The sequence below is a fragment of the Streptomyces composti genome (genome assembly GCF_012034205.1).
Classification (GTDB): Bacteria; Actinomycetota; Actinomycetes; order Streptomycetales; family Streptomycetaceae; genus Streptomyces; species Streptomyces composti.
Window position 1 is genome coordinate 1 of the sequence record NZ_JAATEM010000035.1, and the last position, 55,538, is coordinate 55,538.

54 protein-coding genes and 3 pseudogenes (1 of these 57 running past the window's edge) are annotated in these 55,538 nt (G+C 73.9%); 38 read left to right on the forward strand and 19 right to left on the reverse strand.

Going from position 1 to position 55,538, the window contains the following annotated elements:
• The 4 genes from HCJ93_RS24845 to HCJ93_RS24860 all read left to right on the forward strand — a co-directional run.
• Nucleotides 1–460, forward strand: a 460-nt coding sequence (locus HCJ93_RS24845; protein ID WP_206317916.1) for an alpha-glucosidase C-terminal domain-containing protein, incomplete at its 5' end; no start/stop codon positions are given.
• Between the two features lie 28 nt (nt 461–488).
• A complete protein-coding gene (locus HCJ93_RS24850; protein ID WP_167998046.1) occupies nt 489–1,847 on the forward strand; it encodes a maltokinase N-terminal cap-like domain-containing protein in 1,359 nt (452 codons plus the stop codon).
• Nucleotides 1,848–1,851: 4 nt separating this feature from the next.
• Nucleotides 1,852–4,080, forward strand: a complete 2,229-nt coding sequence (gene glgB / locus HCJ93_RS24855) for a 1,4-alpha-glucan branching enzyme (protein ID WP_167998047.1) — start codon at nt 1,852–1,854, stop codon at nt 4,078–4,080.
• A 104-nt stretch (nt 4,081–4,184) separates the two neighbouring features.
• Nucleotides 4,185–5,273, forward strand: coding sequence for a glutamate--cysteine ligase 2 (locus HCJ93_RS24860; protein WP_167998048.1), 1,089 nt, complete (start codon nt 4,185–4,187; stop codon nt 5,271–5,273).
• Nucleotides 5,274–5,322: 49 nt separating this feature from the next.
• On the opposite strand, the gene HCJ93_RS24865 is transcribed toward HCJ93_RS24860, so the two are convergent.
• Nucleotides 5,323–5,556 (reverse strand): DUF6480 family protein, encoded by a 234-nt coding sequence (locus tag HCJ93_RS24865; protein ID WP_167998049.1) that lies wholly within the window; start codon nt 5,554–5,556, stop codon nt 5,323–5,325.
• Nucleotides 5,557–5,708: 152 nt separating this feature from the next.
• Here HCJ93_RS24865 and HCJ93_RS24870 point away from each other — a divergent pair, with 152 nt between their 5' ends.
• The gene (locus HCJ93_RS24870; RefSeq protein WP_167998050.1) at nt 5,709–7,610 is read left to right on the forward strand and encodes an AMP-dependent synthetase/ligase; all 1,902 of its coding nucleotides are present in this window, start codon (nt 5,709–5,711) and stop codon (nt 7,608–7,610) included.
• Between the two features lie 164 nt (nt 7,611–7,774).
• On the opposite strand, the gene HCJ93_RS24875 is transcribed toward HCJ93_RS24870, so the two are convergent.
• The gene (locus HCJ93_RS24875) at nt 7,775–8,053 is read right to left on the reverse strand and encodes a DUF4190 domain-containing protein (RefSeq protein ID WP_167998051.1); all 279 of its coding nucleotides are present in this window, start codon (nt 8,051–8,053) and stop codon (nt 7,775–7,777) included.
• A gap of 282 nt (nt 8,054–8,335) precedes the next feature.
• Here HCJ93_RS24875 and HCJ93_RS24880 point away from each other — a divergent pair, with 282 nt between their 5' ends.
• Nucleotides 8,336–8,770, forward strand: a complete 435-nt coding sequence (locus tag HCJ93_RS24880) for an ATP-binding protein (protein WP_167998052.1) — start codon at nt 8,336–8,338, stop codon at nt 8,768–8,770.
• Nucleotides 8,771–8,803: 33 nt separating this feature from the next.
• Here HCJ93_RS24880 and HCJ93_RS24885 read toward each other — a convergent pair whose 3' ends face one another.
• Nucleotides 8,804–9,274: an ATP-binding protein gene (locus tag HCJ93_RS24885; RefSeq protein WP_240967839.1), complete on the reverse strand. Its 471-nt coding sequence runs from the start codon at nt 9,272–9,274 to the stop codon at nt 8,804–8,806.
• Between the two features lie 52 nt (nt 9,275–9,326).
• On the reverse strand, nt 9,327–9,698 hold the full coding sequence (locus HCJ93_RS24890) for a PRC-barrel domain containing protein (RefSeq protein ID WP_167998053.1): 372 nt from the start codon (nt 9,696–9,698) through the stop codon (nt 9,327–9,329).
• Nucleotides 9,699–9,985: 287 nt separating this feature from the next.
• Between HCJ93_RS24890 and HCJ93_RS24895 the strand changes: the two genes are divergently transcribed.
• The 8 genes from HCJ93_RS24895 to HCJ93_RS24930 all read left to right on the forward strand — a co-directional run bounded on the left by HCJ93_RS24895 (nt 9,986) and on the right by HCJ93_RS24930 (nt 18,933).
• Nucleotides 9,986–10,378: an STAS domain-containing protein gene (locus HCJ93_RS24895; protein ID WP_167998054.1), complete on the forward strand. Its 393-nt coding sequence runs from the start codon at nt 9,986–9,988 to the stop codon at nt 10,376–10,378.
• A gap of 242 nt (nt 10,379–10,620) precedes the next feature.
• Nucleotides 10,621–11,520 carry an STAS domain-containing protein gene (locus tag HCJ93_RS24900; RefSeq protein WP_167998055.1) on the forward strand — a complete coding sequence of 300 codons (900 nt, stop codon included), beginning with the start codon at nt 10,621–10,623 and terminating at the stop codon, nt 11,518–11,520.
• Nucleotides 11,517–11,936 (forward strand): STAS domain-containing protein, encoded by a 420-nt coding sequence (locus HCJ93_RS24905; RefSeq protein ID WP_167998056.1) that lies wholly within the window; start codon nt 11,517–11,519, stop codon nt 11,934–11,936. The genes HCJ93_RS24900 and HCJ93_RS24905 overlap by 4 nt, the downstream gene beginning before the upstream one ends.
• Entirely contained in the window at nt 11,936–12,376 is a 441-nt protein-coding gene (locus HCJ93_RS24910; RefSeq protein WP_167998057.1) for an anti-sigma regulatory factor, read from the forward strand. Before HCJ93_RS24905 ends, HCJ93_RS24910 begins: the two co-directional genes overlap by 1 nt.
• Entirely contained in the window at nt 12,376–13,431 is a 1,056-nt protein-coding gene (locus tag HCJ93_RS24915; protein WP_167998058.1) for an ATP-binding SpoIIE family protein phosphatase, read from the forward strand. Before HCJ93_RS24910 ends, HCJ93_RS24915 begins: the two co-directional genes overlap by 1 nt.
• A complete protein-coding gene (locus tag HCJ93_RS24920; RefSeq protein ID WP_167998059.1) occupies nt 13,428–15,206 on the forward strand; it encodes a PP2C family protein-serine/threonine phosphatase in 1,779 nt (592 codons plus the stop codon). Before HCJ93_RS24915 ends, HCJ93_RS24920 begins: the two co-directional genes overlap by 4 nt.
• Before the next feature lie 66 nt (nt 15,207–15,272).
• Nucleotides 15,273–16,634 (forward strand): NAD(P)/FAD-dependent oxidoreductase, encoded by a 1,362-nt coding sequence (locus HCJ93_RS24925; protein WP_309141500.1) that lies wholly within the window; start codon nt 15,273–15,275, stop codon nt 16,632–16,634.
• Nucleotides 16,635–16,668: 34 nt separating this feature from the next.
• Complete coding sequence (locus HCJ93_RS24930) at nt 16,669–18,933, forward strand: FUSC family protein (protein WP_167998061.1); 2,265 nt, start codon at nt 16,669–16,671, stop codon at nt 18,931–18,933.
• 83 nt (nt 18,934–19,016) lie between these two features.
• On the opposite strand, the gene HCJ93_RS24935 is transcribed toward HCJ93_RS24930, so the two are convergent.
• The 5 genes and pseudogenes from HCJ93_RS24935 to HCJ93_RS24955 all read right to left on the reverse strand — a co-directional run bounded on the left by HCJ93_RS24935 (nt 19,017) and on the right by HCJ93_RS24955 (nt 22,266).
• Nucleotides 19,017–19,445 carry a hypothetical protein gene (locus HCJ93_RS24935; RefSeq protein WP_167998062.1) on the reverse strand — a complete coding sequence of 143 codons (429 nt, stop codon included), beginning with the start codon at nt 19,443–19,445 and terminating at the stop codon, nt 19,017–19,019.
• Between the two features lie 47 nt (nt 19,446–19,492).
• Nucleotides 19,493–20,328: pseudogene (locus HCJ93_RS24940) on the reverse strand (DUF1206 domain-containing protein).
• A 76-nt stretch (nt 20,329–20,404) separates the two neighbouring features.
• Nucleotides 20,405–20,689, reverse strand: a complete 285-nt coding sequence (locus HCJ93_RS24945) for a DUF5133 domain-containing protein (protein WP_167998063.1) — start codon at nt 20,687–20,689, stop codon at nt 20,405–20,407.
• Nucleotides 20,690–20,758: 69 nt separating this feature from the next.
• Complete coding sequence (locus HCJ93_RS24950) at nt 20,759–21,640, reverse strand: SigB/SigF/SigG family RNA polymerase sigma factor (protein ID WP_167998064.1); 882 nt, start codon at nt 21,638–21,640, stop codon at nt 20,759–20,761.
• 182 nt (nt 21,641–21,822) lie between these two features.
• Entirely contained in the window at nt 21,823–22,266 is a 444-nt protein-coding gene (locus HCJ93_RS24955) for an ATP-binding protein (RefSeq protein ID WP_167998065.1), read from the reverse strand.
• 157 nt (nt 22,267–22,423) lie between these two features.
• Here HCJ93_RS24955 and HCJ93_RS24960 point away from each other — a divergent pair, with 157 nt between their 5' ends.
• From HCJ93_RS24960 to HCJ93_RS24970, 3 genes are all read left to right on the forward strand, one after another.
• Complete coding sequence (locus HCJ93_RS24960; RefSeq protein ID WP_167998066.1) at nt 22,424–22,645, forward strand: hypothetical protein; 222 nt, start codon at nt 22,424–22,426, stop codon at nt 22,643–22,645.
• A 69-nt stretch (nt 22,646–22,714) separates the two neighbouring features.
• The gene (locus HCJ93_RS24965; protein ID WP_167998067.1) at nt 22,715–24,187 is read left to right on the forward strand and encodes an aminotransferase class I/II-fold pyridoxal phosphate-dependent enzyme; all 1,473 of its coding nucleotides are present in this window, start codon (nt 22,715–22,717) and stop codon (nt 24,185–24,187) included.
• Between the two features lie 269 nt (nt 24,188–24,456).
• A complete protein-coding gene (locus tag HCJ93_RS24970; RefSeq protein WP_167998068.1) occupies nt 24,457–24,912 on the forward strand; it encodes a cyclic nucleotide-binding domain-containing protein in 456 nt (151 codons plus the stop codon).
• A 64-nt stretch (nt 24,913–24,976) separates the two neighbouring features.
• Here HCJ93_RS24970 and HCJ93_RS24975 read toward each other — a convergent pair whose 3' ends face one another.
• Both HCJ93_RS24975 and HCJ93_RS24980 read right to left on the reverse strand, forming a co-directional pair.
• On the reverse strand, nt 24,977–26,269 hold the full coding sequence (locus HCJ93_RS24975; RefSeq protein WP_167998069.1) for an MFS transporter: 1,293 nt from the start codon (nt 26,267–26,269) through the stop codon (nt 24,977–24,979).
• Between the two features lie 100 nt (nt 26,270–26,369).
• A complete protein-coding gene (locus tag HCJ93_RS24980) occupies nt 26,370–26,987 on the reverse strand; it encodes a LysE/ArgO family amino acid transporter (protein WP_167998070.1) in 618 nt (205 codons plus the stop codon).
• Between the two features lie 69 nt (nt 26,988–27,056).
• Here HCJ93_RS24980 and HCJ93_RS24985 point away from each other — a divergent pair, with 69 nt between their 5' ends.
• Nucleotides 27,057–27,953 carry a LysR family transcriptional regulator ArgP gene (locus HCJ93_RS24985; protein WP_167998071.1) on the forward strand — a complete coding sequence of 299 codons (897 nt, stop codon included), beginning with the start codon at nt 27,057–27,059 and terminating at the stop codon, nt 27,951–27,953.
• On the opposite strand, the gene HCJ93_RS24990 is transcribed toward HCJ93_RS24985, so the two are convergent.
• On the reverse strand, nt 27,950–28,678 hold the full coding sequence (locus HCJ93_RS24990) for a TetR/AcrR family transcriptional regulator (protein ID WP_167998072.1): 729 nt from the start codon (nt 28,676–28,678) through the stop codon (nt 27,950–27,952). The two genes, HCJ93_RS24985 and HCJ93_RS24990, sit on opposite strands and share 4 nt — an antisense overlap.
• A gap of 180 nt (nt 28,679–28,858) precedes the next feature.
• Between HCJ93_RS24990 and HCJ93_RS24995 the strand changes: the two genes are divergently transcribed.
• The 3 genes from HCJ93_RS24995 to HCJ93_RS25005 all read left to right on the forward strand — a co-directional run bounded on the left by HCJ93_RS24995 (nt 28,859) and on the right by HCJ93_RS25005 (nt 30,849).
• Nucleotides 28,859–30,079 carry a saccharopine dehydrogenase family protein gene (locus tag HCJ93_RS24995; protein WP_167998073.1) on the forward strand — a complete coding sequence of 407 codons (1,221 nt, stop codon included), beginning with the start codon at nt 28,859–28,861 and terminating at the stop codon, nt 30,077–30,079.
• Nucleotides 30,080–30,186: 107 nt separating this feature from the next.
• On the forward strand, nt 30,187–30,438 hold the full coding sequence (locus HCJ93_RS25000; protein WP_167998074.1) for a WhiB family transcriptional regulator: 252 nt from the start codon (nt 30,187–30,189) through the stop codon (nt 30,436–30,438).
• A gap of 57 nt (nt 30,439–30,495) precedes the next feature.
• A complete protein-coding gene (locus tag HCJ93_RS25005) occupies nt 30,496–30,849 on the forward strand; it encodes a DUF488 domain-containing protein (RefSeq protein WP_167998075.1) in 354 nt (117 codons plus the stop codon).
• A 27-nt stretch (nt 30,850–30,876) separates the two neighbouring features.
• Here HCJ93_RS25005 and HCJ93_RS25010 read toward each other — a convergent pair whose 3' ends face one another.
• Both HCJ93_RS25010 and HCJ93_RS25015 read right to left on the reverse strand, forming a co-directional pair.
• Nucleotides 30,877–32,550 carry an FAD-binding dehydrogenase gene (locus HCJ93_RS25010; RefSeq protein ID WP_167998076.1) on the reverse strand — a complete coding sequence of 558 codons (1,674 nt, stop codon included), beginning with the start codon at nt 32,548–32,550 and terminating at the stop codon, nt 30,877–30,879.
• Nucleotides 32,551–32,567: 17 nt separating this feature from the next.
• Entirely contained in the window at nt 32,568–33,212 is a 645-nt protein-coding gene (locus tag HCJ93_RS25015) for a TetR/AcrR family transcriptional regulator (protein WP_167998077.1), read from the reverse strand.
• A gap of 182 nt (nt 33,213–33,394) precedes the next feature.
• Here HCJ93_RS25015 and HCJ93_RS25020 point away from each other — a divergent pair, with 182 nt between their 5' ends.
• From HCJ93_RS25020 to HCJ93_RS25035, 5 genes are all read left to right on the forward strand, one after another.
• A complete protein-coding gene (locus tag HCJ93_RS25020) occupies nt 33,395–34,033 on the forward strand; it encodes an alpha-ketoglutarate-dependent dioxygenase AlkB (protein WP_167998078.1) in 639 nt (212 codons plus the stop codon).
• 130 nt (nt 34,034–34,163) lie between these two features.
• Entirely contained in the window at nt 34,164–34,736 is a 573-nt protein-coding gene (locus HCJ93_RS29925; protein ID WP_277350771.1) for an acyltransferase family protein, read from the forward strand.
• 23 nt (nt 34,737–34,759) lie between these two features.
• Nucleotides 34,760–35,440 carry an acyltransferase family protein gene (locus HCJ93_RS29930; RefSeq protein WP_309141501.1) on the forward strand — a complete coding sequence of 227 codons (681 nt, stop codon included), beginning with the start codon at nt 34,760–34,762 and terminating at the stop codon, nt 35,438–35,440.
• Nucleotides 35,437–36,195: an MBL fold metallo-hydrolase gene (locus HCJ93_RS25030; RefSeq protein ID WP_167998079.1), complete on the forward strand. Its 759-nt coding sequence runs from the start codon at nt 35,437–35,439 to the stop codon at nt 36,193–36,195. The genes HCJ93_RS29930 and HCJ93_RS25030 overlap by 4 nt, the downstream gene beginning before the upstream one ends.
• A gap of 42 nt (nt 36,196–36,237) precedes the next feature.
• Nucleotides 36,238–37,470 (forward strand): DUF4032 domain-containing protein, encoded by a 1,233-nt coding sequence (locus HCJ93_RS25035; RefSeq protein ID WP_167998080.1) that lies wholly within the window; start codon nt 36,238–36,240, stop codon nt 37,468–37,470.
• Nucleotides 37,471–37,588: 118 nt separating this feature from the next.
• Here HCJ93_RS25035 and HCJ93_RS25040 read toward each other — a convergent pair whose 3' ends face one another.
• Nucleotides 37,589–38,461, reverse strand: coding sequence for a universal stress protein (locus tag HCJ93_RS25040; protein ID WP_167998081.1), 873 nt, complete (start codon nt 38,459–38,461; stop codon nt 37,589–37,591).
• A gap of 80 nt (nt 38,462–38,541) precedes the next feature.
• On the opposite strand from HCJ93_RS25040, the gene HCJ93_RS25045 reads away from it, so the two are divergent.
• The 8 genes and pseudogenes from HCJ93_RS25045 to HCJ93_RS25080 all read left to right on the forward strand — a co-directional run bounded on the left by HCJ93_RS25045 (nt 38,542) and on the right by HCJ93_RS25080 (nt 48,295).
• Nucleotides 38,542–38,898, forward strand: coding sequence for a VOC family protein (locus tag HCJ93_RS25045; protein ID WP_167998082.1), 357 nt, complete (start codon nt 38,542–38,544; stop codon nt 38,896–38,898).
• Nucleotides 38,899–39,020: 122 nt separating this feature from the next.
• Nucleotides 39,021–41,960, forward strand: coding sequence for a helix-turn-helix transcriptional regulator (locus HCJ93_RS29935; RefSeq protein WP_167998083.1), 2,940 nt, complete (start codon nt 39,021–39,023; stop codon nt 41,958–41,960).
• 186 nt (nt 41,961–42,146) lie between these two features.
• On the forward strand, nt 42,147–43,403 hold the full coding sequence (locus HCJ93_RS25055; RefSeq protein WP_167998084.1) for a serine hydrolase domain-containing protein: 1,257 nt from the start codon (nt 42,147–42,149) through the stop codon (nt 43,401–43,403).
• A gap of 90 nt (nt 43,404–43,493) precedes the next feature.
• Entirely contained in the window at nt 43,494–44,834 is a 1,341-nt protein-coding gene (locus HCJ93_RS25060) for a CAP domain-containing protein (protein ID WP_167998085.1), read from the forward strand.
• 91 nt (nt 44,835–44,925) lie between these two features.
• Nucleotides 44,926–45,066, forward strand: a complete 141-nt coding sequence (locus tag HCJ93_RS25065) for a hypothetical protein (RefSeq protein WP_167998045.1) — start codon at nt 44,926–44,928, stop codon at nt 45,064–45,066.
• Nucleotides 45,027–45,288 (forward strand): annotated as a pseudogene (locus HCJ93_RS29685) (AIM24 family protein); the annotation flags it as partial. The gene HCJ93_RS25065 and the pseudogene HCJ93_RS29685, both read left to right, overlap by 40 nt.
• A gap of 82 nt (nt 45,289–45,370) precedes the next feature.
• Nucleotides 45,371–46,330, forward strand: coding sequence for a threonine/serine dehydratase family protein (locus HCJ93_RS25075; protein ID WP_167998086.1), 960 nt, complete (start codon nt 45,371–45,373; stop codon nt 46,328–46,330).
• A gap of 357 nt (nt 46,331–46,687) precedes the next feature.
• Complete coding sequence (locus tag HCJ93_RS25080) at nt 46,688–48,295, forward strand: serine/threonine protein kinase (RefSeq protein ID WP_167998087.1); 1,608 nt, start codon at nt 46,688–46,690, stop codon at nt 48,293–48,295.
• Between the two features lie 90 nt (nt 48,296–48,385).
• On the opposite strand, the gene HCJ93_RS25085 is transcribed toward HCJ93_RS25080, so the two are convergent.
• A complete protein-coding gene (locus HCJ93_RS25085) occupies nt 48,386–49,819 on the reverse strand; it encodes a serine hydrolase domain-containing protein (RefSeq protein WP_167998088.1) in 1,434 nt (477 codons plus the stop codon).
• 138 nt (nt 49,820–49,957) lie between these two features.
• Between HCJ93_RS25085 and HCJ93_RS25090 the strand changes: the two genes are divergently transcribed.
• Nucleotides 49,958–50,929, forward strand: coding sequence for an LLM class F420-dependent oxidoreductase (locus HCJ93_RS25090; protein ID WP_167998089.1), 972 nt, complete (start codon nt 49,958–49,960; stop codon nt 50,927–50,929).
• 95 nt (nt 50,930–51,024) lie between these two features.
• Nucleotides 51,025–51,450: an SsgA family sporulation/cell division regulator gene (locus HCJ93_RS25095; RefSeq protein WP_167998090.1), complete on the forward strand. Its 426-nt coding sequence runs from the start codon at nt 51,025–51,027 to the stop codon at nt 51,448–51,450.
• Nucleotides 51,451–51,476: 26 nt separating this feature from the next.
• Here the strand turns inward: HCJ93_RS25095 and HCJ93_RS25100 are convergent, their stop codons facing one another.
• Nucleotides 51,477–51,992, reverse strand: coding sequence for a DUF6328 family protein (locus tag HCJ93_RS25100; RefSeq protein WP_167998091.1), 516 nt, complete (start codon nt 51,990–51,992; stop codon nt 51,477–51,479).
• 162 nt (nt 51,993–52,154) lie between these two features.
• Between HCJ93_RS25100 and HCJ93_RS25105 the strand changes: the two genes are divergently transcribed.
• Nucleotides 52,155–52,487, forward strand: a complete 333-nt coding sequence (locus HCJ93_RS25105; RefSeq protein WP_167998092.1) for a hypothetical protein — start codon at nt 52,155–52,157, stop codon at nt 52,485–52,487.
• A 46-nt stretch (nt 52,488–52,533) separates the two neighbouring features.
• Here the strand turns inward: HCJ93_RS25105 and HCJ93_RS25110 are convergent.
• A pseudogene (locus HCJ93_RS25110) lies at nt 52,534–53,411 on the reverse strand (universal stress protein).
• Between the two features lie 274 nt (nt 53,412–53,685).
• Here HCJ93_RS25110 and HCJ93_RS25115 point away from each other — a divergent pair.
• On the forward strand, nt 53,686–54,372 hold the full coding sequence (locus HCJ93_RS25115; protein ID WP_167998093.1) for a CBS domain-containing protein: 687 nt from the start codon (nt 53,686–53,688) through the stop codon (nt 54,370–54,372).
• A 33-nt stretch (nt 54,373–54,405) separates the two neighbouring features.
• Here the strand turns inward: HCJ93_RS25115 and HCJ93_RS25120 are convergent, their stop codons facing one another.
• On the reverse strand, nt 54,406–55,538 hold the 3' portion of the coding sequence (locus tag HCJ93_RS25120; protein WP_167998114.1) for a nicotinate phosphoribosyltransferase. Its footprint extends 208 nt past the window's final position; the window shows 1,133 of its 1,341 coding nt (coding positions 209–1,341); its start codon lies beyond the right edge, outside the window; it ends in the stop codon at nt 54,406–54,408.

Consider the following 55,538-nt stretch of genomic DNA (forward strand, 5'->3'; position numbering starts at 1 on the left):
CGACCGCAACGCCGGCTTCTCCACCTGCGACCCCGGACGGCTCTTCCTCCCCGCGATCATGGACCCGGTCTACGGCTACCAGGTCACCAATGTCGAGGCGTCCATGGCCTCGCCGTCCTCGCTGCTGCACTGGACCCGCCGGATGATCGAGATCCGCAAGCAGAACGCGGCGTTCGGGCTCGGCACCTACACCGAACTGCCCTCGTCCAACCCGGCGGTCCTCGCCTTCCTGCGCGAGTACGAGGACGACCTGGTGCTCTGCGTGAACAACTTCTCCCGCTTCTCCCAGCCGACCGAACTCGATCTGCGCGAGTTCAACGGACGCCACCCGGTCGAGCTGTTCGGCGGTGTCCGCTTCCCGGCGATCGGGGAACTGCCGTATCTGCTGACCCTCGGGGGCCACGGCTTCTACTGGTTCCGGCTCACCCGAGTCGCATCCCGCATCGGCCGACGACTGTGAGCGTGTGCCGGCGAGAGGAGGCGTCACCATGACCAAGACCGCGTTCCTGCGCCCGAGGAGCGCGCCAGCCGAACCGCTGGAGTCGCTCGCCGGGCTGCTGCGCGAGTGGCTGCCGCGGCAGCGCTGGTTCGCCGGCAAGGACCGGCCCGTCACCGACTTGAGTCTGCTGTCGATGACGGAGCTGTTCCCGGGCTGTCTGCATGTGCTGGTCCACGCCGGTCATGGAGGCGTCCCCGCTCCCGGGGGCAACCCCCCGGCCGGTGACTGCTACCAGTTGCTGCTCGGGGTGCGCGAGCATCCCTCGCCGCGCCTCGGCCGGGCCCTGATCGGCCGGGTGCAGGACGGCCCGCTGGCCGGACGCACGGTCTACGACGCCCTCTACGACCCCCGCTCGGCCCGGCTGCTGCTGGAGCGGCTGCGCCGGCCCGGCACCGCGGGCCCGCTGCGCTTCGAGTGCGACGCCGGGCAGCCGCTGGCCACCGGTCTGGTGCCCCGTCTGCTGGACGCCGAGCAGTCCAACTCCTCGCTGGTGTACGGCGACGAGTACATCCTGAAGGTGTTCCGGCGCATCCAGCCCGGCGTCAACCCGGACCTGGAGGTGCCGGGGGCGCTGGCCCGCCAGGGCTGCCACCGGGTGCCCGCGCCGGTGGCCTGGTTCCGCACCACCGCCCCGTTCAAGGCGACGCTCGGCGTGCTCCAGCCGTATCTGCGCGACGCCTCCGACGGCTGGACCCTCGCCCTCGGCGCCCTGGCCGCCGGTGACGACTTCACCGCCCAGGCGCACGCTCTGGGGCGGGCCACGGCCGATGTGCATCTGGCCCTTGCCTCCGCGTTCCCCGTCGGCGAGCCCGGCGAGATGCGCCGCACCGCCACCGCCATGACCGAGCGGCTGACGGCCGCCGCGCACGCGGTGCCGGCGCTCCAGCCGTTCGTGCCGGGCCTGCGGGCCGCGTTCGCCGCGCTCACCGCCTGCGACGCCGGACCGCCCGCCCAGCGCATCCACGGCGATCTTCATCTCGGGCAGGTGCTGCGGGCGGGGCGCGAGTGGTTCGTCATCGACTTCGAGGGCGAGCCGTCCCGGCCGCTGTCCGAACGGCGCAGCGCCCACTCCCCCGTGCGGGACATCGCCGGGATGCTGCGCTCCTTCGACTACGCCGCCCGCCAGCGCCGCCCCTGGCGCCCCGAGTGGGCGTGCCGCGCGCGGGAGGCGTACTGCGCCGGCTACGCCTCCCGCGCCGGGTGGGACCCCCGCACGAAGCACGGTCTGCTGCGCGCGTACGAGACCGACCGTGCCGTGTACGAGGTGCTGTACGAGGCCCGGCACCGACCCGACTGGCTGCCCGTACCCATGGCGGCGATCGAGCGCCTCGCCGTGAGAGGAGACTGAAGCCGTGGCCCTGCGTGACACGCCCCTGCCCGGTTCCGCCGGGCCCGTCCCGTCCGCGACCGCCGCCGGGATCACCCCCGCCCCCGCCCTGGACGACACCGACCGGGGGCGCCTGCTGGCGGGCGCCCACCACGACCCGCACGCGCTGCTCGGTGCGCATCCCGTCCCCGGCGGGATCGCCTTCCGGGCGCTGCGTCCCTGCGCGCGGGAGGTGAGCGTCGTCACCGGCGGCGAGCGCTTCCCGCTCGTGCCGGAGGGCGACGGGCTGTTCTCCCGCGTGCTGCCGCTGGAGTCGATCCCCGAGTACACCCTGACGGTGGCCTACGGGGACGACGAGCCGGTGGAGGTGCACGACCCGTACCGGTTCCTGCCCGCGCTCGGCGAGTTCGACCTGCATCTGATCAGCGAGGGCCGGCACGAGGAGCTGTGGACGGCGCTCGGCGCCCGGATCATGACCCATCAGGGGGTGACCGGCACCCGCTTCACGGTGTGGGCGCCCAACGCGCAGGGGGTGCGGCTCGCCGCGGACTTCACCTACTGGGACGGCACCGCCTTCCCGATGCGCTCCCTGGGCTCCTCCGGCGTGTGGGAGCTGTTCCTGCCCGGTGTCGGCGAGGGCACCCGCTACAAGTTCGAGATCCACTCGCGGTACGGGCACCGCTTCCTCAAGGCCGACCCGATGGCCCGCCGCGCCGAGGAGCCGCCGAACACCGCCTCCATCGTGACGGCCTCGCACCACGAGTGGCGCGACCAGGAGTGGATGGAGCGCCGCGGGGCGACACCGGCGCACCAGGCACCGATGTCGGTGTACGAGGTCCATCTGCCGTCCTGGCGGCCGGGCCTGACCTACCGTGAGCTCGCCGAGGTGCTGCCCGCCTACGTCAAGGACCTCGGTTTCACCCATGTCGAGCTGATGCCGCTCGCCGAGCACCCCTTCACGCCCTCCTGGGGCTACCAGGTCACCGGCTTCTACGCGCCCACCGCGCGGCTCGGCACCCCCGACGACTTCAAGTACCTCATCGACGCGCTCCACCGGGCCGGCATCGGCGTGATCATGGACTGGGTGCCGGCGCACTTCCCGAAGGACGACTGGGCGCTGGCCCGCTTCGACGGGGAGCCGCTGTACGAGCCCGGGGACTCGCGGCGGGCGGAGCACCCGGACTGGGGCACGTACACCTTCGACTTCGGCCGCACCGAGGTGCGCAACTTCCTGGTGGCCAACGCCGTGTACTGGTGTCAGGAGTTCCACATCGACGGTCTGCGGGTCGACGCGGTGGCCTCGATGCTGTACCTCGACTACTCCCGCGAGGACGGCCAGTGGGAGCCCAATGTGTACGGCGGCCGGGAGGACCTGGCGGCGATGGCGTTCCTGCAGGAGATGAACGCCACCGTCTACCGGCGCTGTCCCGGCGTGATGACGATCGCCGAGGAGTCCACCGCGTGGGGCGGGGTCACCCGGCCCACCGACACCGGAGGTCTGGGCTTCGGCTTCAAGTGGAACATGGGCTGGATGCACGACTCGCTGCAGTACGTCTCTCACGAGCCGGTGCACCGCAAGTACCACCACCACGAGATGACCTTCTCGATGGTGTACGCCTACAGCGAGAACTACGTGCTGCCGATCTCGCACGACGAGGTGGTGCACGGCAAGAGGTCCCTGGTGTCGAAGATGCCCGGCGACTGGTGGCAGCAGCGCGCCAACCTCCGCGCCTACCTCGGCTTCATGTGGGCCCACCCCGGCAAGCAGCTGCTGTTCATGGGGCAGGAGTTCGCCCAGGGCGCCGAGTGGTCCGTGGAGCACGGGCCCGAGTGGTGGCTGCTGGACGACGGCTACCACTCGGCGGGCGACCACCGCGGGGTGCGGGACCTGGTGCGCGACCTGAACACGCACTACCGCCAGACGCCCGCGCTGTGGCAGTGCGACACCGACCCGTCGGGCTTCCGCTGGGTGGCGGTGGACGCCGCCGACGACAACGTCTTCGCCTTCCTGCGGTTCGACGCGGAGGGCCGGCCGCTGCTCGCCGTGTCGAACTTCTCCCCCGTCGTCCGGCACGACTACCTGCTGGCCGCCGGGGACGAGGTGATCGCCTGGCAGGAGGTGCTCAACACCGACGCGGCGCGCTACGGCGGCAGCGACGTGATCAACCCCGATCCGGTCAAACCGGAGGACGGCCGTGTGCGGATCACGCTGCCGCCGCTGGCGACGGTGTGGCTGACACCGGTCGCTCTGTGACACTCCGCTCCCGGCGCCGGGTGTTCCGCGCCGGGAGCGGGGCATCCGGGCCGTAGGCCGAGGGACCCTCGGCGTCGCGGCAGGTCGCAGAAGGGCGGCATCAGGTGCGCACCGTGGGAGTGGAGGAGGAGCTCCTCCTCGTCGATCCGGAGACGGGTGAACCGCGGGCGCTGTCCGCTCCGGTGCTGGCCCGCGCCACCCGGGAGGACGCCGAGCAGCAGGTGTTCGAGAAGGAACTCCACGAGCAGATGCTGGAGTTCAACACGCATCCGCAGGCGTCGATGGAGAGCCTGCACGCGGAGATCGTGCACTGCCGCGAGGAGGCCGCCGGGCACGCCGAGGGCATCGGATGCACGGTCGCCGCGCTCGCCACCTCCCCGCTGCCGGTCAGCCCGGCCGTCGGCGTCAACCGGCGCTACCAGTGGATGGAGGAGCAGTACGGCATCGCCACCCGCGAGCAACTGGTCCTCGGCTGTCACGTGCATGTCTCGGTCGGCTCCGACGAGGAGGGCGTCGCCGTGGTGGACCGGCTGCGCCCGTGGCTGGCCCCGCTGACGGCGCTCAGCGCCAACTCGCCGTTCTGGCAGGGCACGGACTCCGGTTACAGCAGCTACCGCAGCCGGGTGTGGCAGCGCTGGCCCTCGGCGGGCCCCACGGAGGTCTTCGGTTCGGCCGAGCGGTACCACCGCCGGGTCGCGGACATGGTGGCGACCGGCGCCGTGCTGGACAAGGCGATGATCTACTTCGACGTGCGGCTGTCCGACCGGTACCCGACCGTGGAGCTGCGGGTGGCGGACGTGTGTCTGCACGCGGAGACGGCGGTGCTGATCGCCGCGCTCGCCCGCGGCCTGGTGGAGACGGCGGCCCGCGAGTGGCGGGCGGGGCGGGAGCCCGCCGGTCACAGTGTGAGCCTGCTGAGGCTGGCCGCCTGGCAGGCGGCACGGGCGGGTCTGACGGGTGATCTGCTGCACCCGGAGACCATGCGGCCCCTGCCCGCAGAGGCGGTCCTCGGGGATCTGGTCGGGCATGTCGCCGAGGCGCTTCAGGCCCACGGCGATCTGGAGCTGGTGCGGGAGGGCTGCGCCCGGCTGCTGCGCGAGGGCAACGGGGCCCGGGTGCAGCGCGAGCTGCTGGAGCGCACGGGCAGCCTGCGGGACGTCGTCACCGAGTGTGTGCGGCACACCCAGCGCTGAGCCGCCCGGGGCGGGAGCGCCGCGCCGGGAAGCGGCGGTCCCGAAGGGGTCAGAGGATCAGGACGAGGGCGTAGGCCAGGAAGAAGGCGGCGACCAGGACGGCGACGAGCAGGATCACGAGCAGGGGTCCCCTGGACCAGCCCTTGGCCGGATTGTGGGTCTCCTGGGGGCCCGCCTCGGGCATGCTGCTCTCCGCGGGCGGGGTCTCGCCCGGGGGTACGCCGCCGCCCGGTTCCAGGCCGGTGCTGCGTTCCGGTTCGGGGTCGGGATTGATGTGACTCATGCTCTCCGGGTCCCCCGAACCACGGAGATCAACAGTGCGGGCACACTTCCGGTGATACCGGCGCCGTATCGCTCCGGCTCGGCTACATTCAGGCACCGCCGATGACTCTGCTCGTCGGCCGAGTCACCCCCCGTACACGTCAGGAGCAGTGCATGCGTGACCTCGCTCTGGCTCCCCCGTCCGCTCCGCCCCTGACCGGCGGCCTCGCCGACAGCCTCTTCGACATGGCCGAGGCGAACCCCACCCTGCCCATGCTGGCCCGCCGGCCGGACCCCTCCTCCCAGACCTGGGAGGAGGTGACCGCGGTGGAGTTCCGCGACGAGGTCGTCGACCTGGCGAAGGGGCTGATCGCGTCGGGGATATCGCCGGGCGCGCGGGTCGCCGTCATGGCCCGCACCCGGTACGAGTGGACCGTCCTGTGCTACGCGCTGTGGACGGTCGGTGCCGAGGTCGTCCCGATCTACCCGACCTCCTCGCGGGAGCAGGTGGAGTGGATCCTGAAGGACGCCGGCTGCGTGGCGGTCCTGGTGGAGGACGAGCAGGGCGTGATGACGGTCGGCTCGGTGTGCGCCCAGCTGCCCGCGCTGCAGCACGTCTGGCAGCTCGACGCCGGGGCGCTGGGGCAGCTGGTGGCGGAGGGCGAGCAGATCCCCCTGGCCACGGTGGACTCGATGCGCCGGATCGTGCTGCCGGACTCCACCGCGGTGGTCGCCTACACCTCGGGCACCTCCGGGCAGGCGCTGGGCTGCGCCCTGAGCCACCGGGGTCTGGCCATGGTCTGCGACACGCTGCTGGCGGGCTGGAAGCACACGGTGGCGGCGCCGGGTGAGCAGGGTGCGGTGCTGGCGTTCCTGCCGCTGTCGCACGTGTACGGGCTGATGATCCAGTGCCTGTGCGTGCGCGGCGGGCTGCTGATGGGGCACGAGCCCGACATGAGCGCCGAGGCGCTGGCGTCGGCGCTGCGCTCGTTCCGGCCCACCTATCTGTACGCCGTGCCGTCGCTGCTGGAGAAGATCTACAAGAACTTTCTGCGGGCCTCTCAACAGGCGGGCAGGGGCGCGTTGTTCGAGCGGGCGGCGGAGACCGCCCGTGACTTCGCCGAGGCGGTGGAACGGCAGCGTCTGGGCCGCGGCCCGGGGCCGGGCTTCGACCTGCGGCTGCAGCACGCCCTGTACGAGCGGACCGTCTACCGCCGGCTGCGGGCCACGCTGGGCGGCCGGGTGCGCCGGGCCACCTCCGGCGGCTCGCCGCTCAACCGTGACCTGTCCCTCTTCTACGAGGGCATCGGCATCTATGTGCACGACGGCTACGGGCTGACCGAGACCAGCGGCGGGCTGACCATGCAGCCCTACGGCCGGGAGAAGTCGGGCACCGTGGGTCGGGCGCTGCCGGGCATGGAGATCAGGCTGGCCGAGGACGGCGAGATCCTGGTGCGCGGTCCGGCGGTGTTCCAGGGCTATGTGGGCGACGAGGCGGCGACCCGGGCGGCGCTGCGCGACGGCTGGCTGGCCACGGGCGACCTGGGTCGGCTGGACGAGGAGGGCTATCTCACCATCACCGGCCGCAAGAAGGACATCATCATCACCAGCAGCGGCAAGAGCGTGGCCCCGGCGGCGCTCGAGCAGCGGCTGCGGATGCATCCGCTGGTGCACCAGGCGGTGGTGGTGGGCGACAACCGGCCGTGCGTGGGCGCCCTGATCACCCTGGACCCGGAGTTCGTGGCGCACTGGCGGGCGGCACTGTCCCTGCCCGGGGACGCGCCGACCCGTGAGGCGCGGGAGGAGAACGCGCTGCGGGAGGAGATCGGCCGGGCCGTCGCCGCGGCGAACAGCAGCGTGTCGCGCTCGGAGTCGATCCGGGTGTTCCGGGTGCTGCCCGAGCCGTTCGACGTGAGCAACGGCCTGCTGACGCCGTCGATGAAGCTGCGCCGGGACGAGATCGTGCGGCGCTACGCGCTGGAGATCGACGCGATGTACCAGTCGCGCTCCCGGCGCCGAGCGGGCACGGAGGAGCCGTCGTCGATCTGGGACGACCCGGACAACGTCTTCCGCTGACGTACCGGGATCCTCCTTCTGGCCCCCCTGCGCTCTCGCCGGCCTCCCGGCCGCGCGGCGGTCCGCATGCAAAGGGGCGCCCACCGGTTCGACCGGCGGGCGCCCCTCGGGCTTGCCGGCCGGCCGCCGGAGCCCCGGTACGCGAGACCTCGGCCGGGGGACGGTCAGCCGCCCACGTACCGGGTGAAGCCGCCGCTCGCGGCCGACACGATGATCATCACCACCGCGAGGACCAGGGCGATGACGCCGGGCACGAGTCCGGCCCTCGCCATTCCCGCCCCGCCCCTGGCCGGTGCCTGCCGCTTCCCCACGACGCCGGACACGATCGCCGGCGGGCCCGGGACCACGCCGGCGACCAGCAGGCCGGCGATGCCGCAGCACAGGCTCGCCATGGCCATCGGGTCGGTGCGCGATGCGGGCGTGGTTCTGCCACGACTCGTCATCGACGTCTCCCCGCATCGGGTGGCCGGATCGCCGGGTGCCGCTCCGTGCGGCTCGCCCGGTGGTGTGCGGATCACCGGGTTCCCGTCAACTTCCCTCCCACGCCCGGCATTTCACGGACGCCGCCGAAGGGGCGTCGGGCAGTGTGACGGGTCTGTCACCGTTCTCCCGGGGGGTACCGGCGCGTAGGCTGCGCCAGCACGGGAACTCACGGAGCTAGGAGACGGACGGAGAAGGGACGGAAGGACGATCGCCCCGCCGAGCCGCGGGGCCGGGAAGGCGAGATGGCACCCGAGCCGCATGAGGACAGGACACTGGCTGCCGAAGAGATCACGAGCCGAGTCGCCAGCTTCCCCGGGGAGCTGCACGACGTGACCGACGCACGGCTGGTCGCGGAGGAGTTTCTCTTCGATCTGGCCCGTGTGTCGGCGCCGGCCGCACCGGAGCACTGGGACGACATACTGCTGGTGGTGACCGAGCTGGCCGCGAACGCGGTGCAGTACGCTCCGGGTCCGTTCGAGCTGCGGCTGCGCCGGACGTTCGACGGGGTGCATGTGGTGATGCACGACACCAGCACGGTGGAGCCCGCTCCCCGGCCCTTCCATCCCAGCCGCGGCGGAGGCGGTATCGGCTGGCATCTGATCCACACCCTCGGCGACCAGGTCAGTGTCGTCTGCAACGACGCCGGCAAGGACATCCATGTCTTCCTGCCCTGGTGAGGGTGGCTCCCGCCCCGGTGAGGGCAGCCGCCGTCAGCCGCCGTCCGGCGCGGCGGCGTCGCGCACCGGGACGAGTACCGCGATGGTCTTGCCGCCGGGACGCCTGCGGGCGTCGATCTCACGGGCGAGTCTGCTCACCAGGGGCCAGCCGTAGCCGTTGCCCCGGTGCACAGGCGGCAGGTCCGCGCCGCCGAGGGCGGCTTCGGGGATGACGTCACTGTGGTCGTGCACGGCGATCCGCACCCCGTCGGCGGTGGTCGTCACGTCGAACCCGGCCAGCCCGTCACCGTGCCGGATGGCGTCGGTGACCAGCTCGGAGACGACGAGCGAGAGGTCGATCAGGTCCCCGGGGTGCGGAGTGCGCCCCACGGTGCGGTGCGCGCGCACGATCGTCTCGGCGTGCGCCCGGGCGGCCGCCGCGGTGGTCACCCCGGTGCCCGGGACCCACGCCTCGCGCGGCCCGCGGCCGGCCCCCGGCACAGCCGTTTTGTCGGTCGGACGCATCTCATCGGTGTCCCTGGTTCTCCCGGGGCGCGGCACGGGTGCGGCCCGCCCTTCACCCGGTCCCGGTCCCACGCGCCGGCAGCGCCCGGTAGTAGGCGCCGACCTGGTTCAGATACGCGGCGTCCCGGGTCTGGCTGTCGGTCTGGAAGCGCGGTGCCGCCTTCACCTCCGCTCTGGTGCAGGCCAGCGCCACCTTCCGCTCCCCGGTGTCGATACCGGTGACGGCGCCCACCGGTACCAGCAGGCTCCGGCCGAACACCCAGACGCCGGTGTCGACGACGAGGTGGCACAGGCCGTGCGGGTCCGCCTGCCGGTCCACATGGCCGATGGTGCCGTCGTCGGCGACGACGGTGTATCCCGTCAGGTCCTGCCGCAGTGCGGGACCCAGTTCCGGCGCGTACGACCAGATGCTGTCGATGGGCACGCTGCTCCTTGCCTCCCCGGTGAGTGAGCCGGACGACGGAGCAGGCGGGTACCGTGGGCGGCCCGTCCGGCTCCACCTCAGCGGTTACCCGCGCTCGGCGGGCGCATTCGGCCGGCTTCGGCGGGCCGGCACGGACCGCCGCGGTCCCGCCACCCGGCACCGGTCCCGGACGGTCCGGCGGATGCGAAGGCATGACAGGAGGAATAGGGGGTACGCGCGGCTGCGCGGTGACCCGGCCGACTCGATCACCCCCGTGCCCTGGCCGTCAGTATTCGTTGGAGGTACTCGTGCCCATTGCCCAGAACCCGCTGTCCGTCGAGGTGACGCTGCCACGGCACGACACCGCCCTGCTGACGGTGCAGGGATACCTGGACATCGACACCGCGACCGAGTTCCAGCACCACCTGGCGAACCAGCTGCACCACGGTCGCCGGCACTTCCTGCTCGATCTGTCGGCGGTGCCCTTCATGGACTCGTCCGGGATGAACATCATCCTGCGCGTCTACCAGGAGGCCCGTGAGCTGCCGGGAAGCGTGCACATCATCTCCCCCGCCCCCGCGGTGAGGCGGATATTGGACCTCACCGGTGTGAGCATCACCGTCCCGGTGTCGGAGAGCGTCGAGGAGGCGCTGGAGCGGGTGGACCGGCCCCAGGAGCCCGCGACGGAAGGCGAGGACTGAGCACGGGGGCGCCGACCGCGACCTGCCGGACCGGGGCCGGGGAGCACTGCGCGGCCGGACGCCGCCCACCGCCGGCCGCAGCACCGTCCGCGCCCGCGCCCGGGGCGCCCCGCCTCACGTCCACAGGCCCCGGAGCGGGGCCGGGGTGTGCCGTCACCGACGGGCACCGGGCAAGATCACGACGTCGTCCCGTCACCCGGGAACGGGTTCGGCGCGATGCGACAACCATGAGGAGACAACAGGTGCCGGAGCACGAAGCCGACGGTTCGCCGCACACGGCCACACCCCAGGTGGCGGACTTCCTGCGCCGCCGCAGGGAGCAGATCGCCCAGCGCTGGGCGGACGAGCCGCTGTTCCGGACGGTGTTCACCGTCTCGCGGGACGAGGCGGTGGAGGCGGGCAAGGCGGTCGTCGACGCGCTCGCCGAGGTCGCCGACGCGGGGCGGGTCGAGGACCCGGACGCGGCCGGTTTCAGCGGGGTGCGCGAGCAGCTGGCCCGGATGGGCACCGCCCGTTCCCGCGCGGGGCTGTCCGTCACCCAGGTCTCCAGCGAACTGTCCGCGCTGTGGCCGCCGGTGGACAACCTGCTGCTGGCCGACCTGGACCAGGCGCCGCCCGAGCAGGTGCGGACCTGCGCGATCACCCTCAGCAGGCTGCTGGGCACGCTGCGCCTGGTGGCCATGCAGACCGCGCTGAGCGAGGGCCAGGCCCTCATCGACCGGCAGCGGATGCAGCTGCTGGAGGTCGCCACGCCGGTGATCAAGCTGTGGGACGGCATCGTGGCGGTCCCGCTGATCGGCACCCTGGACAGCGCCCGCAGCCAGGTGGTGATGGAGACCCTGCTGAACTCGGTGGTCGAGCAGCACGCGCGGTTCGCGATCCTCGACATCACCGGCGTGCCGACCGTGGACTCGCTGGTGGCCCAGCATCTGATGAAGACGGTGGCGGCGGCCCGGCTGATGGGTGCCGAGTGCGTGGTCTCCGGCATCCGGCCGGCGATCGCCCAGACCATCGTGCATCTGGGTCTCGACCTCGGATCGGTGCTCACCCGGGCCAGCCTCGCCGACGCGCTCGCCTACTGTCTGCACCAGCTCGGCACCGACATCGTCGATGCGACGCCGGGCGGTGCGAACCTCCGGTGAACGAATCCTCCCCCCGCCATGTGGCGGGACATGTCCCCGTCCTCAGGCTCGGCGACGTCCTGCTGGTCACCCTCCAGGGCGATCTGTACGACAGCGCGGCGCAGCAGCTGCAGCAGGACCTCGCCGAGACCATCGCCCACAGCAGGGTCACCGGGGTGGTCATCGACATCTCCGGCGTGGAGGTCGTCGACTCCTTCCTCGGGCGGGTACTGGCCGAGATCGCGGCGCAGGCCGAACTGCTGGCCGCGCGGACCGTGGTGGCCGGGATGCGCCCGGCGGTCGCCATCACGCTGGTGGAGCTCGGTCTGTCCCTGCCGGGGCTGCGGACCGCGCTCACCACGGAGGCCGCCCTCGAGCTGCTCGACCGGCCGATCGTCACTCCCCGCTCCGGCGGCCGGCGCCAGGAGCGTCCGTGATGCACACTGCGGCGGGCGCCGAGGCCCGCTTGCCCATCCGGTCCGACATGGACCTGGTGTGGGTGCGCCAGCATGTGCGGCAGGCCGCCGCCCTGATCGGCTTCGGTCTGGTCGACCAGACCAAGCTGGTCACCGCGGCCAGCGAGCTGGCGCGCAACACCCTGGTGCACGGCGGGGGCGGTCAGATGGAGGCGGCCCGGGTGTCGGAGCACGGCACCGAGGGGCTTCGGCTGGTGTTCACCGACACCGGTCCCGGCATCGCCGATCTCGACCGCGCCCTCAGCGACGGCTACACCTCGGGCGACGGACTGGGCATGGGGCTCGGCGGGGCACGGCGGCTGGTGCACGACTTCGAGGTCGTCAGCAGCCCCGAGTCGGGCACCACGGTGCGGGTGACCTCGTGGGTGACGCGTCCGCCGCGGCCGCGCGAGGAGTCCTGATGCCGCGGGTGAGGTACGTGCCCGTCGAGGACTCCACCCGGGTCAGGGACGTGCGGGTCGCCGCGGAGGACGCGGCGGCCGGCGCCGGCCTGGACGAGCGGCGGACCGCGGCCGTGTCGCTGGTGGCGACCGAGCTGGCCACCAATCTGGTCAAGCACGCGCACGGCGGCCAGGTCCTCATCGAGGTCGTCGACGCGCCCGCCCCCGGCGGGGCGGCCACCGGACGGTCGGTGCAGATCACCGCGATCGACCACGGGCCCGGCATGGCCGACGCGGCGGGCGCGATGCGGGACGGCTTCAGCACCACCGGGTCGCTCGGCGCGGGCCTGGGCACCTGCCGGCGGCTGAGTGACGACTTCGGGCTGCACAGCGTCCAGGGCCGGGGCACGGTGGCGGTGGCCCGCATCGCCGGTGTCCCGCCCGCTGCCGGTGCCGTGCCGGGTCCCGGCGTGCGGGCGGGAGGAGTGAACATCCCGTTCGCGGCGGCCGAGGAGTCGGGCGACGACTGGACGTGGGTGCGGTCGGGGGACCTGTGCACGCTGATGCTGGCCGACGGGCTCGGGCACGGCGCCGCGGCGGCCCGGGCCTCGGCCGCGGCGGTGGACGCGGTGCGCCGCGCGCCGCATCTGCCGCCCGCGGAGGCGCTGCGCGCGCTGCACGAGGCGCTGGGCGGCACCCGGGGCGCCGCCGTCGCGGTGGCCCAGCTCGATCTGCGGGCGGAGCGACTGCGGTTCGCCGGGATCGGCAATGTGGGCGCACGCCTCAGGGACGGCGACCGGTGGCGGGCGCTGCTGTCCCGGCCCGGCATCGTCGGGGCGCACCGGCCCGGAACCCTCCGCGAGGACGAGCTGCCCTGGACCCGCGACAGCCTGCTGATCCTGCACACCGACGGGCTGCCCAGCCGCTGGACGCCCCCGTCCGGCGACGACCTCACCGCGGCCGACCCGGCCGTCACCGCCGCGGTGACCATCCGCGACGCCGGGAGTTCCGCCCGTCCGGTGCGGGACGACACCGCCGTGACCGTCCTGTCCCCGACCCCGCCGGACCGACCATGACCCGTACCTGGCGCATCACCACCGTCACCGACGCGGCCCGTGCCCGGATCGCGCTCGCCCGGCTGGCCGCGGAGCGGAGCCTGCCGGCCGTGCAGCGGGCCCGGCTGGCCACGACGGTCAGCGAGCGGCTGCGGCAGTGCCTCACCAAGGGCGGCACCTGGCTGCTCACCCTGGACACCGCCCGAGCGGGCGGCACGACGCGGCTGCACCTGGTGCTGACACCGCCTCAGGAGGCGCGCGACGCGGGCGAGCCGCCCTGGGAGGTCACGGTGGCCTGCCCCGGCGGGGACGCGCCTGCCGCCGCGGTGCCGGCCGGCACCGCGGAGCCGGCGGCGCTGGCGGAGGCGCTGCTGGGCGCCGACGAGGACACCGCCGTGGTGCTGGACCGGCTCACCGAGCAGGAGGAGCTGGTCGCCTTCCACCGGGAGGAACTGGAGCAGACCAACCGGGGTGTGCTGGCCCTGCACGCCGAACTGGACGCCGCCGGCCGGGCGCAGCGGGAGGCGTTCGCCGCCGAGCGCGCGGCCCGCACCGAGGCGGAGAACGCACGTCACCGGCTGACGTTCCTCGCGGACGCCAGCGCGGCGCTGAACGCCTCCCTCAACCAGGAGGAGATCCTGCGCCGGCTGCCGGAGCTGCTGGTACCGGCCTACGCCTGCGAGGTGGACGTCTGGCTGTTCGACGACGAGGCCGACCTGCGCGGCCCCACCTCACGCCCGGCGGCGGCCGTGCGCGCGGTGCGCACCGGGCGGCCGCAGTACTCGGCGGACCACCCCGGCGGCCTGCCCGGTGTCGACGACCATCCCGCCTCGGCGCTCTCCCCGGGGCGTGCGCTGCTGTGCGTGCCGCTGCTGGCCCGGCGGGCGCCGCTGGGCGTGCTGACGCTGTCGCCGACCGGCACGTGCTGGGACGCGGACGACGCCGTGATGCTGGTCGAGCTGGCCCGGCGGGCCGGGATCGCCCTGGACAACGCGCGCCGCTTCGAGCACAACCGGGACATCGCCGAGACGCTGCAGCGGGCCCTGCTCACCGAGCTGCCGGTCACCCCCGGTCTCACTCTCGCCGCGCGGTATCTGCCGGCCACGCACGGCCTGAACATCGGCGGTGACTGGTACGACGCCTTCCGCCAGCCGGACGGCAGTCTGATCACCGTCGTCGGCGACGTCACCGGGCACGGGCTGCACGCCGCGGTGATGATGAGCCAGCTGCGGACCGCGCTGCGCGCCTACGCGGTGGACGGCGGCAGTCCCGGCCGGCTGCTGACCCGGCTGCACGGCTTCCTGCACCATCTGCAGCCCGATCTGTACGCCACCGCGGTCATCACCCGCGTCCACCCCGACGAGCCGACGCTGACCTGGGCGGCCGCCGGGCATCCGCCGCCGGTGCTGCGGCTGCCCGACGGGCGGGTGCGGGTGCTGGACGCCAAGCCGGGCGCGATGCTCGGCATCCCGCTGCGCCAGGACATCGCCGATCACACCGAACGGCTCGAGCCGGGCTCGACGCTCGCGCTGTACACCGACGGTCTGGTGGAGCGGAGGGCGCGCGGCATCGACCCGGGGATCGCCCGACTGGCGGCGGTGCTCGGCGCGTTCGACCCCGGGGAGCTGGAGGCGGACCTGGAGGGCGCGGCGGACCGGACGCTGCACCCGCTGCTCAGCGACTCCGAGCGGGACGACGACGTGTGCCTGCTGCTGTGCCATCTGCACGAGCGATCGATTCCCGGTGCGCTCCGGCCCGTGGGCGGGCATCGTGGTGCTGAGCAGGGGCACGCGTAGGACGTCGGCGTCCGGCACATCGTGGCCGCCGCCGGCGCGCCGCCGGCCGCAGAAAGGGAGAACACCGTGACTCGACCCAGGATCCTCGTGGTGGGTGCAGGCTTCGCCGGTGTGGAGTGCGTGCGCCGGCTGGAGCGCAGACTGACGCCGAACGAAGCCGACGTCACCCTGGTGACGCCGTTCTCCTATCAGCTGTATCTGCCGCTGCTGCCCCAGGTGGCGTCCGGCGTGCTGACCCCGCAGTCGATCGCGCTGTCCCTCCGCCGGAGCAGGAAGTACCGCACGCGGATCATCCCCGGCGGCGCCATCGGGGTGGACCTGAAGGCCAAGGTGTGCGTGATCCGCACCATCACCGACGAGATCGTCGACGAGCCGTACGACTACATCGTCCTCGCCCCCGGCAGCGTCACCCGCACCTTCGACATCCCGGGACTGGTCGATCACGCCTTCGGCATGAAGACCCTCGCCGAGGCCGCCTACATCCGCGACCACGTCATCTCGCAGCTCGACCTGGCCGACGCCAGCCCCGACCCGGCCGAGCGGGCCGCGCGGCTGCAGTTCGTGGTGGTCGGCGGCGGCTACGCGGGCACCGAGACCGCGGCCTGTCTGCAGCGGCTGACGCACGCCGCGGTCAAGCGCTACCCGAGGCTCGACCCGCGTCTGATCAAGTGGCATCTGATCGACATCGCGCCGAAGCTGATGCCCGAGCTGGGCGAGAAGCTGGGGCGCAGCGCGTACGAGATCCTCACCCGGCGCGGCATCGAGATCTCGCTGAAGACATCGGTGGCGAAGGCCGGCCCGGACGAGGTGACCTTCACCGACGGGCGGGTGGTGCCGACGCACACCCTGATCTGGACGGCCGGGGTCGTCGCCAGTCCGCTCATCGCCACGCTGGGCGCGGAGACGGTCAAGGGGCGCCTCGCCGTCACCGCCGACATGGCGCTGCCCGGTCACGACGGGGTGTTCGCGCTGGGGGACGCCGCCGCGGTGCCGAACCTGGCCAAGGGCGAGGGCGAGGTGTGCCCGCCGACCGCGCAGCACGCGATGCGGCAGGGACGGCACGTCGCGGACAACGTGATCGCCTCCCTGCGCGGGGAGCCCAAGCAGCCCTATGTGCACAAGGACCTGGGCCTGGTGGTGGACCTGGGCGGCAAGGACGCGGTGTCCAAGCCGCTCGGCATCGAGCTGCACGGCCTGCCGGCGCAGGTGGTGGCGCGCGGCTACCACTGGTCGGCCCTGCGCACCAATGTCGCCAAGACGCGGGTGATGACCAACTGGCTGCTGAACGCGGTCGCCGGGGACGACTTCGTGCGCACCGGGTTCCAGGCGCGCAAGCCCGCGAAGCTGCGGGACTTCGAGTACACCGACGCCTATCTGACGCCGGAGGAGGTGCAGGCCCACGTGGCGGCGAGCCGCGCGGCGCAGTGAGGCGCCGGCCCCGGCTCCGGCACCGGCCGGCGGCGTGAGGGCGGGGGGACGGACGGTGCGGTCCAGGCTGCGGGACCGCATCGCGGCGTCCGATCCCGGGCTGCTGCGGCTGACGTCGGGGCTGCGCACGGTGGGCGCCATCGCGCTGGCCCTGGCGGTCCTGGCCCCCTTCGGCCCCGGCATCACCCGGCTGGTGGCCGGGGCGATGACGTCGATGGTCGCCACCTTCGCCATCCGGGAGAAGCAGCGCCGGGCGCAGGCGGTGACGCTCGCTCTGGGCCTGCCGGTGGCACTGGTGTCGGTGTCGCTGGGTGCGCTGCTGAGCCGGCGGCCGGTCGTGGGCGACGTGTTCTTCGTGGTGCTGATCTTCAGCGCGGTCTACGGCCGGCGCTTCGGCGAGCGGGGCACCACGCTGGGGCTGATCGGGTTCCAGACGTACTTCATCTCCCTGTTCGTCGGGGCCTCCCCCGAGGGCCTGCCCGGGATGTGGGCGGTGGTGGCCGTCGCCTTCGCGTGCAGCGCGCTGGTGCGGTTCGTGCTGGTTCCGGTGACGCCCGCGGCTCTGCTGAGCAGGCTGCGGGAGGCGTTCCGGGCCCGTCTCGCACAGCTGGTCTCGGCCCATCTGGCGCTGCTCGAGGCGGATCCGGACGACCCGGACGCCGTCGGCAAGGCGCTGGAGGAGGTCCGCGAGGGCACCGCGCGGCTGCACGAGACGGCGCTGATGATCCAGTCCCGCCTGGAGGAGGGCACGCCGGACGAGGGGACCGCGCGACTGGTGCAGCGGCGCATCGCGGACGCGGAGATCGCCGCGGAACGGCTCGGCCTGGTGCTGCTGTCGGCGCGCAGCGCCGAACGGGCGGACACCCTGACGCTGCATCTGCCGGGCGCGCCCGCACCGGAGATGGGCCGGCTGCCGGGTCCCGAGGAGTCGACGGCGCTGGTGCGGCGGGATCTGATCGCGCTGCGCGCGCTGGTGCTGCGCTCCGGCGGCGAGGCCGCGGAGAACGTGCTGAGGCAGGTGCGCAACCGGCTGCTCGCCTACCGGGAGGAGGAGAACCTCCCGGCGGCGTCCCCGGCGGTGCAGGACGTGTTCCGGGCGATCGGTGAGACCGCGCGTGCCGTGCTGGGGCTGCGGATCGCGCTGGAGGGCGCGCCGGAGGAGGAGGACGAGTCGCCGGAGACGACGCGGTCCCGGGAGGAGCTGGACGCCGAGGACGCGGCCATCGACGCCGAGCAGGCCGGGCAGGAGGAGGAGCCGAAGGGGCTGCGGCGCCCGACGACCCGGGCGGCGGTACAGGTCGCGGTGGGGTCGACGCTGGCCATCCTGGGCGGGGAGCTGATCTCCGCGGACCGCTGGTACTGGGCGGTGCTCACCTGCTGGATCGTCTTCCTCAACACCGCCTCGACGGGCGAGATCCTCGTCAAGGGCTACCGCAGGCTGCTGGGCACGGTCTTCGGCGTCGTGGCCGGCATCGTGCTGGCCGGGCTGGTGGGGCAGCACACGGTGGCGGCGTTCGCGCTGGTGCTGCTGCTGATCTTCGCGATGTTCTACTCGGCCCCGCTGTCCTACACGCTGACGTCGTTCTTCGTGACCGCGATGCTGGGCCTGCTCTACACGCTGCTGCACACCTACAGCTGGGAGGTGCTGGTGCTGCGCGTGGAGGAGACCGCGCTGGGCGCGGCCTGCGGAGTGGTGGCGGCGGCCTTCGTGCTGCCGGTGAAGACGGACCGCCGCACCAACGAACTGCTCGGCACGGTGCTGGAGCGGCTCGCCGAGGTCACCGAGGCCGCGGTGGGCCAGCTCAGCGGCGGCCCGGCGGACGACCTGCTGGACAAGGCACGGGAGCTGGACCAGGCGCTGGGCGACCTGCGCGGCGCGGTCCAGCCGCTCACCCACCCCGTGACCCCGCTGCGGGCCCGCCGCAGCACGGCCCAGTACGTGGTGGCCCTCCTGGAGACCTGCGCCTACCACGCGCGCTCGCTCGCCGCCACGGCCGAGCTCCTGCCCGCCCATCCCTCCATCGCCGCGGACCCGCGGCTGGGCGGAGCCGCGGCCCGCACGGTGCGCAACATCCGGACGATCGCGGCCCGCGTCGAGGACGAACAGACGGACCGCAGGCCGGACCGCCAGGTGGAGACGGGCGCCAGCATCGCCTCCCTGCTCAGCGCCCCGAGCGGCGACAGCGCGGCCCGCTACGGCCGCATCACCACCCGCGTACTGCGCCACCTGGAACGCCTCGACGAGGCGGTGGTCGGCCTGGCCCGCCCCTTGGGCGTACGGGTGGCCACCAAGGACTGACGCGAGGCCGGCACCTGGGCGCGGACGGCGCCCGGCGAACCGGGCACGGACGCGGTCCGGCGGAACGGCGGAAGGTGCCGGTGTCAGAAGTCCGCGGGCAGGCCGCTCGCTCTGGCGATGCCGCGGAGTTCCTCGTTCTGGTGGTGGCGCTCCCTGATGTACTCGGCGATCTCGTCGAGGCGCGTGGGGTCGTTGGCGGTGGCCGCGTCGGTGACGACGCGGACCGGGCCGCTGTCGTCGACCTCCAGCTCGACCACCTCGTTGTCCAGGCGGCCGGTGACGGCGGTGGCGATGACCAGCGCGGCCTCGTCACGGATCTCCTGCGGCAGCTCGTCGTCGCCGCCGTCGAGGGGGACGTCGAGTCCGGACAGGCGGTGTTCCTCGATCGCCTTGAGCACCGGTTCCACCACGCGCAGCAGCAGCCGGTAGTCCTCGGTGTCCATCCGGATGCGCAGGAGGTCGAGGTAGACGTCGACGGGCCGGCCTTCCGGGGGGATCTCGGATTCACTCATTGATCCCGTGTTCCCCGATCGGGCGGGCCTATCCGGAATCCGGTGCCTCAGACGCGCCGCCAGCGGGCCAGCGCGAAGGAGAACACGCCGAACAGCACCAGGCCCGCGGCGACGCAGACCAGCAGCCACGGGCCCAGCGGGGTTGCGGCGAGGCTGCGCAGGTGTCGTCCATGCCCTTGGCGCGGTCCGGCTCGTAGGCGAGCGCGGCGCGCACCGCGAAGACACCGGCCGCGGCGAAGACCAGGCCGCGTGCCACGCCGCCGCCGACCCCGCTCACGTCCAGCAGCCGGCGGGCGCGGCGGCTCAGCTCACCGAGCTTGAGCTTCTTGTGGTAGGTGCGGCGGGCCGCCTGGACGCCGATCCAGCAGCCGGCGCCCACGATCACCAGGCCGGCCGCGCCGACCAGCCACTGTCCGGCCGGTGCCTCGAGGGCCCGGGCCGTGACGTCCCGCGACTGCCGGTCGCTGGACCCGCCTCCCGCGTCGCGGTCGGCGGCGAAGGCCAGCACGGACCAGGCGACGCACGTGTAGAACCCGCACCGCGCGAGCGCGGTCAGCCGCTTGCGCGCGCCGCGGCCGTCCTTGCCGACCGCGCCGGACACCGCCTCGGACAGCCGCCACAGGGCCATGCCGGCCAGTCCGGCGCCCAGCGCCCACAGCAGCAGCGCGCCGAACGGCCGGGCGGCCAGCTCGGCCAGCGCGCCGCCCCGGTCCGCCTGCCGCCCGCTGCCGCCGAAGGCGATCCGCAGGGCCAGCACGCCGACCAGCAGATAGATCACCCCCCGGGCGGTCAGTCCCGCCCGCGCGGCCCCCTCCGTCCACGAGCCCTGCGCCGCCCTCCGGGCACCGGCCCGCCCCCGCCATGCCATCACTCGCGCGTTCATGCGACCTCCCGGCACAGCGGATGCCCCGGCAGGACGGGCGTACGCCCGTGAAGTCGCCGGGCGTGACGGCGGGTGCTCAGGTGGTGGTCAGCGGTCCGGGTGCGGCGGTCGCGGGGCCCGGCAGGTGCGCGGAAGGGGTGGCGGTGGCGAGGGGGCCGGGCGTCGCTGCGGGCGGGGCGGCGGCGAGCCAGCGGTGAGCGGTGGCCAGGGCCTGCCGCACATCGCGGTTGCCGGTGATGACGCACAGCGTGTAGGCGAGGTCACGGGCCAGGGCGCCGGACGCCTGAGGGGTGCCCTCCTGCGGCAGCTGCTCGTAGTCGTCGACGAGGCGGCGCAGCACGGCGGGGTCGGGCTTGAGCATGTGTCTCTTTCCGTTGCGGTTCCGGGGTGAACTGGAGTGAGGTGAGGGGCTGCCGGGGTGGCGCGGGGCTCAGACGGAGGGCGTGTGGCCGCCGCGCGGCCTGCGCTCCTCCATCGCCTCGGCGCGGATGCGGGCGCAGCTGCGGCTGATGAGGCGCGAGACGTGCATCTGGGAGATGCCCAGGCGGTCGGCGATGCGGCTCTGGGTCATGTCCTCGAAGAACCGCATGTAGAGAATGGCGCGCTCGCGTTCCGGCAGCCGGCGCAGTCCCGCCTTGGCCGACTCGCGGTCGACCACGACGTCGTAGGAGGAGTCGGAGGCTCCGAGGGTGTCGGCGAGGCTGTAACCGTCGTCGTCCGAGGAGAGCTCCGCGTCCAGCGAGAGGGTGCTGAAGCTCTCCAGCGCTTCCATCCCGGCCGAGACCTCCTCGTCGGTGAGCCCGGTGTGCGCGGCGATGTCCGCCACGGAGGGCTCGGGGCTGCCCGGGTTCTGGGTGAGTTCGCGGCGGGCGACACGCACCTTGTTGCGCAGCTCCTGGACCCGGCGGGGCACCCGCAGCGCCCACATGCGGTCCCGGAAGTGGCGCTTGACCTCGCCGGTGATGGTGGGCACGGCGTAGCTCTCGAAGGCTCCGCGTGCCGGGTCGAAGCGGTCGATGGCCTTCACCAGGCCGAGGGCGGCCACCTGACGCAGGTCCTCGACGGACTCACCGCGGTCGCGGAAGCGGCCGGCTATGCGGTGCGCCATGGGGAGCCAGGCGGTGACCAGTTCGCCGCGGACGGCGTCCCGCTCGGGCCCGTCCTCCAGGGCGGCAAGCCGGGTGAAGAGGGCGGCCGTCTCGGGGGCGTCGTCGTGCCGCCTGCGGGCGGGGGCGTCGTCGTGCCGCCTGCGGGCCGGGGCGGCCGTCGCGGTCGTGGTGTCGGGGCGGTCGGTGGGCGTGTCGATCAGCATGCGGTTTCGCTCCCGAGCGGTGGTGTTGGGGGGTTGCCGCGGGACGGGGCCGCAGACGCCGTAGCGGTCATACCGGTCCCGCCGGCGCGCCTCCGGTCCGAAGCACGAAACTCCGGTTGCCCTGGGTTCTGGGGAACAAACTCCGCTTTGTGTGGCAATCCGCCGCGAGCCCCCGGCGGGGTTCAGGACAGGGGCACCACGGCGGTGATGCACTTGCCGCCGGAGGGCAGGTCGGACACCCGTACGTCGCGGGCGAGCCGGCAGACGATGGGCCAGCCGTGGCCGCCGGGGCGGGTGCCGCGCTGCCGTTCCGGATCGGGTGCGGCGGTGGGCAGCCGGTCGCTGCGGTCGCTGACCGAGACACGTATGCCGGGGCCGGTGACGTCGATGCGGACGTCGGTGACCCCGCCGCCGTGCACGATGGCGTTGGTGGTGAGCTCGGACGCCACCAGCAGGGCGTCGGCGAGCGCGTCGGTGTCGCAGGGAGAGTGCAGGGCGCGGCAGCGGTCGGACACCGCCTGCCGCACGGCCTGCCGTACGTCGCACGGCCGGTAGTCCGCCTGCGGCGCGGACCGGCGGGCGCCGGGCGGTGCGGCAACGGGGTCGATCGGGTTCTCCTCACACATCCTTCGGCTCCTGTCGGGGCGGACGGACCTCGCCACGGGCGGCCGGTCCACCCCTTCCGGCTCACCTGCCGCCGCGCCGCCAAACCTCGCCGCGCCGGTCACCTGTGTCTTCTCCGGCGCATGTCATCCGGGGGGCGGACGGGGGTACGCGGTGTACATGACCGACGTTGTGGACTCGGACGAACTGCTCCGGCGGATCCAGCGGGCGCGGGCCTTCGCCGCGCGCGCGGAACGCGAGTGGCGGGCCAGGGGCGAGGAGGCGGCGCGGACCGATCCCCGTGCGGCCGGCGAGGCGGAGTCGCGGCGGGTGGCGTACGAGGTGGTCGTCGAGGTGCTGGACGAGATCGTGCGTCCGGGCAGGCACCCGGTGCGGGGCTGACACGGCAGCACCGTCGTCGTCCCGTCGCACCGGCCGGTTGGCACGGCGGGCTTCGGGCACCCGGTGGTCATGAGCATGGATCACGGCAGGGCACCGGTGCTCGAGGCGCTGGAGGAGTATCACCGCCACGGACGCCTCGGCTTCACGCCGCCCGGTCACAAGCAGGCGCGCGGTGCCGATCCGGCCGCCCGCGAGATTCTCGGCGACGCGGTGTTCCTGGGCGATGTGCTGGCCTCGGGCGGTCTGGACGACCGGCTCACCCGGGGGCGGGTGCTCGAGCGGGCGCAGCAGCTGATGGCGGACGCGGTGCACGCGGAGCACACCTTCTTCAGCACCTGCGGCAGCTCCCTGTCGGTCAAGGCGGCCATGCTGTCCGCGGCGGGGCCGCACGAGAAGCTGCTGATCGGGCGGGACGCCCACAAGTCGGTGGTGGCGGGGCTGATCCTGTCCGGGATCGAGCCGGTGTGGGTGGAGCCCCGCTGGGACACCGGGCGGCGCATCGCGCATCCGCCGTCGGCCGCGGAGTTCGAGCGGGCCTTCGAGGCGCATCCGGACGCCCGCGGCGCCCTCGTCACCAGCCCCACCCCGTACGGCGCCTGCGCGGATCTGCGGTCCGTCGCCGAGGTGTGCCACCGGCGCTCGCGTCCGCTGATCGTGGACGAGGCCTGGGGCGCACATCTGCCCTTCCACCCGGATCTGCCGTCCTGGGCGATGGACGCGGGTGCGGACATCTGCGTGACCAGCATCCACAAGATGGGCAGCGGCCTTGAGCAGGGCTCGGTGTTCCATCTGCGGGGCGGTCTGGTGCCGCCGGCGCTGCTGGGCATGCGGGCGGACCTGCTGGGCACGACCAGCCCCTCGGTGCTGATCCTGGCCGGGATGGACGCGTGGCGGCGTCAGATGGCGCTGCGCGGCGAGGAGCTGCTGGGGGCCGCGCTGGAGCTGGCGGCCGGGGTGCGTGCGGCGGTCGAGGAGATCGACGGCATGCATGTGCACGACCGCGCCGACTTCTGCGGCCCGGGGCTCGCGGACGACTTCGACCCGCTGCCCGGTGTCGTCGACGTCAGCGGTCTGGGCATCACCGGCTACCGGGCGGCGGACTGGCTGCGTGCGGAGCGGGCCATCGACGCGCATCTGGTGGACCACCGCCGGATCGGTGCGCAGATCACTCACGGCGACGACCGGGAGACCACCGGGGAGCTGCTGTCGGCGCTGCGCGACCTGGGCCGGGCGGCCCGGGACATGCCGCGGACGCCCGAGGTGGAGGTGCCGCTGCCCGGGGAGCTGCGGATGGAGCAGGCGCTGCTGCCGCGAGACGCGTTCTTCGGTCCGGCGGAGAACGTTCCGCTGTCCGAGGCGGCCGGGCGGCTCGCGGCCGAGATGATCACTCCGTATCCGCCGGGGATCCCCGCCGTGCTGCCGGGCGAGCGGCTCACCGGGCCGGTGCTGCGCTATCTGCGGACCGGCCACGACGCGGGGATGAACCTCCCGGATGCGTCCGGTCCCGGGCTGGACACGATGCGGGTGGTGGCGCGGGAGTGAGGGCCGGGGGTGGCGGGACGAAGTGAAACAGGTCACGTGACCCGGTTCCGGTGTCGAGTCGCCCGCGCCGATGGTTTATCGTTCATACATACGTGGTGATGGGGTCGACGCGCAGGTCCCCCGTACACCACCGTTTGCCGCCCTGGCTGGTTTCCCCCGTCCAGCCAGGGCTTTTTCTGTCCTCCCGGATGCCACGAACGGCGGCAGCGGCTGAAATGGGGCGTAGGGGAAGCACCGGAACCGACGGCCCCGGCGAGGAGCTGCGCCTCATGACCAAAGCCATCAAACTCCTGACCGCCCTGCCCCCACCGCAACGGGAGCGCCTGATGGCGCTCGCCCGGGAGGTGGCCTTCCCGGAGGACACCCGGATCTTCGAGGCGGGCGGCACCGCGGACCGGTTCTGGGTCATCCGTTCCGGCGCCGTCACGCTCGACCAGCAGGTCGACGAGCTGCACCGGATCACCGTCGCCAGCCTGGGCGCCGGTGACCTGCTCGGCTGGTCCTGGCTGTTCCCGCCCTACCAGTGGGACTTCGGGGCCCAGGCGTTCAGCCCGGTGCGCGCCTACGAGTTCGAGGCCGCCGCCGTGCTCCGGCTGTGCGACGAGGACCCGCGGCTCGGTCTGACGCTGGTGCGCAACGTCGCCGAGATCCTGGCGCACCGGCTGGAGATGACGCGGGGCCAGCTCCTCGAGCAGTACGCCCTGCACCGGCGCGGGGTGCTGTAGCTCCCGCCGCCGGGCTCCACGGGCGGCAGCGGCGAGCCGGCGGACGCGACCGGCAGGCCGTGGATCACACGCGGTAGCGGCGCAGCGCGGGCATCGCGGCGGCCAGGGCGAGCATCACCACGACCACCAGGACCCCTCCGCCCACCACGGCCGCGCGCGGGCCGAAGGCGGAGCCCGCCGTGCCGTGCAGCAAGTCGGCGAGGCGCGGCCCGCCCGCCACCACGACGGTGAAGACGCCCTGCATCCGGCCGCGCATCTCGTCCGTCGCCGCGGAGAGCAGGATGGCTCCCCGGAAGACCATGGAGACCATGTCGGCGACCCCCGCGACGGCCAGGAAGGCCACCGCGAACCACAGACTGCCGCTCAGCCCGAAGCCGGCCACGGCCAGGCCCCAGACCACCACCGACCAGATGACCATCCAGCCGTGCCGCCGGGCCCGGCTGAACGTGCCGGAGAACAGCCCGCCCGCCACCGCGCCCGCGGGGATCGCGGCGAACAGCAGCCCCAGCGCGAAGCCCTCCCCGTAGGGCGCGAAGGTCTCGGCGGCGAGCTGCGGGAAGAGGGCGCGCGGCATGCCGAGCACCATGGCGACGATGTCGGCCAGGAACGACAGCAGCAGCACGGCGTGCCCGGCCATGTAGCGGAAGCCCTCCGCGATCTCCCGCAGTCCGGCGCGCCGGGCCACCGTGGCCTTCAGCGGCGGCAGCGCGGGCAGCCGGTACACCGCCCACACGGTGACGCAGAGCGCGAGAGCGTCGATCAGATACAGCTCGGCCAGTCCGATCACCGGGATGAGCGCGCCGGCCAGCAGCGGTCCGGCGATCTGCCCGGTCTGCATCACGGTGGAGCCGAGGGCATTGGCCGCGGGCAGCTCGTCGGCGGGCACCAGGCGGGCCACCGAGGCGCTGCGGGCCGGGGCGTTGAGTCCCCAGAACGCCTGCTGGAGGGCGAGCAGCACCATCAGCACCGCGACCGACTCGAGTCCGCTGACCGCCTGGAGCCAGAACAACAGCGAGGTGACGGCGATACCGGTGTTGGTGATCAGCAGCAGCCTGCGCCGGTCCATCGCGTCGGCGATGGCGCCGCCCCACAGGGCGAACACGACCAGCGGAGCCAGGCCCGCGATGCTGGCGGTGCCGACCCAGGCGGAGGAGCCGGTGATGTCGTAGATCTGCTTGGGCACGGCGACCGCGGTCAGCTGGCTGCCGACCGCCGTGACCACGGTGGACGTCCACAGCCTGCGGTAGGCGGGGCGGCGCAGCGGCCGGGTGTCCATCGCCCAGCGCCGCCGCCGGGTCCCGCGCGTCGGTGCGGGCTCCTCCGCCCGGCGCTCGGCTTCGCTCTCGCTGGTGTCCACGACCGCCCCGTTGGTGACTACATCTACCTGGCCGGGGCCAGTCTCCCAGCTCCCCGGTACCGACGTGCCGCCGGGCACCGTTCGCGGAACGAGCGCGGCGTCAGGCCCTGGCGATCAGGCCGGCGCCGAGGACGATCATGGTGGCGGCGACCACGCCGTCCACCACCCGCCAGGCGGCCGGCCGGGCCAGCCAACGGCCGAGCAGCCGCGCCCCGAAGCCGAGCGCGGCGAACCAGCAGACGCTGGCCAGCAGCGCACCGATGCCGAAGGTCCAGCGCAGCGACCCGTGGCCGGCGGCGACCGAACCCAGCAGGAACACGGTGTCGAGGTAGACGTGCGGATTGAGCCAGGTCAGGGCGAGGCAGGTGAGCACCGCCCGGCGGCGTGAACCGGCCGCCTCCCCCGCGCTCACCAGGCCCATGGCGGCGGGACAGAGCACCCGGCGGGCGGCGAGCACGCCGTAGCAGAGCAGGAAGACGCCGCCGGTCCAGGCCACCGCGGTCAGCGCGGCCGGCCAGGCCACCACCACCGCGCCGACCCCGCCCACGCCCAGCCCGATCAGCACCGCGTCGGAGAGCGCGCAGATCGCCACCACGGCGAGCACCGCCTGGCGGCGTATCCCCTGGCGCAGCACGAAGGCGTTCTGGGCGCCGATGGCGACGATGAGGGACAGACCGGTACCGAATCCGGCCGCGGCGGAGGCGAAAGCGCTGGTCATGCCGTTGACGGTAGGAGCGCGGCCGAGTGCAGTCCAGCTAATGATTCTTAAGTACCATGAGCAGGCGTGATGGACGAGCTTCCCCTGGACCAGGTCAGGACCCTGCTCGCGGTGGTGGACGAGGGCACCTTCGACGCGGCGGCCGCGGCCCTGCATGTGACGCCGTCCGCGGTGAGCCAGCGGGTCAAGGCGCTGGAGCAGCGCACCGGCCGGGTGCTTCTGCAGCGCACCAAGCCGGTGCGGCCGACCGAGTCGGGCGAGGTGCTGGTGCGGCTCGCCCGCCAGGTGGCCCGGCTGGAGCAGGACGCCCAACGGGAGCTGGGCCTGAGCGGCGCCGGGGAGGCGACCCGGGTGGCGATCGCGGTGAACGCGGACTCGCTGGCGACCTGGTTCCTGGACGCCCTCACGCGCGTACCGGACCGGCTGCGGGTCCGGTTCGACCTGCGCCGCGCGGACGAGGCGTACACGGCTGCCCTGCTCAGGGAGGGCACGGTCATGGCGGCGGTGACCTCCTCCCCGGAGGCCGTGCCGGGCTGCTCGGTGCGCTACCTGGGGCGCATGCGCTACCTCCCGGTCGCCAGTCCCGAGTTCGCCGAACGGTACCTGTCCGGCCCGCTCGCCGAGGTGGTGCCCGAGGCGCCCGCGGTCGTCTTCGACCGCGCGGACGACTTCCAGGACGCCTTCGTGCGCCGGCTGACCGGCGGCAGCGCCGAGGCGAGCGCGGGCCGCCACTACGTCCCCGCCTCGGAGGGCTTCGCCCGGGCGGTCGTCGCGGGCCTCGGCTGGGGCATGGTCCCGGAGGCCCAGGCGGAGCCCCTGCTGCGCGCCGGCCGCCTCACCCTCTTCGCGCCGGGCCACGAGGCCGAGAGCTCCCTGTACTGGCAGCGGTGGAAGCTCGACTCCCCCGCCCTGACCGCGGTGACCGAGGCGGTGACCGCGACGGCGGCGCAGGCGCTGTCCCCCTAAGCGCCGCCCCGGGCTCGCCAGGAGACCTGCCCCTCGAGGCGGCGGGCCGCGCTGTCCAGGAGCATGTCCAGGGCCGTCGGATAGGCGCTGGTGACCATGCGGGTGGCGAGCAGGGGGGCCGCCTCGGCGATGCGGGGATGGGTCTCGGCGGGGAGACGGGCGTAGGTCGAGCGCCACATCTCCTCGTCGGAGCGGAGCGCCGCGCTGGGCAGGGCCAGGGAGGCGGCGTCGAGGGCGGCGAAGGCGAGCGTGGTGTCGATGAAGGCGTGGTAGATCCGCACCGCCTCCGGCAGCGGGAAACCGGCCGTGCGCAGCACGTCCAGCACCGCCTCGTCCGCGGCGAGCTCATGGGCGCGGCCGGTGACCCGGGCGGCGGTCAGCACCGCCGCCTGCGGATGCGAGACGTAGGCGTCGTGGATGCGCAGGCCCATGCCGCGCAGGTCCTCGAGCCACTCCCCCGTGCGCCGCCAGCCCTGCAGCGCCCGGCCGACGAGGGCGTCGCCGATGGCCAGGGTGAGGTCGTCCATGCCGCGGAAGTAGCGGTAGAGCGTGCTGGGGTCGCAGTCCAGGGCGAGGCCGAGCCGGCGGGCGGTCAGGCCGGTGCTGCCGTGTTCGCGCAGCAGGCGCAGTGCGGTCTCGACGATCAGCTGCTCGGACAGCACCCGTCCGCTCCTGGTGGGCCGGCGCCGCCGCCGCTTCTCCTCGGGCACCACCGGTTTCGCCATCCCGCCCGCCTCCCGTCACACGGATCGGTACTCCCCGGGCCGGGGCCGGCCGCGGCCGCCCGCCCCTTATGCCAACACCATTGACCTTACGACACCGGCCGGCGTTGGATCCGGCTCGAGGGGCCCCTCGGCGCAATCGGCGCTTTCATGAGACGAGGACAAGGAAAGGGAGTGCGCGTCATGCGTGTACTGCTCGTGGGCGCGGGCGGCGTGGGTACCGCGATCACCCGGATCGCGGCCCGGCGGCCGTTCCTCGACCGGATGGTGGTGGCCGACTACGACCCCTCCCGCGCCGAGGCGGCGGTCTCCGCCCTCGGTGACGGTGCCGGCCGGTTCCGGGCCGAGCGGGTGGACGCCGGGGACGAGGCGCAGGTGGCGGCGCTGCTGGCGCGGCACGAGTGCGATGTGCTGCTCAACGCCACCGACCCCCGGTTCGTGATGCCGCTGTTCCGGGCCGCGCAGGGCGCCAGGGTGACCTATGTCGACATGGCGATGTCACTGTCGGAGCCGCACCCCGAGCGGCCGTACGAGGAGTGCGGGGTGAAGCTCGGCGACGAGCAGTTCGAACGGGCCGCCGAGTGGGAGAAGGCCGGGGCGCTGGCCCTGGTCGGCATGGGCGTGGAGCCCGGCCTGTCGGACGTGTTCGCGCGGTACGCCGCCGACGAACTCTTCGACGAGATCGAGGAGATCGGCGTCCGGGACGGGGCCGACCTCACGGTGGAGGGCTACGACTTCGCGCCCTCCTTCAGCATCTGGACCACCATCGAGGAGTGCCTGAACCCTCCGGTGGTGTACGAGGCGGACCGCGGCTGGTTCACCACCGAGCCGTTCAGCGAGCCGGAGGTGTTCGACTTCCCCGAGGGCATCGGCCCGGTGGAGTGCGTGAACGTCGAGCACGAGGAGGTGCTGCTCGTCCCGCGCTGGGTGAACGCGCGCCGGGTCACCTTCAAGTACGGGCTGGGAAGGGAGTTCATCGACACGCTCAGGAAGCTGCACCTGCTGGGCCTGGACCGCACCGAGCCGGTGACCGTGCCGAGCGCGCAGGGGCCCGTCCAGGTGTCGCCGCGGGACGTGGTGGCGGCCTGCCTGCCCGACCCGGCGACGCTGGGCGAGCGGATGCACGGCAAGACCTGCGCCGGGACCTGGGTGCGCGGGACGAAGGACGGGGCGCCGCGCGAGGTGTACCTGTACCACGTGGTCGACAACCAGTGGTCCATGACCGAGTACGGCTGCCAGGCGGTGGTGTGGCAGACCGCGATCAACCCGGTGGTGGCGCTGGAACTGCTCGCCACGGGCGAGTGGTCGGGCACCGGGGTGCTCGGTCCGGAGGCGTTCCCGGCGAGGCCGTTCCTGGACCTGCTGAACGCATACGGCTCGCCGTGGGGCATGCGGGAGCAGTGACACATGTCCTGTTTCGCCCGTGGCCGGCAGGTCACCCGGAGAGGAGCAGAGCATCCCCGAGGGGGCTTGAGGGATGCGTTCCCGACTCCGGACACAGGTGACTTTCCATGGACGACTGGCGTGCCCGCGCTGCCTGTCGGGACGAGGATCCCGACCTCTTCTTCCCGATCGGCACCACCGGCCCGGCCCTGGTGCAGACCGAGCAGGCCAAGGCGGTGTGCCGGCGCTGCCCGGTGCGGGAGCAGTGCCTGGACTGGGCGCTGGAGACCGGGCAGTCCACCGGGGTGTGGGGCGGCACGGGCGAGACGGAACGCCGTGCGCTCGAGCGGCGCACGGCCGCACGACGCGGTTCCGGCTGAGCGGGCGGGGAGCACCGGCCGCCCGCCCGGCCGGACTTCACCGGAAGGGGGCCGAGGATGAGTGTGCGGGTACGGCGGGTGTACGAGCCGCCCGAGGCGGACGACGGGGTGCGGGTGCTGGTCGACCGCCTGTGGCCGCGCGGCCTGGCGAAGGAGGCTGCCCGGATCGACGAGTGGCCCAAGGGGCTCACCCCGTCGACCGAGCTGCGCCGCTGGTACCACGCGGGCGAGGGGTCGTTCGAGGAGTTCCGCGAGCGCTACGAGGCGGAACTCGAGGTCCCCGAGGCGGCCGAGCTGCTCCAGCACCTGCGTGAGCTGGTCGCCGAGGGGCCCGTGACGCTGCTGACCGCCTCCAGGCAACCGGAGCGCAGCCAGGCGGCCGTGCTGGCCCGGTTGCTGGAGGAGGGCTGAGTCCCGCCCCGCCGCAGTGCCGCGCGGTCAGGCGGTCTGCTGTGCCGCCGCCCGGCCCGCGGCGCGGCCGGAGAAGAGGCAGCCGCCGAGGAAGGTGCCTTCCAGGGCGTTGTAGCCGTGGACCCCGCCGCCGCCGAAGCCGGCGACCTCCCCGGCCGCGTAGAGGCCGTCGACCGGGTTGCCGTCGGAGCCGAGGGCGCGGGAGTCGAGGTCGGTCTGGATGCCGCCCAGGGTCTTGCGGGTGAGGATGTGCAGCTTGACGCCGATCAGGGGTCCGGCCGCGGGGTCGAGGATGCGGTGCGGGGTGGCCACCCGGCCGAGCCGGTCGCCCAGGTAGCGGCGGGCGTTGCGGATGCCCTGTACCTGGGCGTCCTTGGCGTAGGGATTGGCGATCTGCAGGTCGCGGGCCTCGATCTGGCGCCGGATGACGGCCGCGTCGAGGAGGGGCTTGTCGGTGAGGGCGTTCATCTTGTCGACGAGCTGTTCCAGCGTGGGCGCGGTGACGAAGTCGGCGCCGTTGCGCAGGAAGGCGTCCACAGGTCCCGGGGCCCCCTTGCCGAGGAGCCGCTCGCGCAGGAATCCGGCGCGGTCCTTGGCGGTGATGTCGGGGTTCTGCTCGGAGCCCGACAGGGCGAACTCCTTCTCGATGATCTTCTGGGTGAGGATGAACCAGGAGTGGTCGTACCCGGAGATGTCCTCGGTGGTGCGCAGGTACGCGAGTGTGCTGAGGGTGTCGTACCCGGGCAGGCAGGGCTCGGGCAGGCGGCGTCCGAGGGCGTCGAACCAGAGGGAGGACGGGCCGGGCAGGATGCGGATGCCGTGGCCGGGCCAGACGGGGTCCCAGTTCTGGAGGCCCTCGGTGTAGTGCCACATGCGGTCCCGGTTGACCAGGCGCACCCCGGCGCGGGCGCTGATGTCGAGCATCCGCCCGTCGACATGGGCGGGTACGCCGGTGACCATCTCGGCGGGCGGGGTGCCCAGGCGTTCGGGCCAGTAGCGGCGGACGATCTCGTGGTTGCCGCCGATGCCGCCGCTGGTGACGATCACGGCCTGGGCGGTCAGCTCGAACTCGCCGATCGCGTCCCGGTTGGAGGCGACGCCGCGCGGGGAGTCGTCGGGGGCCAGCACGGTGCCGCGCACCCCGCGGGCGGCGCCGTTCTCCATGACGAGCTCGTCGACGCGGTGGCGGTGGTAGAAGGTGAGCAGCCCGTCGCTCGCCGCCTGCTCGGCGTAGCGGACGAAGGGTTCGACGACGCCGGTGCCGGTGCCCCAGGCGATGTGGAAGCGGGGCACGCTGTTGCCGTGGCCGTCGGCGCGCAGGTCGCCGCGCTCGGCCCAGCCGACGGTGGGCAGGAAGGTGATGCCGTGCCGGTCGAGCCAGGGCCGCTTCTCCCCCGCCGCCCACTCGACATAGGCGCGGGCCCAGCGCACCGCCCAGGAGTCCTCGTCGTCGAGACGGTCGAAGCGGGCGCTGCCCTGCCAGTCGCTCCAGGCCAGGTCGAAGGAGTCCTTGATGCCGAGGCGCCGCTGCTCCGGGGAGCCGACCAGGAACAGCCCGCCGAAGGACCAGAAGGCCTGCCCGCCGAGGTTGGCGGCGTTCTCCTGCTCGACGAGCGCGACCCTGCGGCCCCTGCTGGTCAGCTCGTGGGCCGCGACCAGGCCCGCGAGCCCCGCTCCCACGACGACGACATCGGCGTCCATGGCCTCCCCTTCCCTGTTCACTCGCGCCCGCGCGGGGCCGGTTCGGCGCTGCCCTCGGTGAGCAGCGCGGTCAGCAGTTGTTTCAGCCAGGCCCGGGCCCCTGCGACGTCCCGGTCCAGCAGCAGTCGGGTGGTGACCCCGTCGTACGCGGCGACCACGGCGTGCGCGGCGCTGTCGACGTCGCCGAGCACGGCGGGCAGCGGCGTGTGCCCCTGGGCCCTGGCCAGCCGCTCGGCGATGGCGCCGCGCAGCCCGGCCCGGTGCTCCAGCAGGGCGCGGGCGACCTCCGGGTCGCGGGCGGCGTGCACCAGGAAGTCCGTCTTCACCAGCAGCCAGTCCCGGTCGAGCAGCAGCACGGCGGTGACCCGGTCCACGGCGGCGGGCACGTCCAGATCGGGGCCGTCCTGGGCGAGGGCCTCGGCGACCTGCCGGGCGATCAGCTCGGCCCGCTCCTCGTACAGGGCGAAGAACAGCTCGTCCAGGCTTGAGAAGTTGGAGTAGAAGGCGCCCCGGCTGTAGCCGGCGGTCTCGCAGATCTCCTCGATGGAGACATGTCCGAAGCCCTTGGCCGCGAAGACGGAGAAGGCGGCCGCCAAGAGGTTCGCCCGGGTGCGGGCACGGCGTCTGGTGATCCGCCCTGTGCTGCCGCCGGTCCGCGTCATGGCCGCCACCGCCCCACCTCCGTTCGATACGCGAACGTATTCGATACACCGATGTATCGGAAGAGGCTGGAGGAGCCGGGTGCCTCCGCGGTTCGCGGCGACGTCCGCGGCCCTGCACCCCTGTGGGTGCTCGCCCGGACTCGATCTAGAACGCATTTTCGAATGCGAGGTACGCTGGTGTCATGAGCACGCACCGGCCCGCCGCCCTGCAGGGGTCGCTCTTCGACCAGGCCGAGGAGCCGCGGCTCGGTCCGCTGGACGGACTGCGCCGCACGCGTCTGGGCTCCGGCGCCTGGATCGACCTGCTGCCGGGCTGGCTCAGCGGCTCGGACGCGCTGTTCGAGCACCTGGCCGCCGAGGTCCCCTGGCGGGCCGAGCGGCGCACCATGTACGACCAGGTCGTCGACGTCCCCCGGCTGCTCGCGTACTACCGCGAGGGCGATCCGCTCCCCCATCCCGTTCTGGACGGGGCCCGTGAAGCGCTGAGCGCCCACTACGCCGACGAGCTGGGCGAGCCGTTCGCCACGGCCGGGCTGTGCTACTACCGGGACGGCCGGGACAGCGTCGCCTGGCACGGCGACCGGATCGGCCGGGGCGCACGGGAGGACACGATGGTCGCCATCCTCTCGGTGGGCGCGGCCCGTGACCTGCTGCTGCGGCCGACCGGCGGCGGCCCCGTCGTGCGCCGGCCGCTGGGCCACGGGGATCTGATCGTGATGGGCGGTTCCTGCCAGCGCACCTGGGAGCACTCGGTGCCGAAGAGCACCCGGGCCGCCGGGCCGCGCATCAGCGTCCAGTTCCGCCCGCGGGGCGTGAACTGACCCGGACCCGGCCCCCGCCGTGAAGGAGGGCACGTCCCGACTGCCGCAAGAGCGCCCGCCCCACTGCCGGAACCCTGTCCTCCCCTCTGCCGCTCGAGCACACTGGGCGCACCCGGGAGCGGGAGGGGCGATGGGAACGAACGGCGGGCGTGCGGGAGCGTACGAGGGACGACGCGTCGAGCTGGACATCCTGCGCGCGCTGGTCGTCCTCGGCCTGGTCTTCTTCCACTCCGCGCTGGTGTTCTCCCCCGACGACGACTTCTACGTCAAGAATCCGCAGACCACCGGGGCCGTCACGGTGCTTGCCGGGTTCGGCGTGGTGTGGGCGATGCCCATGCTGTTCCTGGTCGCGGGGCTCGGCGCCCGGCACTCGATCCGCCGGCGCGGGCCCGGCGGGTTCGCCCGGGAGCGGCTGCTGCGGCTGGGCGTCCCGCTGGTCTTCGCGACCGTGGTGCTGTGCCCGCTGCCGCAGTGGCTGCGCCTGCGGGCCGCCGACCCCGGCTACGACGAGTCGTATCCGGGCTTCTGGCGACGGTTCCTGACCGTGCGGCCGGATCTCGCGGACTTCCCGTTCGTGCTGGACGGCGAGTACTTCGAGACCGGGCATCTGTGGTTCGTCGTGCTGCTGCTCGCCTTCTGTCTGCTGCTGGCCCCGGTCGCCGGCGCGCTGGCGACCGCCTCCGGGGGCTGGTTCCCGCGCTGAGCCGCCGTCCGGCGCTGCTGCTGGTGCCCGCACTGCCGCTGGCCGCCGTGAACGCGCTGCTGGGCATGGAGGAGGGCTTCGCGGGCTGGAACCGCTGGGCGTATCTGCTGTTCTTCGCCTACGGGTTCGCCCTCGCCGACGAGCCGCGGGTGCGCGAGGCGAGCAGCCGGGCGGTGGTCGCCTTCGGTGTGCTCGGGCTGGTGCTGTTCGCCGGGACGGCCCCCGGTTTCATCGCCGGCGACGACCCGTTCACCGCGTGGGACCCGGTGGCGGTGGCCACCCGGGCGCTGTTCGGGGCGGCCGGGTGGTGCTGGGTGCTGGCGATCCTCGGCCTGCTGGACCGGCGACGGCAGCGCTCCGCAGCGGACGGTCCGGCGACGGATGCGGCGACGAGCCAGGAGACGGACACGGCGACGGGCAAGGGGACGGCGGGCAGGCCCGCGCTGCTCGGATATCTGGCGGTCGCCGCCCTGCCGCTGTACGTGCTGCACCAGCCGGCCGTCGTCGCCTACGCCTACGGCGTGGTCGGCTGGCAGGCGCCGATGGCCGTCAAGTACCTGGTGATCGTGGCCGCTTCGCTCGCCACCGTCCTGCTGGTGTACGAGTTCGCCGTGCGCAGGACCGCGGTGACCCGCCTGCTGTTCGGCCTGCGTGGTTCCCTGGTGTCCGGCGGGCGGCACGGCGAGAGTGCGAGGCGGGCATGAGAGCGGACGTACGGCAGGCGGCGGACGGCGTCTTCCTGGTGCACGGCACCCACACCAACTGGGTGATCCTCGCCGAGGGTGACGCCGTCACCCTGATCGACACCGGGTATCCCGGCGACCGGGCGCTGCTGCTGGACTCCCTGGCGCAGGTGGGCGCGGCGCCGGAGGCGGTGAGCGCCGTGCTGCTCACCCACGCCCACAACGACCACATCGGGTCCGCCGAGTACCTGCGGGCGGCCCACGGGACGCCGGTGTACGCGCACGAGGCCGAAGTCCCGCACGCGCGGCGCGACTTCCTGCACCAGGTGAGCGCGGGACGGGTGGTGCTGAACGCCTGGCGCCCGGGCGTGCTGCGCTGGGGGCTGCGGGCGCTGCGCTCCGGCGGCACCGCCCATGTGCCGGTCCTGGACCCCCGGCCGCTCCCGGCGGCGGGCGCCGAGGCGGGCCCGCTGGACCTGCCGGGCGGGCCGGTCCCGGTCCCGACGCCGGGGCACACCGACGGGCACTGCGCGTTCCACCTTCCGCAGGCGGGGGTGGTGATCTCGGGCGATGCGCTGGCCTGCGGTCATGCGACCTCGCGGCTGGCGGGGCCGCAGCTGCTGCCGCGCATGTTCCACCACGACACGGCCGCCGCGGTCGCCTCCCTGGACGTGCTCGCCGCTCTGGACGGCGATCTGCTGCTGCCGGGGCACGGTCCGCTGCACCGGGGCCCCGTGCGGGAAGCCGCCCGTACGGCTCGGGCGTTTGCCTCATAGGGTGAACAGGACGACCACACGCAAGACGAGGACACTCGAGGCATGGCCCTGCAGATCAACGCGACCAACCCGGAGCATCCCGCGCTCCTGTTGGAGCTGCCGTGGCACCTGCCGCTCGAGGAGTGGCCCGAGGAGTACCTCGTGCCGCTCCCGCGCGGCATCTCCCGGCACGTGGTGCGCTACGCCCGTGCCGGTGACGAGGTGATCGCGGTCAAGGAGCTCGCGGAGCGGCCCGCGCTGCGCGAGTACGAGCTGCTGCGCGATCTGGACCGGCTGGGCATCCCGGCGGTGGACCCGCTGGCCGTGGTCACCGGCCGCACCGACACCTCCGGCGAACCGCTGGAGAGCGTGCTGATCACCCGGCACCTGGGCGGCTCGATGCCGTACCGGTCGATGTTCGAGACGACCCTGCGCCCGGCGACCATGCACCGGCTGATGGACGCGCTCGCGGTGCTGCTGGTGCGGCTGCACCTGGCCGGCTTCTCCTGGGGCGACTGCTCACTGTCCAACACACTGTTCCGGCGGGACGCGGGCGCGTACGCCGCCTATCTGGTGGACGCCGAGACCGGTGACCTGCACCCCGAACTGTCGCGGGGGCAGCGCGAGTACGACCTCGACCTGGCCCGCGTCAACATCAGCGGCGAGCTGCTCGACCTGGAGGCCTCCGGCGCCCTGCACCCCTCGGTCGACCCGATCGACTTCGGCACCGAGATCTGCGGCCGCTACCAGGACCTATGGCAGGAGCTGACCCGCACCTCGGTGTACCCGGCGGGCAAGTACCACTACATCGAGCGCCGGATCCGCCGCCTGAACGAGCTGGGCTTCGACGTGGCCGAGATGCAGATCGAGCACGCCTCCAACGGCGACACGGTCACCTTCGTGCCCAAGGTGGTCGACGCCGGACACCACCAGCGCCAGCTGCTGCGGCTGACCGGCCTGGACACCGAGGAGAACCAGGCGCGGCGGCTGCTGAACGACCTGGAGAGCTGGATGGCCACCCAGGAGGACTACGCCCCGGGCGATCCGCTGAGCGCCCGGCCGGAGGTGCTCGCCCACCGCTGGGTGCGCGAGGTCTTCCGGCCGACCGTGCGGGCCGTCCCGCCGGAGCTGCGCGGCGGGATGGACGCGGCGGAGATCTACCACGAGATCCTGGAGCACCGCTGGTACCTCTCCGAGCGGGCCCAGCACGACATCGGGCTCGACACGGCCGTGCAGGACTACATCGAGAACATCCTGCCGAAGAGCCGGGACGCCCTGCAGACCGTGGTCGACTGAGCGGCCGGCCGTACCGGGCGTCTCGGGACGGGCGCGCCCGGTGCGGGGCCCGCGGCGGGACGGGCCCCGGTGGGCGAGCAGTCCTCGAGGCGTGCGGGCCCCAGGTGTGCGGGCCCCCTCAGGTGTGCGGCACGACGGCGACCGGGCAGCCGGCGTGGTGCAGCACGCCGTGGGCCACCGAGCCGATGCGGGCGCCGACCGCCGTGCGGTGAGCCCGGCGCCCGACGACCATCAGCTGGGCGTTCCCGGCCACCGACAGCAGTACCTGCCCCGCGCTGCCGATCTCCACGTGCTCGACGACCCGCACCTCCGGGTAGCGCTCCCGCCAGGGGGCGAGCGCGGCCGCCAGCGCCTTCTGCTCGTACGGCTCGAGCCCCCCGGCCTCGTCCATCAGGCGCAGCGAGCCGGGGCTGTAGGCGAAGACCGGCGGCAGCGTCCAGGCGCGGACCGCGCGCACGGTGGCGCCGCGCGCGGCGGCCGTGGCGAAGGCGAAGCCCAGCGCGGCGGCGCTGTCCTCCGGGTCGCCCTGCTGGCCGACGACGATCTCGCGACCGGCGGCCTCGGCGGACGGCTGGTCACCGGCGCGGACGAACACCACGGGCCGGGTGGCCTCGACGATCACCTGCTGCCCGACCGAGCCGACCAGGAAGCCCATGATCCGGCCGTGCCCGCGCGAGCCGAGCACCAGCATCTCCGACTCGCCGGCGACGCGCACCAGGGTCTCCACGGCGTCGCCCTCGAGGATGTCGGTGCTCACCTCGACGTCCGGGTGCCGTTCGACGACCTCGCGGATCGCCCCGCCCACCGACTCGCGCACCCACCCCTCCTGGGTGACGGCGTCGCCGGCGTCCACCGCGTCATGGCTCTGGAAGCGCCAGGCGTGCACCACCCGCAGCGGCAGCCCGCGCCGGACCGCCTCCCTCGCCGCCCAGGCCAGCGCGGCGAGGCTCTCCTCGCTTCCGTCGACCCCTGCCGTGATCGGGCGCGTCATGCGGTTCCTCCAGGTCTCGTGTCCCGTACGTGTGGTCGATCGCCCCGTACGCGCCGTCCAGTCTTCCCTACTCTGTGGTCATGACGCTTCAGTGGGAGCAGGTGGTGATGGACGCGGCCGATCCGGTGGCCCTGGGGCGCTGGTGGGCCGAGGCCCTGGGATGGGTCGTGGTCAACGACGATCCGGACGAGTTCGAGATCCGGCCGGAGCCGGACCGGCTGCCGGGGATCATCTTCGAGCCGGTGACGGACCGGAAGAGCGGCAAGAACCGGCTTCATCTGGACTTCCGGCCCGAGGACCAGAAGGCGGAGGTGGAACGCCTGCTCGCCCTCGGCGCCCGGCACGCCGACATCGGCCAGGGCGAGCAGACCTGGGTGGTCATGGCCGACCCCGAGGGCAACGAGTTCTGCGTGCTGTCCGGGCGCGGCGGCGGCTGAGACGGCCGGCGACGGTGAGCGGGCGTCCGCCGCGGGGCGGCACGTCCACCGGGTGACCCGGCGTCCGGTGCCCGTGATCGTCCCGCGGTCCCGGGGCCCTCGGCACGTGCCAGGATGGAGGCGTGTCGCAGGTGTTCACTCCGAGCCCGCTCATCGGCCGGGACGACGAACTCGCCCGGCTCGCCGGGGTGCTGGAACGCGCCCGGCGCGGTGAGGCGCGCGCCGTGCTGGTCGCCGGGGACGCCGGGGTGGGCAAGACCCGGCTCCTCGACGAGGCCGCCGCACGGGCGGAGCGGGACGGCTTCACGGTCCTCACCGGGCACTGCGTGGACGTCGGCGACGTGGGTCTGCCGTATCTGCCGTTCACCGAGGTGCTGGGGCGGCTCGTCGCGGACGAGCGGTTCGCCGCGGTCGTGACCGACCGTCCCGTGGTGGCCCGGCTGCTGGGCGAGGGACCCGACGCGGTGCGGGACGTCGACGCGCGGGCCCGGCTGTTCGAGGGCATGGCCCGGCTGCTGGCCGACGTCGCCTCGACCACGCCGCTGCTGATCGTCCTGGAGGACTTCCACTGGGCCGACCAGTCCTCCCGCGACCTGCTGCGCTTCCTGCTCAGCCGTGGCATCCTGGAGCGTCCCGCGGGTGGCGCCCCGGCTGCCGGGCCGGCCGTGTGCGTCTCGTACCGGGCGGACGATCTGCACCGCCGCCACCCGCTGCGGCCGCTGCTGGCCGAGCTGGTGCGGCTGCCCGCGGTGGAGCGGCTGGAGCTGCGGCCGCTGCCGGACGCCGATGTGGCCCGCCTGGTGCGCGCCCTGGATCCCCGGCCGCTGCCGGACGCCACGGTGCACCGGATCGTGGAACGCGCGGAGGGCAACGCCTTCTACGCCGAGGAGCTGCTCGCGGCCACGGACACCGCGGACGGCGGGGTGCCGAGCGCCCTGGCCGACGTCCTGCTCATCCGGGTGGAGCAGCTGTCCCGGACCGCCCAGCAGGTCCTGCGCACCGCCGCGGTGGCCGGGCGGCGAGTGGAGCACGAGCTGCTGCGGGAGGCCGTCGGCATCCCGGAGGAGGAGCTGGAGGCCGCGCTGCGCGAGGCGGTGGGGCGGCAGCTGCTGGTAGCCGGGGACGACGACACCTACGCCTTCCGGCACGCACTGACCCGGGAGGCCGTGCACGACGACCTGCTGCCGGGTGAACGGGCCCGGTTGCACGGCGTGTTCGCCCGGCTGCTGACCGCGCGGGGACGCCGCCCGGAGACGGCGGCGGAGCGCGCCCACCACCACCGCGAGAGTCACGCCCCGGCCCAGGCGCTGCTCGCCTCGCTGGAGGCCGCCGACCACGCCCAGCGGCTGGGGGCGCCCGCCGAGGAACTGCGTCATCTGGAGGCGGCCCTGGACCTGTGGCCGGCGGTGGGCCGCACGGGGCTGCCAGCCGGTTCCGGGGTCGATCCGGTGGCGCTCACCCTGCGGGCCTCGGCGGCCGCCGCGCACGCCGGAGAGCTGCACCGGGCGGTCGCCCTGAGCCGGTCCGCGCTGGCCGACCTCGGCCAGGACGCCGACCTGGAGCTGGCCGCCCGGGTGCGCTACACACTGGCCGGGAATCTGCTGCAGGTCGACAACCTGTCCGCGGCGTTCGCGCACAGCAGCGAGGCGCTGGCGATGATCCCCGCCGAGCCGGTGTCGCCCACCTGGGTGTGGGCGGCGGCCACCCACGCGATGACGGCCCGTTTCGCGGGCGACGGCGGTGCCGCGCTGGAGGTCGGCCGCCGGGCGCTCGAGGCGGCCGGGCGACTGGGCATGCCCGACGCGCAGGCCGATCTGCTGATCTCCCTGGTCGGCCTGGACGGCCGGCACCGGCACTCCCCGGAGGGCCGGGAGCTGCTGACCCGGGCGCGGGAGCTGGCGCGGACCGCGGGCCATGCCCCGGTGGAGCTGCGGGCGCTGTTCAACCTCGCCATGGGCTGCTACGAGTCCGGCGACCTCGACGCCTGCCTGTCCTGGGTGACGGAGGGTCTCGCCCTGGCACGCCGCGCCGGGTTGCTGTCCTCGCCGTATCCGCTGGAGATGCGGCACCTGCGGCTGACGGTGCTGTATGTGCTGGGCCGCTGGGACGAGTGCCTGCGGGCGGCCGAGGCGGATACCGAGGCGCTGTCCGCCGCGGGCGGGTACACCATGGCGCCGGCGCTGTACATCGCCCTCGCGCGCGGCGACCTCACGGCGGCCGACCGTGCCCGGCGCCTGCTGGACGGGCCGTTCGACTGGATGGCGACGCTGGTCGCCGGCATCGCCCTGACCGAGGCGGCCGCGCTGCGGGACGATCCGGAGGACGCCGTGCGGTGGATGCGGTCCACCGTGCGGGCGCTGTCGGACAAGGCCGGCACACCGGATGTGACCGTCCGGCTGGCGGCGCTCGCCCTGGCCCCGGTGGCCGACGCGGCCGTGCGGGCGCGCACGTCGGCCGGCGAGGCGGAGCTCGCGCGCTGGACCGGGACGGCGACCGAACTGGTCGAGGCTGCGCGGGAGTCGGCCGCGCACAGCCATGACGGCACCCCGCAGGGCCCGGAGGGGCAGGCGTGGCTCGCGCGAGCGGAGGCGGAGTGGCGGCGGGCCGTGTCGGGCCCGGATGCCGCGGCCTGGGAGCGGGCGGTGGACGCCTTCGCCTACGGGGACGCCTATGAGCGTGCCCGGTGCGGGCTGCGGCGGGCCGAGGCGCTGCTGGCGGCCGGAGCGCGCGAGGAGGCGGCACGGGAGGCGGACGCGGTACGCGAGGTCGCCGGGCGGCTGGGCGCCACCGTGCTGCGGCAGCGGCTCGACGAGCTGGTGAGCCGCGGCCGTCTGGCGCGGACGCCGCGGAACGGGGAGCGCCCGTCGCTGCTCACCGCGCGCGAGCGTGAGGTGCTGCGGCTGCTGGCGAAGGGACGCAGCAACCGGCAGATCGGCGAGGAGCTGTTCATCACCGGCAAGACGGCGAGCGTGCACGTGTCCAACATCCTCGCCAAACTGGGCGCCTCCAGCCGCACCGAGGCGGTGGCCATCGCGCACCGCAAGGGTCTGCTCGACGCGTAGGAGGCCTCTTTCCCGGCCCTCCGCATTCGGCCTTTCCGGGGGCACGCGCTCCCTGCGGCCGGTGTGAACGCCTGTCGCGGTAGTAGGGTGACCGCACCCGGCAACGCTCCGTGACCGAACGGTCACTCCTGGGTACTGCCGTGGTGTCAGGTGCCGGATCGTCGGGCGAGCGGGAGTTCAGCGGACATGGTGTCAGCGGCGGTGCTGCGCAGAGGAGCGGCGGCAGCGGTGGCCGGTCTCTGCCTTCTGGCGGTTCCGGTCCACGCGGCCGCGGCGGACCGAAAGGCCCCGTCCCCGGACCGGGAAGCCGCAGCCTCCGGCCAGGAGACCGCCGCCCTTCCCGCGCCGGACACCAGCGGCCTGCTGCGTCTGCTGGACACGGCACGCGAGCAGGGCGCGCCCGGCGCGATGGCGCGGATCGACGACGACGGCTCGCTGTACCGCGCCACCACCGGTGTGGCCGACCGCTCCACCGGCCGGGCCCTGAGCACCGCCGACCGCTTCCGCATCGGCAGCGTCACCAAGGTCATGTCGGCGACGGTCCTGCTGCAGCTGGTGGACGAGGGCAAGCTGGAACTGGACGCGCCGGTCGGGACGTACCTGCCGGGTCTGCTGCCGGACAAGCGCATCACGGTGCGTCATGTGCTCAGCCACCGCAGCGGCCTGTACGACTACACCAACGACATGTTCGCCCGCACCGTGGACGGCTTCGAGGCGGTGCGGACGAGGACGTTCACCCTGCGTGAGCTGGTCCGGCTGTCGCTGGAGCACCCGCGCACGACCGAACCGGGCGGCGGCTACCGCTACTCCAACACCAACTTCGTCGTCGCCGGCATGCTGATCCGCGAGCTGACGGGCCGTTCCCTCGCCACCGAGTACCGGCGGCGGATCATCGAGCCGCTCGGGCTGCGCGACACCCACTACGTGCATCCGGGCACCACCATCCCCGGCCGTCACACGCGCGGCTACCTCACCCCGGACGAGGCCGGTGCACCGCTCGTGGACGCCACCGAGCAGACGGTGTCCTGGGCGCAGAGCGCGGGGGCCGTCATCTCCAGCACCCGTGACCTCAACACCTTCCTCACGGCCCTGCTCTCGGGGCGGCTGACCAGCGCGGGGAGCCTGGCAGAGATGCGGCGCTGGGTGCCGGCCGGCACCGGGCAGGCCTACGGGCTCGGGCTGCGGCGCCGCGGCCTGTCCTGCGGCATCTCGGTGTACGGGCACACGGGCGCCGTCCAGGGCTACTACACCTACGCGTTCGCCTCCTCGGACGGCCGGCGCAGCCTCACCGCGCTCGCCAACACCTCGAACAGCGCCGAGGTGATGAACACGATGCTGCGCACCCTGGACGCCGCGTTCTGCGGCAAGCAGGCGGCGCAGCGGAAGGCCGCCGCGCCGGCCGAGCGGTACGAGGACGTGGCTCCGGCGGTCGCCCGCGACTGACCCCCCGGAACCGGGAACCGCGGTCCCGGTTCGAGGCGTTGTTCCGGACACATCCCCACAGGTCCGGAACGACGACAGCAGGGCGGCGTGATGAGCGAGTTGGTCCCCGGCGGCAATCGCGCGCTGCCGGACGGTGCCGTACGGGTCCGGGTGCCCGGCCCCTTCGACGTGTCCGCGCTGATCACGGACGACGGTCTGAAGGTGCGGGACGACGCGGACTTCGTCTTCTACAACCAGCCGTCGGCGCCGGGCGTTCGCCTGGAGGAGGGCGGGCTGGTCGTCGACCCGGGTGCGCTGCGGACCGGCGCGACCCGGGTCACGGTGGCCGTCAGCCCCGCGGACCCCGGCACGGCGCTGAGCGAGCTGCCCTCCCCCGCCCTGCGGGTGACCGGTTCCGACGGCCGGCAGGTCGCCCGCTTCACCCCGCCGCGCCCGCGCCAGGAGTCGGTGCTGCTGCTCGCGGAGATCTACCAGCGCGGCGGGACCTGGAAGCTGCGGGCCCTGGGCCAGGGGTACGCGGACGGACTCGCGGGCCTGGCGCGGGACTTCGGTGTGGAGGTGACGGACGAGGAGCCGGCGCCCCCCGCTGCCGTACCGGCCGGGGGCGGCACGGCACCCGCGGCGGGCGACCGGCAGCGTGCGTCCGACGGGGCCGGGGACGCGCCCGCGGGCTTCCTGGATGCGGTCAACTCCGCTCGTGCGCGGGCCGGTTCACCGCCCGTCTCCTTCGACGCCCGGCTGGCCCGGGCGGCACGGGCGCACGCCGGGGCGATGGCGGCCGACGGGCGGCTCGGCGTGGAGAGCCGGGACGGGGTCTCCGTCTACCGGCGCATCGTCGGCGCCGGGTATCCGTATCTGACGCTGGGCGAGCATCTGGTGTCCGGGCCGCGCACGGCGAGCGAGTTCGTGACCTGCTGTCTGGAGGGCCGGCGCGCCCGGCGCACGCTGTGCGACCCGGCGTACGTCCATGTGGGGGTGGCGCACGCCGACGGCCGGGGCGATGTCTACTGGACGGCGGTGTGGGCCAGTCCGCTCACCCCGGAGGGCCTGAACCGCACCGTGGCCGAGGTCCTGGACCTCACCAACCGGGAACGGGTGCGGGCGGGGCTGCCGCCGCTGGCCTCCGACCCGCGGCTCGCCTCCGCCGCGCAGGCGCACAGCGCCGACATGGTGGCACGGGACTTCTACTCCCACACCGCGCCCGACGGCAGCAAGCCCTGGGACCGGGCCGCCGCGGCGGGCTTCACCGGGCGCACCGTGGGCGAGAACATCGCCTGCGGCCAGCGCTCCGCCGCCGAGGTCGTCCAGGGGTGGATGAACAGCCCCGGGCACCGCGCCAACATCCTCAAGCCCGCCTTCGACCGCCTCGGGGTGGGTTTGGCGGGCGGCGGCCGGGCGGGCCTGTACTGGACCCAGCTGTTCGGCGGCTGAGGCAGGCCGGCCGGCCGACCGCCGGGAATCGGCCAGGTCTTGCCCCGCACCGGCCCTGGCCCGGTGCGGCCCGCCGGGCGAGGATGCCGTTGTGAAGGGTGACCCGTTCACCAGCCGGCGCATCGTGCAGCCCGCCACCGCGCCGGGCATGGCGGTCGAGAACGCCACGTGCGTCCGCTACGGCAGGCCCACGGCAGGCGCGGCCCGGCGTGCGAGGGCGACCCGCTGGTGATCCCGGTCTCGCCGCGGTACCCGGTGTACGTGGACACCGACGCGGCAGCCGGCTGGACGGCCGGGCCGGCCACCGCGCTGCACCGCTCGCAGTCGCCCGGGCCGATGCTCCGCGGCTGGCTCGGGCGAGGCCGTGCAGCTGATGCTGCAGGGCGAGGGGCATGTCGTGGTACGGCCCGGCGCGGCGCCCCGCACCGGCCGCAGCAGCGCTGAACCCGGTTGACCGGGGCCGTCGCCCCGGGTGAGGGTCGTGATGGCGCGGACCCCATGCCCACGATCCGCCGCGCCGGGAAGGAACAGGACACGTGATCGGGATCCAGGAGATCGAGGACGCCGCCGGGCGGATCGCGGACCATGTGGTGCGCACCCCCACGGTGCCGAGTCCGGGGCTGTCGGCACTGCTCGGCGTCCCGGCCACGGCGAAGCTGGAGCTGCTGCAGCGCACCGGCTCGTTCAAGGCGCGCGGCGCCGCGGCGAAGCTGCTGTCGCTGACCGAGGCGGAGCGGAACGCCGGTGTGGTGGCGGTGAGCGGCGGCAACCACGGCATCGCGCTGGCGGTCATGGCCTCGGCGCTGGATGTGAAGGCGACGGTGGTCATGCCGCGTTCGGCGCCCGCGCGGGCCGTGGAGATCGCGGAGTCGGCCGGTGCGCTGGTGCGGCTGACCGACGACATGGCCGGGGCGTTCGCGCTGACCGAACAGCTCCAGCGGGAGGGTCTGACGCTGGTCCACCCCTTCGACGACCCGGTGGTGATCGCCGGTCAGGGCACGGTGGGTCTCGAGTTCGCCGAGGACGCCGGCGAGCTGACGGACGTGCTGGTGAGCATCGGCGGCGGCGGGCTGATCGCCGGGGTCGCGGCGGCGCTGCGGGCGCGGCGGCCCGGGGTGCGGATCTGGGGCGTGGAGACCGAGGGCGCCGAGGCGATGTCCCGGGCGCTGGCGGCGGGCGGGCCGGTGCCGGTCGAGCTGTCGTCGATCGTGTCCACGCTCAGCGCCCCGTCCGTGTCGCAGCTGACGTACGAGCATGTCGCGGAACTGGTCACCGAGGTGCTGGTGGTGCCGGACCGGGAGGCGGTGGCGGGCTCGCTGGAGCTCGCCGAGCACGCCAAGGTGTGGACGGAGCCGGCCGCCGGCTGTCTGCTGCCCGCCGCGCGGCGGGTGCTGGAGCGGGTGGGCGGCGGGGCCCGGCTGGGCCTGGTGGTCTGCGGGGGCAACGCGACCCCCGGGGACATGATCGCCTGGGCGTCCCGCTTCGGTCTGCGCTGAGCGCCGCGCGCGGCCCGGAAAACCGTCCGCCGAATTCCGGCCGGTGCGGTCTCCGAGCCGCTGACCGGCCCGCCGTCGCATTTACCGCGGGTTACTACCAGGTGGGGGCCGGAATTCGGTCCTGCGGGGGCCGGAAAACGCAATGGGCTCCCCGGCCTGACGGGAGCACATGCCGCAGGTGAGCGGCGAACCGCCCCCGCTGGCTGTTTTCCCTCGCACACGCGCTCGCCCCTTTTGAAGCGGAACCCGGATTCCCGGAAAACCCCGGGATTTTCCCGCCGCGTATTGAACGGATCCGGCCCGGTCCCTCGTATCTGTGGCAAACGCGGGACACAGTGGTTCGACGAGGGATGGGTCATGGGCAGGGCGCGCGTCTCCACGAACGAGTCGGTCGCCGGACGGTACCGGCTGGTCGAGGTCCTCCATCGCGAGACCAATCTTCGTTGCTGGTACGCCGACGACACCCGGACCGGCAGGCCCTGCCTGGTCATGGAGAGCCGGCTGCCCGAGGATCCGCTCGGCGAGCTGCTGCCCCATGTCCCCGACCGGGTGCTGCGCACCACCGAGGACGTCACCCGGCTGTGCCCGGGGCGGATGGCCACCGTCATCGAGGCCGTCGCCGAGGCCAGCTGCCTGTGGACCGCCACCACCTGGATCGACGGCACCTCGCTCGGTGCCCTCCTCGCGGAGCAGGGCACCTTCAACCACGTACGGGCCGCCCGGGTGGGTCTGGAGCTGCTGGACGTGCTGGACGCCGCGCACACCGTGGGCATCACGCACGGCGAGCTCGGCCCCGGCCATGTGTTCGTGCGCGACACCGGTCCTGTGGTCGTCACCGGCTGGGGCCTGTCCCAGGCGACCGACGCCCCGCGGCTGACGGCACCGGCGTACGCGTCGCCGGAGCAGGCGCGCGGTGAGCGCATCGGCCCGGCCACCGACCTGTGGGCGCTCGGGGCGCTGCTCTACACCATGCTCGAGGGGCGGCCCCCGTACCGTGACCGGGGGCGCCCCGAGGCCACGCTGAAAGGAGTGGACCGGCTGCCGCTGCGCACCCCGCTGCGGGCCGGACCGCTCACCCGGCTCGTGCAGGGCCTGCTGCGCAAGGATCCCCGCGAACGGCTCGACCTCGAGGTGGCGCGGGAGGTCCTCACCCGGATCGTGAACGAGGACTCCGCCTCGGCATCGGCCGCCCCCGTGCCGGGCCCCCGGCTGCGCGACGCCGCCGTCGCCCTGCGCGGCGTGGGCCGGGAGTGGAGCCGCAGGACCATGGTCGTCGGCACCACGCTCGCCGTGATGACCGTGGCGGTCGCGGTGCTGACGGCGACGCAGGCCCTGCCCGGCGGCGACTCCGAACCCGAGACGGCCGACACCCCGTCTCCCTCCGCCTCGTCGCCCGGCGCACCCGGCGCACCCGACGCCACGGACACACCCGGTGACGCCCCGTCGGCCCCGCCGTCCTCCGCCGCCCCGAGCCCCTCCCCCTCGGACACGGACAAGCTGCCGCCCGGCTTCCAGCTGTACCGGGCGCCCGAGGGCTTCTCCGTGGCGCTCCCCGAGGGCTGGAAACGGCTGGACACCTCCCGCGCGGGCGACGTGGCGTACCGGGTCACCTTCGGCGCCGAGCAGGACCCACGCACCCTCGCCGTCACCTACAGCGAACGCGTCGGCCCCGACCCGGTGGCCGTCTGGCGCGACGACGTGGAGCCGGCCCTGAAGCGCGACGGCGACTACGACCGGATCGGCGAGATCCGCGCGACGAAGTACCAGGGCCGCAGGGCGGCCGACATGGAGTGGACCGAGGAGCGGAACGACACCAGGGTCCGCACCTTCGGCCGCGGCGTCGTCCTCGGCGCCGGCCGGGGCTTCTCCCTCCGCTGGACGACCCCGGCCGACGACTGGGACGACGCGGAGAGCAGAAGGGCCCTGGAAACCTTCCTGCGTACCTTCCGCCCGGCCGCGGCCTGAGCACGAGGCTCCTGTGCCCTCGCCCGACGCCTCGCACGACGGCCTCGCCGACGCCTGCGGTCAGGTGTGACGACCCCGGCTCGCGCGACCTCAGTCGGTGCCGCGCGGCGCGCGCAGCGCTCGCAGGGGCGGTGTGTGCAGCGGCTGGGTGTGCCAGCGGGCGGTGAAGGTCCGGTCGGCGCGGGAGCAGACCAGGGTCAGCCGGTGCGGTGTCTCGAGGAACAGCACGTCCAGCACCAGCCTGCCGTCGTCGGTCCAGCCGCCGCTCACCGCCGTCGGGAGGGGCTGTTCGGCCACGGTCCAGCCCTCGCCGCGCAGGCGCAGGCCGAGCCGGTGCCCGTTCTCGGTGAGGCTCACCGCCGACTCGCCGCCGGGCCGCGCCTCGACGTCCACGGCGGTCAGGCCCGGCTGGTCCGTGCAGACGCCGCCGGCGGGTGTGAAGGTGACCGGAGCCGGGTCCGGGCGCGGGGGCTCGGGGCTGCCCGTGGCCGGGGGCAGGGCGAGCCGGGCGAGGCGCTCGCCCAGGGCCGCGTCCTCGGCGTCCCGGCCGACGAGCGGCCGAGGGCGGAAGGCGGGCAGCAGATGCCGCCACACCAGGTCCAGGTAGTCCTGCATCCCGCTCGCCGAGGTCGCGGCGATCACCGCGTCGTGCTCGGGCAGCACCAGGCAGAACTGGCCGTGGGCGCCGTCGCCCCGGTAGCCGTGCCGGGCCATCCAGAAGTGCAGGCCGTAGCCCTGTCCCCAGTCCGGCCGGTCCCCCTCCGGATCGGCCGTCGCGATGTGACGCCGGGAGGCACGGGCCACCCAGCCCTCGGGCAGCAGCCGCCTGCCCTGCCACCTGCCGTCGGCGAGATACAGCTGCCCCAGCCGGGCGACGGCGTCGGTGGTGGCGTGCAGTCCGCTGAAGCCGATCTCCCGGCCGGTGCCGTCCCGCAGCCAGTGCACCTCGCCGATGCCGAGCGGGTCCAGCAGACGGGGGCGCAGATACCCGCTGAGCGACTGCCCCGTGACGCGCTGCACGATGGCGCCGAGGGTGTAGGTGTTCGGCTGGTTGTAGGCGAAGACGGTGCCGGGCTCGCTCTCCGGGGGCTGCAGCAGGAAGCCGCGCACCGGCTCACCGGGGTCCGCCGCCACGGCCCGGTCCAGCATCTCCTGATGGTGGCCGCTGGCCATCGAGGCGAGGTGGCGTACCCGGATCGACCGGCTGCGCGGATCGGTGATGTCCGCCCGGAACTCGGGGAAGTACGAGACGGCCGGCGCGTCGAAGTCGAGCAGGCCCTCGGCCTCGGCGAGGGCGGCGGCGGTGACGGTGAAGTTCTTGCTGAGCGAGTACAGCAGGTGGGGGCGGTCCGGAGCGTAGGGCGCCCACCAGCCGGCGGCGACCAGCCGGCCGTGGCGCAGGATCATCAGGCTGTGCGGCTCGATCTCCGGGGAGGCTTCCAGGGCGTCGAGGAAGTTCTGCACACCCGGAGCGTCGACGCCCATGGCGGCCGGGGTTGCGGAGGGCAGCGGCTGGTGTGTCATGCGGGGGATCCTCTCCCGCAACCCGTTGTACGGTCCACCGTCCTCCGGCGTCCTCCGGCGTCCTCCGGCCGCGGCGTCCGACGCCGCCGGCCGCAGGCTCTGCCGTTTCCCGGAGGCCCGTCGGGGGACCCGGGCGGCATGGTGCGGATCGGGTACACGATGATGACCGAGCAGGCCGGACCGCGGGAACTGGTGGGGCATCTGGTGCGCGCCGAGGAGGCGGGGTTCGACTTCTCCGTGACCTCGGACCACTACTTCCCCTGGCTGAGGTCGCAGGGGCACTCGCCCTACGCGTGGAGCGTGCTGGGCGCGGCCGCGCAGGCCACCTCCCGGATCCCGCTGATGACGTACGTGACCTGCCCGACGTTCCGCTACCACCCGGCGGTGGTGGCGCAGAAGGCGGCGACCATGCAGCTGCTGTCCGGCGGCCGGTTCCGGCTGGGGCTGGGTTCCGGGGAGAACCTCAACGAGCACGTGGTGGGCGGCGGCTGGCCCTCGGTCGATGTGCGGCACGAGATGCTCGCGGAGGCGGTGGAGATCATCCGTGCGCTCTTCGAGGGGCGCCATGTGAACCACCGGGGCGCCCACTTCGACGTGGAGTCGGCCCGCCTGTGGGACCTGCCCGAGGAGCCGCCGCCGATCGGTGTCGCCGTCTCCGGGGAGCGCTCCTGCGCCCTGGCCGGACGGCTTGCCGACCTGGTGATCGCCACCGAGCCCGAGGCAGGGCTGCTGGCGGCCTTCGACCGGCACGGCGGCGCGGGCAAACCGAGGGTGGGGCAGCTGCCGGTGTGCTACGACCCGGACCGGGAGGCCGCCGTCGAACGCGCCCATGCGCAGTTCCGCTGGTTCGGCAGCGGCTGGAAGGTGAACTCCGAGCTGCCGCACCCCGACTCCTTCGCTTCGGCGACGCAGTTCGTGCGGCCCGGGGACGTGGCGGAGTCGATCCCGTGCGGCGACGACCCGGAGGCGTTCGTGGACGCGGTGCGCCCGTACGCGGAGGCCGGGTTCACGGAGATCGCGCTGGTGCAGATCGGCGGCGAGTCGCAGCCGGACTACCTGGACTGGTCGGAGAAGACCCTGCTCCCGGCGCTGCGCGGCGCCTTCGGGTGAGAGCCGGTGTGATCCGGCGGTCGCGGCTGAGCATGTCGCGCGGATGCGGGGTACTAGAGGGCCCTGCACCTGCATTCCGGCGAAGGGCTCTGGTCGTGAACTCGAACCTGCACAAGACCCTGGTGGTGGAGGTCCGGGCGGGCGTCACGGACCGCTTTCCCGTGCTCGCCCATCTGAGCTACACCCCCGACGACCCGTTCGCCGTCACCGTCGTCTTCAGCCATGACGGCCGGGTCCTGGCACGGTGGCGGCTGGACCGCGACATGCTGCTGGAAGGGCTGAGGCGCCCGGTCGGCTGCGGTGACGTGCGGCTGCGGCCCGAGGACCGGGGTGCGGCGCGGGAGCTGCGGATGGACTTCCTCGGCGAGGCGCACGCCGACGGGAGCCGGCACCACGCGGTGGTGTTCGTGTGGGCCGAGGCCGTCGGGGAGTTCCTCACCGAGACCCACCGCATGGTCGCGCCGGGCTCGGAGCAGGTCCGCGTGGACGACTTCCTCGCCGACGTCCTGGCCGGGAGCTGACGACTGATCCGGACGGCCGGTCCGTCTCAGCGGGTGGTGTAGCGGTACCGCACCCACATGGGCAGCCCGAACCACCACAGCAGGTACCAGAAGACCACCCCGGCGACCAGATAGGGCACATAGCCGTCGCCGGTCGCCACCCGCAGGATCAGCAGCAGCGAGGCGCAGGTCGTGAGCAGCAGCAGCACGAGCCCGAGCAGCGTCATCCGGGCCGCCCAGGTCACCGCCTGCGGTTTGATCCTCCGTCCGGAGACCAGCCGGTGCAGCGAGACGGGGCCGATGAGCACGCCGGTGGCGCAGGCGCCCAGCACGACCGTGACGATGTAGATGGTCTGGTCGGTGCCGGACAGGTCGTCGTACTTCGGGGTGAAGACGACCGTCAACAGGAAGCCGAACAGGATCTGCACACCCATCTGGGCGACGCGGACCTCCTGGATCAGCTCGACCCACATCCGGTCCGCCCGCTCCTCCTCGGTCTCGTTGCGCCCTCGCCGCCTGACCTGGCCGTCCTCAGCGGCCGGTGTGCCCGGTGTGTCCGACACGGTGCCTCCCGGTGTGCGCCCAGTCTGCCTCTTCCTTCCCGCTCCTGCCCCGTCCGTGGCGGTCCTCCCGGGCGAAGCCCGGGCAACCGGAACGGTTTGCCGGGCTCCGGTCCGGTTACACGGCCTGCGCGACGACCCCGACTTCCGAAGGGCACGGAGTTCATGACCGACACCCAGCTCACCGTGACGATGGACGGCGGCGCGGACGACGCCCGCACGGTCGTCCGGGCCCTCGAGGGCGCCTTCGGGGCGCCGGACGCCCTGCCCTCCGACGACCGGGCGACGGTCCACACGGCGACGTTCACCTCGGAGGGCGACGACGGCGGGCCGGGCGAGGCCGGCCGGCTGTCCGCCCCGGTCGGCGTCACCGTGCAGGGCACCCCGCTCGCGGTGCGCCGGGCCCGTGACACCCTGGCCGGCGCGTTCACGGCGCACGACGCGGGCGCGGCCTCCGGGGACCAGGAACGCGAGTGGCAGCTGCGCCTCGAGCCCTGAGCCCCGCCGCCGGCCCGGGGCCGGCCGGTTCCTGTCCGGGGCCGGGTCACACCTCCTCGGGGACGACGGCCACCGGGCACGCGGCGTGATGCAGCAGGGCGTGGGCCACCCGCCCGAACTGCAGGCCGCCGACCGCACCGTGCCGCCGCCGCGCGCCCACCACCAGCAGATCGGCCTCCGCGGAGGCGTCCTGCAGCACCTTGTGAGCCACCCCCTCCACCGCCCGGGGGCGCACGTCCACCTTCGGATGGTCCCGGCCGGGCTCGTGCAGCGCGTCGGTCAGCAGCGCCCCGGCGCGTTCCTCGTTGACGTCCGCGGCGTCGGCCGCCGTCAGCAGATGGTCGAAGTGCTCGTGGGCGGGCCGGCGCCAGACCCGTACCGCGTGCAGGACGCAGTCGCGCGCCTCCGCCTCGCGGAAGGCGAACCGCACAGCGGCCGAGCTCTGTCCGGGGTCGCCGACACCGAGCACGACCCCGCCGGACGCCCCCGCCGGTTCCGTTCCCCGCCGCGCACCACGATCACCGGGCACACGGCCCGGGCGGCCACGGTGAGGCTCACCGAGCCCAGCAGCATTCCCGCGATCCCGCCGCGTCCGCGTGAGCCGGTCACCACGGCGAAGGCGTCGGGGGCGGCGCGCAGCAGCGCGGAGACGGCGTCCTCGGGCACGACCTCGGCCGACACCTCCAGCTCCGGGTTGCGGGCCCGGGCGCGCTCGGCGCCGGACGCCGCGATGTGCTCGGCCATGACCTCCTCTGCGGGGCGGTCGGTACCGAAGGAGGGGGCCCGCCCCTCGTAGCGCTCCCACAGGGAGGCGTGCACGAGCCGCAGGGGCAGCCCGAGGCGCGTGGCCTCGTCCACGGCCCAGTCCACGGCCTCCAGGCTGGAGTCCGACCCGTCGACACCCACGACCAGCGGGAGCACCATGGTCACCACCGCCTTCCTGCACCGGCGGCCGCCTTCCGTTCCCGGCGGACACCGCGTTGCGGCCCCCTGTCAACACCGTCGCACCGCACGGGCCCGGCCGCGACACCGGCACGGGCCCGCGGACCGCGGTACCGGCCCGGGTTGCACCGCGCCGGTTCGGGGCGATCGTGGAGGTGTACGGCCGAGGACCGCCGGCGGGCTTGAAGCCGCCCCTGCCGCGACGGCCGGACACGCGGCACGAACCCGCCCCCGGCGAGGCCCGAGGAGGACCGCGGTGCCTGGTACCCCGCACACCGTCAGCGATGTGATGACCCGGACGGTCGTGGCCGTCGGACGCGACGCGCCGTTCAAGGAGATCGTCCAGACCATGCAGCAGTGGAAGGTCAGCGCGCTCCCCGTGCTGGAGGGCGAGGGCCGTGTCGTCGGCGTCGTCTCCGAGGCCGACCTGCTGCCCAAGGAAGAGTTCCGCGACGACGAGCCGAGCCTGCTGCGGCAGCGCGGCCGTCTGGCCGACGTCGCCAAGGCCGGGGCGGTGACGGCGCGGGACCTGATGAGCACGCCGGCGATCACCGTCCGCCCCGACGCCACGCTGTCCCAGGCGGCCAGGATCATGGCCGTACGGCACGTCAAGCGGCTGCCCGTGGTCGACGACCTCGGCATGCTGCAGGGCATCGTGAGCCGCGCCGACCTGCTGAAGGTGTTCCTGCGGCCGGACGAGGAGATCGAGGACGAGGTCCGCCGCACGGTGGTGTCCTACCTCTTCCCGGCCCTGAGCCACGGCATCCGTGTGAGCGTCGACGAGGGAGTCGTCACCCTGGAGGGCCATGTCCGCGACACCTCGCTCATCCCGCTCGCCGTGCGGCTGGTGCGTGCCGTGGAGGGCGTCGTGGACGTGGAACCCCGCCTCACCGGCGAACCGGCGCACGGGAAGGGGCAGAAGGGGCAGCAGACGGCCCGCTGAGCCGTTCCGTGCAGCCATGGTGTGCGTGTGCGGTCAGGCCGCCGCCACCTGCTCCTCGATGTGGTGCCGGACGCGGGCGGTGAGGGTGCTCAGCGGTCCGGAAACCGTGGCGCGCGGTGCGACGGGCTCCCGGATCCGGCGGGCCTGCGGCGGCAGCGCGTCCAGGTCGGTGGTGAACCGCTCCCGGCACTCCTCGAGCGTGGTGCGCCGGCCGGTGCGCCGCCCGTTTCGCATCACCGTCTCCAGCAGGGGCGTCGCCCCGTCGGGCGGCTGCTCGTCGGCCAGGCCGATCACATCGGCGCCCTCGGGCCCGCGGAACACCTGCTTGCGGCCGGGCGCCGTGGCCTTCGCCGAGGACAGCTTCATCACCGGGCGGCCGTCGTACTCCACCAGCTTGTACGCCGTGTCCAGGTACGGTGCGTCGGCCGACACGCCCACGCGGGTGCCGACGGCGTAGGTGTCGACCGGGGCGCCCGAGCGCACCAGGTCCTCGATGGCGTACTCGTCCAGGCCGCCGCTCGCGATGATGCCCACGCGGGGCAGGCCGGCGTCGTCGAGGAGGGCACGGGCCCGTGCCGCCAGGGCCCCGAGATCGCCGCTGTCCAGCCGTATCCCGGAGCCGCCCTCGCTGACCCGGGGGCCGAGCTCCTTCAGGACGCGGGCCGCGGTGCGCACGCCCTCCTCGGTGTCGTAGGTGTCCACCAGGAAGGCCACCGGACCGGGATGCGCCCGTGCGAAGGCCCGGAAGGCCTCCTCCTCGTCGGCGAACGCCTCGATGTAGGAGTGGGCCATGGTGCCGACGGCGGGGATGCCCAGCTCGGTGGCCGCGGCCACGTTGCTGGTCCCGGCGAAGCCCACCATGGCGCCCGCGCGCGCCGCGGCGAACCCCGCCTGCGGGCCGTGGGTGCGGCGCAGCGAGAAGTCGACCACCGGATGCCCCGCTGCCGCGATGACGCACCGCGCGGCCTTGGAGGCGGCCGCGGTCTGGTGGTTCAGCTGGTTGAGCACAAAGGTCTCGACGAGCTGCGCCTGGGGCAGCGGCGCGGTCACCTCCAGCAGGGGCTCCCCGGCCAGCACGATCCGGCCCTCGGGAACCGCCCGCACGTCCCCGGTGAACCGCAGGCCGAGCAGGTGCCGCAGGTCCTCGGGCGGGCGGTGCAGCGCGG

Coding starts and splice junctions, on each gene's coding strand:
- HCJ93_RS24850 (WP_167998046.1), top strand. CDS start 489: ATGACCAAGACCGCGTTCCTGCGCCCGAGGAGCGCGCCAGCCGAACCG.
- HCJ93_RS24865 (WP_167998049.1), bottom strand. CDS start 5,556: ATGAGTCACATCAATCCCGACCCCGAACCGGAACGCAGCACCGGCCTG.
- HCJ93_RS24870 (WP_167998050.1), top strand. CDS start 5,709: ATGCGTGACCTCGCTCTGGCTCCCCCGTCCGCTCCGCCCCTGACCGGC.
- HCJ93_RS24875 (WP_167998051.1), bottom strand. CDS start 8,053: ATGACGAGTCGTGGCAGAACCACGCCCGCATCGCGCACCGACCCGATG.
- HCJ93_RS24880 (WP_167998052.1), top strand. CDS start 8,336: ATGGCACCCGAGCCGCATGAGGACAGGACACTGGCTGCCGAAGAGATC.
- HCJ93_RS24885 (WP_240967839.1), bottom strand. CDS start 9,274: ATGCGTCCGACCGACAAAACGGCTGTGCCGGGGGCCGGCCGCGGGCCG.
- HCJ93_RS24910 (WP_167998057.1), top strand. CDS start 11,936: ATGCACACTGCGGCGGGCGCCGAGGCCCGCTTGCCCATCCGGTCCGAC.
- HCJ93_RS24915 (WP_167998058.1), top strand. CDS start 12,376: ATGCCGCGGGTGAGGTACGTGCCCGTCGAGGACTCCACCCGGGTCAGG.
- HCJ93_RS24920 (WP_167998059.1), top strand. CDS start 13,428: ATGACCCGTACCTGGCGCATCACCACCGTCACCGACGCGGCCCGTGCC.
- HCJ93_RS24935 (WP_167998062.1), bottom strand. CDS start 19,445: ATGAGTGAATCCGAGATCCCCCCGGAAGGCCGGCCCGTCGACGTCTAC.
- HCJ93_RS24945 (WP_167998063.1), bottom strand. CDS start 20,689: ATGCTCAAGCCCGACCCCGCCGTGCTGCGCCGCCTCGTCGACGACTAC.
- HCJ93_RS24950 (WP_167998064.1), bottom strand. CDS start 21,640: ATGCTGATCGACACGCCCACCGACCGCCCCGACACCACGACCGCGACG.
- HCJ93_RS24955 (WP_167998065.1), bottom strand. CDS start 22,266: ATGTGTGAGGAGAACCCGATCGACCCCGTTGCCGCACCGCCCGGCGCC.
- HCJ93_RS24960 (WP_167998066.1), top strand. CDS start 22,424: ATGACCGACGTTGTGGACTCGGACGAACTGCTCCGGCGGATCCAGCGG.
- HCJ93_RS24965 (WP_167998067.1), top strand. CDS start 22,715: ATGAGCATGGATCACGGCAGGGCACCGGTGCTCGAGGCGCTGGAGGAG.
- HCJ93_RS24970 (WP_167998068.1), top strand. CDS start 24,457: ATGACCAAAGCCATCAAACTCCTGACCGCCCTGCCCCCACCGCAACGG.
- HCJ93_RS24980 (WP_167998070.1), bottom strand. CDS start 26,987: ATGACCAGCGCTTTCGCCTCCGCCGCGGCCGGATTCGGTACCGGTCTG.
- HCJ93_RS24985 (WP_167998071.1), top strand. CDS start 27,057: ATGGACGAGCTTCCCCTGGACCAGGTCAGGACCCTGCTCGCGGTGGTG.
- HCJ93_RS24990 (WP_167998072.1), bottom strand. CDS start 28,678: ATGGCGAAACCGGTGGTGCCCGAGGAGAAGCGGCGGCGGCGCCGGCCC.
- HCJ93_RS24995 (WP_167998073.1), top strand. CDS start 28,859: ATGCGTGTACTGCTCGTGGGCGCGGGCGGCGTGGGTACCGCGATCACC.
- HCJ93_RS25000 (WP_167998074.1), top strand. CDS start 30,187: ATGGACGACTGGCGTGCCCGCGCTGCCTGTCGGGACGAGGATCCCGAC.
- HCJ93_RS25005 (WP_167998075.1), top strand. CDS start 30,496: ATGAGTGTGCGGGTACGGCGGGTGTACGAGCCGCCCGAGGCGGACGAC.
- HCJ93_RS25010 (WP_167998076.1), bottom strand. CDS start 32,550: ATGGACGCCGATGTCGTCGTCGTGGGAGCGGGGCTCGCGGGCCTGGTC.
- HCJ93_RS25015 (WP_167998077.1), bottom strand. CDS start 33,212: ATGACGCGGACCGGCGGCAGCACAGGGCGGATCACCAGACGCCGTGCC.
- HCJ93_RS25020 (WP_167998078.1), top strand. CDS start 33,395: ATGAGCACGCACCGGCCCGCCGCCCTGCAGGGGTCGCTCTTCGACCAG.
- HCJ93_RS29925 (WP_277350771.1), top strand. CDS start 34,164: ATGGGAACGAACGGCGGGCGTGCGGGAGCGTACGAGGGACGACGCGTC.
- HCJ93_RS25030 (WP_167998079.1), top strand. CDS start 35,437: ATGAGAGCGGACGTACGGCAGGCGGCGGACGGCGTCTTCCTGGTGCAC.
- HCJ93_RS25035 (WP_167998080.1), top strand. CDS start 36,238: ATGGCCCTGCAGATCAACGCGACCAACCCGGAGCATCCCGCGCTCCTG.
- HCJ93_RS25040 (WP_167998081.1), bottom strand. CDS start 38,461: ATGACGCGCCCGATCACGGCAGGGGTCGACGGAAGCGAGGAGAGCCTC.
- HCJ93_RS25045 (WP_167998082.1), top strand. CDS start 38,542: ATGACGCTTCAGTGGGAGCAGGTGGTGATGGACGCGGCCGATCCGGTG.
- HCJ93_RS25055 (WP_167998084.1), top strand. CDS start 42,147: ATGGTGTCAGCGGCGGTGCTGCGCAGAGGAGCGGCGGCAGCGGTGGCC.
- HCJ93_RS25060 (WP_167998085.1), top strand. CDS start 43,494: ATGAGCGAGTTGGTCCCCGGCGGCAATCGCGCGCTGCCGGACGGTGCC.
- HCJ93_RS25080 (WP_167998087.1), top strand. CDS start 46,688: ATGGGCAGGGCGCGCGTCTCCACGAACGAGTCGGTCGCCGGACGGTAC.
- HCJ93_RS25085 (WP_167998088.1), bottom strand. CDS start 49,819: ATGACACACCAGCCGCTGCCCTCCGCAACCCCGGCCGCCATGGGCGTC.
- HCJ93_RS25090 (WP_167998089.1), top strand. CDS start 49,958: ATGGTGCGGATCGGGTACACGATGATGACCGAGCAGGCCGGACCGCGG.
- HCJ93_RS25105 (WP_167998092.1), top strand. CDS start 52,155: ATGACCGACACCCAGCTCACCGTGACGATGGACGGCGGCGCGGACGAC.